Source organism: Pseudomonas fluorescens, from assembly GCF_041354075.1.
Classification (GTDB): domain Bacteria; phylum Pseudomonadota; class Gammaproteobacteria; order Pseudomonadales; family Pseudomonadaceae; genus Aquipseudomonas; species Aquipseudomonas fluorescens_CE.
Map to the genome: position 1 here is coordinate 1 of NZ_JARZGC010000028.1, position 57,243 is coordinate 57,243.

Here is a 57,243-nt window from a genome sequence, read left to right on the forward strand (position 1 = left end):
CAGTTGTGTCTCAGAGACTGAGCCAATGCGGTGGTTCAGCGAAATCTGTTTAGCTGAACCACCGCATTCGCGAGCAAGCCCGCTCCCACAGGGTCAGGGGTCGGCCGAAAGCATTGGTCAGCGTTCGAGGATGGCTGTCACTCCCTGCCCACCCGCCGCACAGATCGAAATCAATCCTCGCCCCTTCCCGGCGGCATCGAGCAACTTGGCCAGGTTCGCGACAATGCGCCCACCGGTGGCCGCGAACGGATGCCCCGCCGCCAGCGAGCTGCCCTTGACGTTGAGCCGGCTGCGGTCGAGGGTGCCCAGCGGTGCGTCGAGGCCCAGGCGGGTTTGGCAGTACTGCGGGTCTTCCCAGGCCTTCAGGGTGCAGAGCACTTGCGCGGCGAAGGCTTCGTGAATTTCGTAATAGTCGAAGTCCTGCAGGGTCAGGCCGTTGCGCGCCAACAAACGGGGCACCGCGTACACCGGCGCCATCAGCAGGCCCTCGGCCCCGTTGACGAAGTCCACGGCGGCGGCCTCGCCATCGCGCAAATAGGCCAGGACCGGCAGACCACGCTCCCTGGCCCACGCCTCACTGCCCAGCAGCACCAGCGATGCGCCGTCGGTCAGGGGTGTCGAGTTGCCGGCTGTCAGCGTGCCCTTGGCGCTTTTCTCGAAGGCGGGTTTGAGCGACGCCAGTTTTTCCAGGGTCAGGTCCGGGCGCAGGTTGTTGTCGCGGGTCAGGCCGAGGAAGGGTGTCATCAGGTCGTTGTGCCAGCCCTCGGCATACGCCGCCGCCATCTTCTGATGACTCTCCAGCGCCAGTTGATCCTGCTCTGCGCGCGCGATATTCCAGGTCTGCGCCATCAACTCGCAGTGCTCGCCCATGGACAGCCCGGTGCGCGGCTCGCCGTTACGCGGAAACGCCGGGATCAGATGAGCCGGGCGCAATTGCAGGAAGGACTTCAGTTTGTCAGCGGTAGTCTTGGCGCGATTGGCTTGCAGCAGGAGCCTGCGCAGCCCTTCGTTGATGCCGATGGGCGCGTCGGACGTGGTGTCGACCCCGCCCGCAATGCCGCACTCGATCTGGCCCAGGGCAATCTTGTTGGCGACCAGTAACGCGGCTTCGAGGCCCGTACCGCACGCCTGCTGAATGTCATAGGCCGGGGTGGTCGGCGAGAGTCGCGAACCGAGCACGCATTCGCGGGTCAGGTTGAAGTCCCGGGAATGCTTGAGCACCGCACCGGCTGCCACTTCCCCCATGCGCAGGCCATGCAGGTTGAAACGCTCGATCAGGCCTTCGAGCGCTGCGGTGAGCATGGCCTGGTTACTCGCGGTGGCGTAAGGCCCATTGGAGCGGGCGAATGGAATGCGGTTGCCGCCAATGATCGCGACGCGGCGCAACTGAGTCATGAAAAGCTCCTTCTCAATCGAAAAATGTGCGTTTCCCCTGTGGGAGCGAGCCTGAAAGCTCAAGCGTAGGCTTTATCCCGGAAATCGAACGACCGATTGCCATTCGTGGTCCACACTTTGAACCCCAGCTACCGGAGCGCGTTCCATGTCTGACCGCTATATCGACTTCGCCAATTCGTCCATCGGCCATCGATTGGTCGGGGCCCTGGGCCTGCCTTCACCGGTGCGGCTGGAGCGCTGGCAAGCTGGCCGGTTGCGACCGGTCGAAGGGGCGCTGCTGATCGGCGGCGGGCCGCTGGCGGAAAAAGTCAGCGCTTTCGCCAACCGCCTGACCGATGCGATCTACAGCTATGGCACCGAGCCGTCGATGGCCACCGCGTGGATTCCCGGTCACGGTCCCAAACTCAAGGCGGTGGTGTTCGACGCCAGTGACCTGGTGCACACCGACGCGCTGAAGCAGTTGCGCGAGTTCTTTCAACCGCTGATGAAAAACCTCGATCACAGCGCGCACCTGGTGATTCTCGGGCGCGCACCACAAGACTTGAGCGACCCCTTCGCCGCCAGCGCCCAGCGTGCCATCGAAGGCTTCAGCCGTTCGCTGGCCAAGGAACTGCGCAGCGGCGGCACCCTGCAGCTGATTCATGTCGGCGAAGGCGCCGAGGACCAACTGGAAGGGCCTTTGCGGTTTTTCCTCTCGCCCAAAAGCGCTTTCGTGTCCGGGCAGGTGATTCGTCTGAACCCCTGCGACACGCCCGTGACGGATTGGACGCGGCCATTGGCGGGGCGCAAGGCACTGATCACAGGCGCTGCGCGGGGGATTGGTGCCGCCATCGCCGAAACCCTGGCCCGTGACGGCGCCGAGGTCATTGTGCTCGATGTGCCAGCGGCCAAAACCGATCTCGACGCGCTGGCCGCGCGCCTCGACGGGCGCAGCATCACCCTGGACATCTGCGCCGAGGACGCCTCCGCGCAGTTGATCGAACACCTGCCTGACGGGATCGACATCGTGGTCCACAACGCCGGCATCACCCGCGATAAAACCCTGGCCAACATGACCCCGGAATTCTGGGACGCGGTGCTCGCGGTCAATCTCAACGCGCCACAGGTGCTGACCCGGGCCCTGCTCGACAGCGGCACCTTGCACGACAATGGCCGGGTCGTCCTGCTGGCATCGATCAGCGGCATCGCCGGTAATCGCGGCCAGACCAACTACGCGGCGAGCAAGGCCGGATTGATCGGCCTGGCCGAAGCCTGGGCACCGCAGCTCAATGAGCGTGGGATCAGCATCAATGCGGTGGCCCCCGGCTTCATCGAGACGCAGATGACCGCGCACATTCCGTTCGGCTTGCGTGAGGCGGGTCGGCGCATGAGTTCGTTGGGCCAGGGTGGCTTGCCGCAGGACGTGGCCGAAGCGGTGGCCTGGCTGGCGCAACCGGGTACCGGCGCATTCACCGGTCAGGCGCTGCGGGTCTGCGGCCAAAGCGTTCTGGGGGCCTGAGGACATGAGCACCGACTGGCACACCCTCGACCGCGAACCTGGCTTGCCAGGGTTGTATGCGCGGGCCGCAACACGACGCAAGATCACGGGCAGCACATTACCCGACACCGGTTTACGCTGCTGGGTCGACGTCGATGCCAAACGCCTGGCCGCCTACCGTGGCGTCTGCGGCTTCGCCGACAACGGCCTGCTGCCGCCCACCTATCCCCACATCCTGGCGTTTGCCTTGCAGATGCAATTGCTCACGGCCAAGGCCTTTCCGTTTCCGCTGCTGGGGCTGATCCACTTGAGCAACCGGATCAGCGTCTTGCGCCCCTTGGGAGGGGTGAACCGCGTGAGGGTCGGCGTTCGTGTGGAGAACCTGCAGCCCCACGCCAAGGGCGCGACGTTCGACCTGGTGACGACATTGGACGATCAGTTGGGCCCCCTGTGGGAAGCGCACAGCCGGATGCTCTGTCGCGGGGTGAAACTCGAGGGTGAGCCGGTCGAGGAGGATTGGACGACCTCACAGGTGCAAAGCGAAGTGACACGCTGGAAAGCCCCCACGGACATCGGTCGGCAGTACGCCAAAGTGTCCGGTGACTACAACCCGATTCACCTCAGTGCCGCGAGCGCCAAGCTGTTCGGCTTCCCCACGGCCATCGCCCACGGGTTGTGGATCAAGGCTCGCACACTCGCGGCGCTGGCCGAGCATTTACCGTCGGCGAATATCGAGATTGCGGTGCAGTTTCGTAAACCGGTGAGGTTGCCCGGCGAGGTCTTCCTGTTCGCCAGTGCGGCCGGTTCCAGTGGAGACTTTCAACTGCTGGGTGCTGGCGACCTTGAACACATGGTGGGTCATTGGCGTCCGATCGCCTGACGCTTCAGCCCCCGCTCCCTGATCGTTTCCACGTTTCGAGTGGGAACGATCCCCCCTTTCACAGCCGCTGCACGTCGTTATCCAAGGTGTTAATACCAATTGGAGAATGGCGCTCCAGAGCGCTTGCGCCTTTTATGTCAACAACGGAAGAAGACAGCATCGTCGGCAGTCACGGCGAGCTGGCGAAACAACGGCGTTGTTACAGGTGCAAGGAATCTACCCATGAAAAATCCAGTGTGGTGTAAATCGGCAACGGCCCTGGCACTCATCCTGTCCCTGGGCCTGGGCGGTTGCAGCAGTGGCGGTGGCGGGCATCACAGCAGTTCCGGCAGCAGTTCACCTGACAGCACAGCAGGGGCTGGCGGTGGTGGTAGCGGCGATGGTTCTGGTGGCGGATCGGGCGGCGGCGGGGGCGGCGGCACGACCCCACCGGGTACCACGCCTCTGGTCACCACCACGCTGGTGCAGGATGTCGGCACCACCGTCAGCGGTGTGGGCGATGGCGTGGGCCAGATCGGCGATTCACTGAGCAGCGTGCCCGTCGCCGGCGGTGTGGTGCAGAGCGTCGCCAATACCGCAGGCAATGTGGTCACCACACTGGGTGACGGCCTGGCCAACGGCGTCGGCAAGCTGGGCACCGATCCGAACGGTCTCGGCGTCACCGCCTCGGCGGTGGGCGGCGTGGTCCAGGATGCCGGCAATGGCGTTTCCGACCTGAGCGGCAAACTGGCCACGGCCACCAGCAGCATTCCCGTCGCGGGCGGCGTGGTCACCCGCGTTGCGCCGGTACTCGATGGCGTCGGCCAGAAAGTCACGATGCTCGGCGACACCCTGAGCACCGCCACCACCACGGGCCCGCTGGGCTCGGTCACTCAGGAAACCGGCAACGCACTGGTGCCGGTGATCGCCCTGGTGGAAAACACCACCGACCAGGTCGGCGACGCCACCGGCCTGGGTGATCCGCTTAAAGGCGCCATCAAGCAAGTGGGAGATACCGTGAAAGGCGTGGGCGACAACGTCACCCAGGCGGGCAACGGCAATCCTGTGACCAACACCTTGGGCACCGCTGTGAGCAATACCGGCACCGCCGTCGGCAAGGCCGGAGGGCTGGTGGCCAACGGCAGCGGTTCAGGCACGGGTGGCAACGGCTTGCTGGAGACCGTGGGCGGCGCGGTGGCCAACCTCGGCCAAGGCCTGACCGGCGGCAATGCCGTGGTCGGTGCCGTCGGCAATAACGCGGTGGCCGGCGGCAATCTGGTCGCCAGTGTCGGCGGCGCCCTGGGCGGCTCCGGCGTTGCCAACCTCGGCGCGACCGCGCCACTGGCCAGCGTCGGCGGTAACCTCGGCACAGCGCTCAGCCCGGTGGTCGGCGCCGTCAGCGGCGTCACGCAGAATGTCGGTGCAGCGACCGGCCTCGGTGCTCCGGTTGCGGGTCTGACGGGCCAGGCCGGAGGTGCCGTGGCCAACCTCGGCACCGCGATTGCGGCCAGCAATGCCAATCCGGTCACCACGACGCTGGGCAATACGGTGAACTCTCTGGGCAATACCGTCACCGCTGCGGGCGGACTGGTCAACGGCGGGGCGGGCGGTGGCCTGCTGGGTGGCAATCGCCGTTGATCAGCGCCCCTTGGTTGCCTGCGCATGACGGTCCAGCCGTCTTGCGCAGGCTGTCCTGGACATGAACGCCAGGTTGCACACTGAACAGGGAATGTCTTATGCGCGTCATGGCGTCATTGCTACTGCTCACCCTCTGTTCCTGCGCCTTCGCAGACACACTCCCCAGTTTTCTGAACAGCAACGACACTGTGCGCAACCTCCCCGTCCCCAATCTGCCCGCCGACGCCTATCGCCCCACTGCCGCACCCTTGCAGGTCCCGGAGCCCGGAGCGGCGCAGGCACAACCCTTGCTGATGGGCACGCGGGTCAACCTCAAGACCGTGCAGATCGAAGGCGGCACGCTCTACCCACTCAGCGAACTGGCAGCGCTCTATCAACCGCTGGTAGGCCATGAAAGCAGCCTGGCCGACCTGATCGAAGCCACCCGCAGCATCACTCGCCGCTATCAACAGGACGGCTACCTGTTGTCCTACGCCTTTCTGCCTCAGCAGTCATTCGATGGCGGGGTGGCGCGCGTGGTGCTGGTGGAAGGCTACATCAAGGACTACCGGCTGCAGGGCGACATCGGACGGGTCAAGGGACTGCTCGATGAACTGGTGGCCAAACTTCAGGCCGAACGGCCACTGACCCGCAAGACCTTCGAGCGCTACACCACGCTGATGAGCCGGATTCCCGGCGTGACTCTGCAAGCCCAGGTGCCGCCACCGGGCACCACCGACGGTGCGGGCTACCTGGCCGTCCAGGCCACCCGGAAACCTTTCACCAGCAGCCTGAACGCCACCGAGGACAACCGCAACGGCACCCAGGCGCTGCTCGGCGTAAGCAGCAACTCACAGACCGCGATGGGCGAGCAACTGAGCCTCAGCGGGCTGTTTCCACCCGGTGACGACCATGAGCATTACTACCGTCTGGACTACAACCAGTTCCTCAATGCCGAAGGCACGCAACTGGCGTTGTCGGCCTCGCGCTATCGGGCCGAGCCCGGCACCCGGGTGCAGTTGGACAATGGCATCGAGCTGCAGCCCCATCGAGAAAACGACCGGTACTCCGTCGGCGTCAGCCATCCGCTGATCGCCGGCCCCAACGAGCTGTTCAGCGCCGGCGCGCGGTTGTATGCGGTCAACGACAAGACACGTTATCAGGTCATCGGCCTGCCACTGGACATTGAGCAGCGCAGCGACATCCGTGCCCTGGCCTTCGAAGGCGACTGGCGCAAGGCCGACCAGACGCAGTTGCGGATCATCAGCGGCGGTTTGTATCAAGGCATCGATGGCCTGGGCGCGAAGACCAATGATCCCGAACTCGACCTGGACTTCTTCCGCGTGCGCGTCTCGGGGGTGCAGAGCGACCGGTTTTTCGACCACTGGCAGGGGGTGATCTCCGCTGCTCTGTACTGGAGCGCCGATACCCTGCCCGAGAGTGAACGTGCAGTGTTCGGTGGGCAGAATTTCGGTCGTGGCTACCCCGACGACCAGGCGTCCGGCGACAAGGGTTGGGGTGTGGCCTATGAGCTGAACTACAGTTTCAACCGCGACGCAAACTGGTTGAGGATCGTGCAGCCTTACGTGGTACTGGACCGTGCCAAAACCTGGTTCAACGAGCTGCCGGCCAAGGGCAACGACCTGTCCTCAGCGGCGCTGGGGGTGCGATTTGGCGATGCGAAGTACTACAACATTGCGCTCGAGGCAGCCAAGCCGATGTCGGAAAAAGCGCTGGATACGTTCAATCGCAAACCGAGGTACAGCCTCAGCTTCAGCTATCAGTTGTAGGCGCGGATTGGGTCATCAATGGGTCGTATCCTTCCGCTGCGCTCCCGAACTACCGGGCGCGAGCGCCAGCGCCAGTTGCGTGCGATTGTGCATGTGGGTCAGGCGCAAGACTTGCGACACATACAGCTTGACGGTGTTCTCGGTAATGCCCAGTTCACAGGCGATCTGATAGTTGGTCTGGCCTTTTCCAACCAGCCGTGCGACATCCAGCTGTCTTGGAGACAGCTGACGGAAAATCTCTGGAACCGCCGCCTCCTCTGCGTTGGCATCCACTTCGGTCGTGTGCGGCAACTCTACTCCATGGCGGATGTTGTCGAGGTCCTGGTACAGGTCATCGATCGACGCGGACAGGTACTGCAGCTTCTGGCTCAACAGCCCCAGTTGCACGGTTTTTTGCCGCTCCCGCAAGGCCCTTTCCCGACGCTGAACACCTTCGAGCATCTCCGCTAGATTGAGCGGCTTCTGGTAGTAGTCGGCAATGCCCACCCGCAAGGCCTTGATCACATCCTGCTTCTCGGCGTGACCGGTCAGCATGATCGCCTCGAAGGCGCGGGATTTGCCGGAGACCCGTTGCAGTTCCTGCACCAGTTCTATGCCATCCAGACCGGGCATGTGCAGATCGCACAGCACCAGGCCAACCTCTGCGTCCTCAGTGAATCGCTCCACGGCCGTGTGGCTCGACTCGCAGGGTACGCAGCTGTACCCGCTGCCCTCCAGAAACTCGCATACCATCTCGACAATCAAGGGTTGATCGTCGACTACAAGCACCTTTACCGGCGACACCGTCTTGTTCAAGTGCAACTCCTTGTCGGGTCAAGTGCTGACCATTCCTGTACAGGCAGTCATTAGCTGTACGACTTCTCGTGTTCAAAGTAGACGCACCTGTAGGCACTGTCATACAGAGTTCGACAATTGGATCCAGGTCGACGTGCAAAAAAATTAGAGAATGACGTACGGCGACGTAGACGCTTGATTGACGCGCAAAGCCTCACAATCGAAGAAGATGCGCTAAGTCGTTGACCGCGCTAGCGCCAAATGTTTGGCAGGTGCAAAAGGCTGTCCATTTCGCGCCTTACCGGTTGTCGCTCAGCCGTAAAAAACACCGGAACACCGTCCGTCGCCAGCAAAATGCCGTCATTCATTTTTACGAAAATACGATGGGGATTCGTCACTACGGAGTGAGCCGGCGTCCGATGGCGGACCGTCAGTCGAATCAATGCTGACTGATAAACCGCTATCGTCGGAACGCCGCCCGGAGCAGGCTCGCTCCTACCGTTTGAAGTGCTTTGAAGGACTCAGCGCGGCGGGTAGTTGGCGAGGATCTTTCTGACGGTATCCTGGATCGCCGTGCTGCGATCCGACGGGTTCGGTGTGCGGCTGAGAATTTGCTCGTCACTGCCGCGCCACACCAGCTTGCCGTCCTTGCCATCGTGCAGATCGACCTGGATGGTCGCCACCTTGTAGGTGATGTTGCGGGTTTCGTTGTACATCGGACCGCCCCAGTAGCCATTCCAGGGGTTGCCCCAGGCGCCGCCATAGTTGGTGGTCACCTGCTGCTGGCGGTCTTCGACTATCAGATAGGTCTGCACCCACAGATCACCCTTGCTGCCTGCCGCCGCCGGACGTAAACCGCGCTGGTCCAGTTGTTCGGTAACCGCCTGGCGGATGCGCTGTTCGGTCAGGTCGCTCTTGATCCGAGGGTCATCGGGACGATATTGCAGGGCGGGTTCTTTCCAGCTCCAGCTGCGATAGGCCGCAAAATCGCGGCTGGCATCGAAGTCATGATTGACCTGGTTGGCGGCACAGGCACTCAGGAGGACGGCCACGGCCAGTAGAACGAGACGGCGGAACATGATGATTCTCCAGTTGAAGACATGAACCTGCGCATTGCCTTGTATTGTAGAAGCTAACTGGGAGGATACGCAGACATGGCTTTTTCCACAGCCTCCCGAATGGCATCGGCTTGCGCGCTCTGGCTTTTCTTGCTGCTGGTTTCGGCACTGGCGCTCCACACCGGCTGACCGCTTTGCGCATCGAACAGGTTCACCTGCACCACCACGACCTGCTCCGAGTAGGTCCGCACGATCGGCACGGTGCTGTACATGCCATACCCGCTGCCGTAGCGGTTGTACCCGCCATATCCGCCGCCGTAGCCCCCACCGTAGTAACCGTAATCGTCCTGATACTGGCGCAGGCGGGTTTCCATGTGCAGGTTGGCGCTGACGAACAGGTCCGCCGGGCGATTGTCATGCAGCGGCCGCAGGCCACGCTGGTCCAGGGCGTTGCTCACGGCCTCGGCGACCTGTGCCGAGTCTGCCCAGGCCGTGCCCGGTGGCAACGTCCCATTGAGCCAGGCCCAACTGCGGTAGCGACCGTAATCGCGAGGCGCGGCCGGGTAGGCACTGCGGTCGAAAGTCGTGGCCGCTTGCGGCGGTGCCGGTGGCAGGGGCCTGGAACTCGCCACGTACGGATTGCTGCCCTGGCAGGCGGCCAGCCCCAGGCAGATCACCAGTAACCCTGAACGACTTTTCATTTCGCGCTCCGATCAGACCGGCCGGCAAATCCAGTGCAGGTAACGCCCAAGCCCGGCAAAACTCGGGTGACGCCGATGGGCCAGCTCCATTTCCAGCAAGTCCACCAGTTCGGCGCGGGCCTGGAACTCAACGGGCATGTAGTCATGGAATACCCTTACCCCGCTCTGTGTTTCGACCTGCCACAAGCCTTCAAGTTGCGCCGCCAATTCGCGCGGATCAAGCGGTTGTTGCGGGGTCAGGCTCTGTTTTTCGCCGGCCATGTCATTCTTGCGCATTTTGCGGAAGTGGCCCTTGAGCAGGTTGCGATAGATCAGCGCATCGCGATTGTAAAAAGCCAGGGAGAGCCAGCCGCCCTGACGCGTCAGCTGATGCAGCACGGGCAAGATCCCATGGGGTTCGGCCAGCCATTCCAGTACGGCGTGGCACAGCACCAGGTCGTAGGGTTCGGTGAGCTGGCCGAGCAGGTCCTGCCAGGGCGCCTGAATGAAGGTCGCGTTCTGCCCGGCCTCGGCGAAACGCTGGCGAGCGCCTTCGAGCATCGGCTCGGCCGGTTCAGCCAGCGTCACCTCATGACCGCGCTGGGCCAGCCACAATGACATGTGGCCCAGCCCCGCGCCGATGTCGAGCACCCGCAGCGGTCGATCCGGCAGGGCGTCGGCCAGGTCGGCCTGCAATACCGCCAGACGGATCGCGCCTTTGGCCCCACCGTAGATTTTCTCGGCGAACCGGGTCGCCAGTTGATCGAAATGCCGGTCGCTCATCAGCTGAACCTCCGCTCACTGTCGGCCAGCTTGCTGCGAACCACTTCGTTCATGTCCAGCCCCAGCTCGCTGCACAGCAGCAGGAGGTACAGCACGATGTCACCGACCTCCTGACCGGCATGGGCCAGTTTATCCGCCGGCAACTGGCGAGACTGGTCTTCGCTCAGCCACTGGAAGATCTCCACCAGCTCGGACATTTCCACGCTCGCGGCCATGGTCAGGTTTTTCGGGCTGTGAAATGGCCGCCAGTCATTGCGATCACGGATGGCGTGCAGGCGTTCGGTCAGTTCAACAAGGTTCATCGGGTTCTCCTGAAGGCGTATAGCTTCGGGGGGATAAACCATGAAGGCAAGTTTCTTGCGCCATACTCAGACGATCCGGCTATGGAACTCGCCGCGCTCATCCGTGGCCCAAGGCTCAACCACAGACATCAGGACGTTAACGACATGCAGGTAGAAAGCTTTTTCGAATGGCTCGGCCAGGCCCTCGGTTCGGTCATCCGCTTTATCGTTGACGCCCTCGGCGGGCTGTTCAATCTGCTGAGCAACGCCGGGAGCAATTTTGTCGAAGGCTTGTCCCGCACGCTGGGCATGGACACGTCGATCGTCAGCATCATCGCGTTGATCGTTGGCCTCATGCTGCTGTGGTCGGCGATCCGGGCGTTCATGAATGCATCGATCATCATGGGGATCATCTGGTTGCTGCTGGGGTTGTGGCTGTTGAGCTGGATCATTCACTGATCCCGGCAACGCTTGTGGGAGCGCGCCGGCTCCCACAATGTTCAGCGCGCCTCCCGCCGCAATCGCTACAATGCCGGTTCTCCAAGGAGCCTGCATGTCCAACCTGATCGCCGACTGGCGCGACCGCCCCACCCATCGCCGGGTCTGGGCGCTCGCCGCCCCCATGATTCTCTCGAACATTTCCGTGCCACTGGTGGCGCTGGTCGACAGCACCGTCATCGGTCACTTGCCCCACGCCCACCAACTGGGCGCCGTCGCGGTCGGGGCCAGCCTGTACAGTTTTCTGGCCTGGGCCATGAGTTTCCTGCGCATGGGCGCCACCGGCTTTGCCGCCCAGGCCGCCGGCCGTGCCGATGGTACGGCGCTGCGGCAGATCCTGTTGCAGGGACTGTTGCTGGCGATGGCGCTGGCCGTCGTGTTGGGTGCGCTGGGAATTCCGTTGAGCGGCCTCGCCCTGCACTTCATGCAGCCCTCGGCGGAACTGGAGCAGATGACCCGGGAGTTTTTCCACACGCGCCTGTTCGGCCTGCCGGCGGCGCTGGCCAGCTATGCGCTGGTCGGCTGGTTTCTCGGCACCCAGAACGCCCGGGCACCGCTGGCGATCCTGCTGGGTACCAACCTGGTGAACATTGCCCTGAACCTGTGGTTCGTACTCGGTCTGGAATGGGGGGTGGCCGGTTCCGCCCGGGCCTCGGTGATTGCCGAATGGACCGGCGCGCTGATCGGCCTGCTGCTGACCCGCAAGGCCTTGCGCGCCTACCCCGGCCAGATCGCCTGGGCCGCCCTGGCGCTGTGGCAGAGCTGGCGCCCGCTGCTGGCCGTCAACCGCGACATCTTTATCCGCAGCCTGTTGCTGCAACTGGTGTTCATGCTGATCACCGTGCAAGGCACGCGGCTGGGGGATGCCACCGTTGCCGCCAACGCCCTGCTGCTCAACGGCTTGCTGCTGACCGCCCATGCACTGGATGGACTGGCCCACGCCGTCGAAGCACTGTGCGGGCACGCGATTGGCGCGCGCGATCGGGACGCCCTGCGCCGCTCGCTGGTCGTGGCCTGCGGCTGGTCGTTGCTGGCGAGCCTGGGGTTTGCCACGCTGTTCCTGTTCGCCGGGCACCTGTTCATCGAGATGCAGACCGACATCCAGAGCGTGCGCGACACAGCCTTCATCTACCTGCCCTACCTGGCTGCTCTGCCGTTGATTGCGGTCTGGAGCTACGTGCTCGACGGCCTGTTCATCGGCGCCACCCGAGCACGGGAAATGCGCAACGGCATGCTGTTGGCGGTGTTGCTGATCCTGCCGTTCGCCTGGGCCCTGCGCGACCTGGGCAACCATGGCCTTTGGGTGGCGTTTCTATTGTTCATGGTGCTGCGCAGCCTGACCCTCGGCGCCATCGCCTGGTCGTTGCGCAAGCATGATCGCTGGTTTGCCGGGCGCACTCATTGAGCCTGATCGTCCTGCCAGCGCTTGCTCAGGCTGTCCAGGCGTTCCTGCTGCGTCAGCCCCTGCAACGGCAACACCAGCGTGGCGGTCGGGTGTTGCAGGCGCAGCCATAACCAGCCATCGAGCACTGGCCGATCGCTGAACCCCAGCGCCAGCCCTTCCTGCAGGTACGCCCACAGGCGCCGGTAGTCGGTCCCGGTGGATTGGCTCCAGTGCCAGGCGTGCTGTTCCAACAGACATACTTGCAGCTTTTCCCGCTGGCGCAGGCTGAGGCTTTCTTCGACCGCCAAAGGACGCACGGCCAGCGCCGGGTTGAGCAACTGCTGCCACCCCTGGCTGCCGAACGCCCGGTCGGCCCAGGTCCCGCCGAACCAGTGTAACTGGCTGATCGGGCCCAGCCAGCGACTGAGTTCCTGGGCATCGCAGGCATCGAAAAAATAGCTGGCCGTGTTCGGATTGTAGTAATTCAGGAGGGCCCGGTGGTGCAGCCCCAGCGTGACGGTGAGCATGCGCCGCAAATGTTCGAGCAATCGCGTGGGCGGCGCTTCGCTGACAATGAGCAAACCACGGCAGACCTGCGCCTGGCTGTAGCACGCCCGCGCCAGCGCCGGGCACTGGCGCAGATCGATCAGCGCCGGCCCGTCCTCGCGCAACGCGTGCCATTGCGTGCCCTCGAACAACCATAGCCAGCGGTCCAGGGGTAACGCCTTTCGCAACAATGCCCGCGCCTGGGGGACACTCGGTACATCCAGCAACAGCCATTGCGCACTCGCACCGATCATGCAACACCGCTCGGGCCAGAGAGGGTCAACGCCCGACAGGTGCACAACGTCTCGGGACAATGGCTGAAACTGCCGCCACCGGGCATCAGGCACAACATCACCAGAGGCTCACCCGAGCGCAGCAGTTCCAGCATCCCTTCCCCGGCCGGCGCCACCCATGACGCAGCCGTCGCCTGGACCTCTTCGACCGCCGCGGGCGTGGGCAGAAAACCGCAGATCATCGGCTGGTCGGGGTCGCCCTCGATAAAGCTGACCACCACCTCGGTGCCCTCACAGAAGGCATCCGAACCTTGAAGTTCGCCGGCCAGCGGCAACCAGCAATGGCTGGGGCTCGCACCTTCGCCCTGATAGAGCCAGTCGAACTGGACGGCAACAGGCCGGGAAGGGTCCGGCCGCAGCTCATCGACCTCCACCACCCAGGCCCGTTGCAGGCTGTGCATTCGCGGTTTTGCGGGACGTCGAGGCAGGGTGACCGGTGCCGGCCAAGGCACGGCGCAGATCTGGTTGCTGTAGGGTTCGAAGGGGTCCTGACTACCCCGGTGTTCGACCTGAGTCAGCAGCCACTGCTGGTTCCACTCGGCGACCGGATGGCCGGTCAAGGGCATAGAATACCCGCTGCGCAAATCCGGCAGATCGCTGCGGCCCTCGGCGCCGGGTGCCTGGCACTGCCCGGCCTGAACTTGAAACTGGCGCACGCCGGGACGCTCGCCATCGCCCCGAAACGAGGCGCATGCGCCAGTACGGAAATGCCCGTGACCATCACCAAACACCACGCAGTGTCCGCGCTCCTGATGCTCGAAGTGGTAATGCAGTGATTGCTGCGCGCACAGGCGCTGAAGAAACTGCAGATCCGACTCTCGATACTGGGTGCAGAAATCCAGTGGCGGGTAATCGGCCGTCAACTCGAAGCGTCGCTCCTGGCCGACGATGCCATGCTCCCTGAGCACCTGATCGAGAATCTCGGGCGCCGACAGCGCATTGAAAATTCGCTGACTCACACGCTGGCCAAGACACGCCAGCCTTGGCCCCAGCCGTACCTGGCAGAGCCTGGCCCGGGTGCCATGATCACGCTGCACGAGTTCGTGCAGTTGACCCTGAATCGCGCCCTGCGCCCCGAAATGCAACGCAGCCGGTCGGTACAGCAAACTGGCGAGGTCAAGGGTCGGGTCTTCGATCAGCAGATCCACGTCGAACGCAAAGGGTTCGCTGATCGCTTCCCTGCCATTGAAGGCCAGGACTTCCAGGGGATCAGGCAAACCGGCTACATCCAGACGAAATGCGGGCTCGTTGACTGGATCGAACATCGGCGATTCTCTACAGGAGGGGCGGCCGGGGATTCTCGCCGAGAGACATGGCCGAGTAGAGAGCTGAAGTACAACTTAGGAAATGGCCTACGCGAAAAGAAGACCATATGACTTTGATGGCCGGAAGCTGGAGCAACTCCCCGGAAAAATGAAGAAACGCCGCACCCAGGCTATCTGAAATTCCCGCAGCGAGCGGTACATTTTCAGACAACCTGGAACGGACTGACGTCAGGACGACAGGTAAGACGAACGGGTCAGGCCCAGACGCAGGGCGTCGAGGAACTGGGTACGCTCGGCGGCCGTGATACGGGCGCTGGCGCACTTGTCGCGGTAGTGGGTCATCAGTTCCTCCGGCGACAAGTGCACGTAACGCAGCATGTCTTCGATGGTGTCGTGGGTTTCGATACCCGCGTGATACACGCTGCCGTCGGCATTCTGGTAGATGTTCACCGAGTCGGTGTCACCGAACAGGTTGTGCATGTCGCCGAGGATCTCCTGATACGCGCCCACCAGGAAGATGCCCAGCAGGTAGTCTTCACCGTCCTTCAGCGCGTGCACCGGCAGGCTGGTTTCGATGCTCTGCTCGTCGACGTACTGCTTGATCTTGCCGTCCGAGTCGCAGGTCAGGTCCTGCAGCACGGCGCGACGCAGCGGCTCCTCGTCGAGGCGGTGCAGCGGCAGGATCGGCAATACCTGGCCGATGGCCCAGGTGTCCGGCAGGCTCTGGAACACCGAGAAGTTGCAGATGTACTTGTCGGCCAGCTTGTCATTGAGCTCGTCCAGCACCTGGCGGTGGGAACGCTGGCGCGCCTTCAGCGAGTTGTGCAGGCGACGGCACACCGCGAAGTAGCATTGCTCGGCCAGGGCTTTTTCCGCCAGGGTCAGTTTGCCGTCGGCGTACTGGGCGGCCACATCGCTCATGTAGTGCGTAGCGCGCCAGTAGGTTTCGGTGACCATTTCGATATCGGTCGGGCCGAGCAGGTCGACCAGCCACTGTACGGTTTCCGGCAGTGCTTCCTTGTTCTCGATCTGCGGCACGTCGTCGTTGTGTTTCTCGACGTCGGTGACCTGCACCACCAGCATGGCGTGGTGCGCGGTCAGGGAACGGCCGCTCTCGGAGAAAATGTGCGGATGCGGCAGGCTCTGCGCGTCGCAGAACTCCTTGAGCATGCCGACCACGACACCGGCGTAATCGTCCATGTCGTAGTTGATCGAGCTGGCGTTGCGCGAGTGGGTGCCATCGTAGTCCACGCCCAAACCGCCGCCGACGTCGATGTGATCCACCGGCAGGCCGAGGTTGCGCAGTTCGCCGTAGTAACGGATCGCTTCCTTGAAACCGTGCTGGTAGTCCGCCAGGTTGGCGATCTGCGACCCCATGTGGAAGTGCAGCAGGCGAATGCCCTGGTCCAGACCTGCGGCGCGGAAACGCTCGACCACCGACAGCAACTGCGCTGCCGACAGACCGAACTTGGATTTCTCACCACCGGTGTCTGCCCACTTCGACGAGGCCAGGGACGACAGGCGCACGCGCAGGCCGACCTGCGGCTTGACCTTCAGCGAAGCGGCTTCTTCGATCACCAGCCCCACTTCGGATTCTTTTTCGATCACGATGAACACGTTGTGCCCAAGCTTCTGGCCCATCAGCGCCAGACGGATGAACTCGCGGTCCTTGTAACCGTTGCAGACGATGGTGCCGCCCTTCGGTGCCAGGGCCAGCACGGCCAGCAGTTCCGGCTTGGAGCCGGCTTCGAGGCCGATCGACACGTTCTGCGTGGCGATGATGTTCTCGATCACCGCTTCCTGTTGGTTGACCTTGATCGGATACAGCGCGGTGTACTGGCTCTGGTATTCCAGGCGCGCGATGTTGGCGTCGAACGCGCCGGTCAACTGACGCACGCGGTCTTGCAGGATGTCCGGGAAACGCACCAGCAACGGCAAGGACAGGCCACTCTGACGCAGCTGGTCGACTTGCTCGAACAGGTCGATAGGCGAACTGTCGGGTCCGTTCGGACGAACCTCGACGCGACCGGCGTCATTGATCGCGAAATACCCGGCCCCCCAATGGCGAATCCCGTAAACACTGCGGCTGTCCGCAACTGTCCATTGGCTGCCATCGTCTTTGCGTGTGCGTCGTACGGACATTGAAGTCCCCTATAAAGAAGTCATAGAGCGTCGCCTGGATTCAGGCCGGCGCAGTCTAAAGGATGAAAATGACGGTTCGTCAACGAAGGGGTAGACCCCGTCCACCGCAACGAGTTTAGAAGCCAGTCGGGAACAGGCTCTGTGAAAACCATGGTGACGACGCCAGACCCGAGGATTTCAGGACTGGATCAAGCCACAGGTGGTCTTCACAGAGGCTGCTAGCCGCCAGACTTTTTCGCCTTGAAACCGAGCTTGATCAGTTCGGCCAACAACGGCTCGACGTGATCGCCCTGGATCTCAATGACACCGTCCTTCAACGCCCCGCCGGTGCCACACCGTTTCTTCAACGTGGTGGCCAGTTCCTTGAGCGCGTCTTCAGCCAGCGGCACGCCGGTGATGGTGGTCACCGTCTTGCCGCCACGGCCCTTGCTTTCGCGACGCACGCGAGCGATGCCGTCGCCGGCCGGGATGACGGTCTGTTTGCAGATGCAGGCGTCCACCGGTTTACTGCATTCCGGGCAATGACGACCTGCGTCGGTGGAAAATACCAAGCCACCCAAGGCGGCGAAGGATGCGGCTTTTTTGGCCACCGGCAATCCTCTATGGAGGACAAAGACTGGTCGCAGCCTCGGGCAAGGCTATCGACCGCGAAGCCCCACTCAGGCAGGGGCAGCGCTACTGTAATGGCAGAACCCTGCCGACTGTAGGAGCGAGCATGCTCGCGATGCGCGTTAACGATAACGCGGGGAACAGCTAGCCCCGTGTCGAACATTCGCCCATCGCGAGCATGCTCGCTCCTACAGAAGGGGTGGAGCAATGCCGCTACAGCTTGAAAAGGTCGCGCAGTGTAACGGCAAAACCACCGATTGCTAAGAGCCAATGGGCGCCAATTTATGCCTCTTTTGCGACGTCGTCCCGGTGAGCCCGCAGATAGCGCTTCAAGGCGGCCAACGAGTCCGGGCAGTAAGGCTTTTGCTGGATTTCCAGCATGACCTGATCAATCGGTATGAAGCGCGCTTCCAGCACTTCCTCGGGCTGCAGGAGCAAGGGACCGTCCCACACTGCCGAAAAGGCCGAACACCAGAGACGGTTACCCGTGTCCTCGAAGAAAAAGTGATCGTGGGCGGTCAGTTCCACACCACTCACCCCCAACTCCTCCTCCAGTTCCCGAGCAGCCGACTCGGCGTAGGTTTCGCTGGCGAGCACCATGCCCCCCGCCGCCACATCCCAGTAACCGGGATAGATCGCTTTGCTCAGGGTGCGCCGGTGCACACAAAGGTCCCCGGCGGAGTTGAACAGCATGATGTAGGTGCCGCGCCCGATCAGACCGCGTTCGCGCAGGTCGGAGCGGACCAGGGCGCCGAGCAGGTTGTCCTGCTCGTCGACCCAGGCGATCTGTTCGGCATCGGAAGCCGCACGATGGGCAGCCTCCCTCGCGTTATCGACCATGACTCAGCCCTGATTGAGCAGTTGACGCAAATCGATCACCGCCGCGTTGGCCCGGGAGATGTAGTTGGCCATGACCAGCGAGTGGTTGGCCAACACGCCAAAGCCACTGCCGTTGAGAATCATCGGGCTCCACACCGGTTCCTGCGAAGCTTCCAGCTCACGAATGATCTGGCGCACGCTGACCGTCGCGTTCTTCTTCGCCAGCACATCGGCGAAATCGACCTCGATGGCCCGCAGCAGATGGGACAGCGCCCACGCCTGACCGCGCGCCTCGTAGAACACGTTGTCGATCTGCATCCAAGGGGTTTCGACGATTTCTTCGTCGACCTGCGGCACCTCGCCCGGCGCGACGACTTCAGTCTTCAGCGCAGTATTCAACTTGACCCGGCCGACGCTGGCCGACAGACGTTGCGACAGCGACCCCAGGCGCGTGCCAACATCGCCCAGCCAGTTGTTCAGGTTGTCGGCGCGGGCGTAGAACAGCGCGTTTTTCTGCTGCGGATCGGACAGGCGCGCCTGATAGCGGCTCAGGGAAGCGATGCCTTCCTGGTACTCGGATTCACTGGAAGGCAACACCCAGCTCTTGTTATCGAAGTTGAAACGCGGCTCGGCCTTGGCCAGATCGGCGTCTTCGGCGGACTGCGATTGCGAGCGGGCGAAATCCTTGCGCAGGGCACGCGTCAGGTCGCGGACCTGGACCAGCACGCCATACTCCCAGCTCGGCGTGTTATCCATCCACAGGCCTGGCGGGAAGCGGTCGTTGGAAATATAGCCGCCCGGTTTGGTCAGCAGGGTATCGGCGACCGTCTTGAGGGTTTCCACCGTGGTGTAGCCGATGACCATCTGCTTGCCTTCTTTCTCGGCGGCCAGCTGGGCGTTCTGTTGAACCGGGAACAGCGCCGGCTCCTGACTCCAGTACCAGCCCAGCGCAATGGTCACAATCAGGTAGAGACCGATCAACGTGGCCAGCGCCCGGCTGAACAACAGGCCACCGACGTAACTGCGGGTGGCCGACTTCGGTTCAGCAGGTCGTTCAGGCGCGCTGCCCGCGCGGTTCTTCCAGTCCAGCATGGCGATATCCTTTCAATCACTTGAGTTCATCGTTTCGACCACAACCATACAACAACGTGCCTTGGCCCGGCACCCGTCGTCGGGTGATCCGGAAAAAAGCAGTGCTGCGGCATACCCGTGAACTCTAGCTGGCCTGGCTGGATCAGGCGTTTTTGATCTGCATTGAAATCTCCAGTACACCCGCCGCAACCCATAGATGGGTGATGCCCTCGCCATCGGTGCGACGCCGGGCCGTCTCGCCGTCCACCGTGGCCAGGTGCTGGCAGTTGACCAGCGGTTGGCTCGTAACGCTCTCTACCAGGCGATACAGGCTGGGCCGCCTCGCGGGCTGGGCGGGCGGATTGTGCATCAGCGCCAGCACCTTCGGGTCAAACGCCTGCAGCGGCATGCCCCAGTCCAGGTAGTCGGCCTCGGGCCTGATCAACCACCATTCGCCCTGCTCGATCTGGTCCAGCACTTCACTGTCGAGGTCGATCAGCAGGCCCGCACGCAACTGATCGAGACCTTCAACCGCTTGCCGCCCCCACAGCGCCTCGCCCATCAGCTCCAGCGCCTGTTCGCGGGGCCAGGCATGCCGGCGCTCCCAATCGGACAGGCAGACATCGCTGACCAGCCTCATTGATGTGCCTCGCCATGCCACTCGTCGCAGCCCATGGTCCGGCTGATTTCATGCCGCCAGTAGATACGACGGTAGCTGAAATGAACCTTCTCCAACTGAGTGAGGTGCGCGCTACTGGCGTCCTGGCAGTGGGGCATGAGGAGATCGGCACCGACGATCAACGCATCCTCCAGTTCCAGGGTGTAGAAATGTTCCTGCACACCCTGGGCCGAAGGGCGATACCACTCGATCCGGCACTGAGTGAGCATCTCACCTGAACACAACGCGATGTTGATCAAGGGCGAAGCCTTGTCGATGACCTTGGTGATGATCAAGGGCTTGTGCATCCTGCGCCCCGCACTCGCCCCCTTCGGCACAAGGATCCCATGGCTCAGGGCCTGAACCATGATCTGGTCCTCGCGCCCCTGTTGATAACCGGTGCCCACCGACGCTTCGCTGTAGGCGCCCGCGCTGATCAGGCCTTGTTGTTCACCGTAGAGAGTCATGAAGACGGGGCTTGGCATGGAAGGCTCCTTTTTTCTGTGGGTAACAGCGGGGTGATCGAATCGGTCGGGGCCGGCTCGACGGCGTAATCGCCGTCCTCTTCGAAAGGTGTCCAGGGTTTGCCGATGGACAAGGTGATGAGGTAGCGTTCTTCGTCGGGTTGTTTGTCGTACTTGAAACGGTGCATGAACATCGTGACCTGATATTTTTTGTCAGCCTTCCAGTACACCTTTCCGCCTCGATTTTCGTCTCGCAGCTGCGCTCGCCATTCAGGCGTATCGGCAAAGGGTGGAAAACTTTGTCGGCCAGCGACTCGCCAGCCGCGTTGGCGCCATTGGTCCTGTAAATCCAGTGCGACCTTCAGGGCGTCGTCCAGGAGCAACGGCTCAACCTGTGGTGACATGCGGATACTCGAGACAATGTTGTCGTCAAAGATAACGGTGAAAAAGCGTGCTCTTGGAGTAACGAACTCATATTGCGGATCAATGAACCGAAGTCGGGCATCGGTGCGGGGGATGCCCATCCAGATATGGCCAGGTATCTTCTGGGTGAACGCAACCGAAGAATGCTTGCGCAGAGTTTCGTAAGTGCCGCCCATTTCCAATGCAACTACCGGCTCTTTCGAAAGGGCTTCGATCAAGCGATGCGTTGCCGCTATGAACAGAACGCCTAGAAACACCAAGGCGGCCAAACGGTACCAGCCGATTCTTCGCACAATCATGATTCGCCGCCCGCTATTTCTCGGATGGACTGTTCCAGCGCACTCCGGTTGCTGTCTTTGAGCATGCGGTCAAAACTGGCCGCGGCTCTAAGAACAAAGGGCATCCGCTGAGATAAGTCCGATAGATCCGCCCAACGGTTGTCGCTGAATTCGATTGTCCGGCCGTCTGTAACGCGCTCGCACTGACTTGTGAGAGTCAACTCGATCGCTTGAGCCACACCCGAAGGAATACCGGTGACGTAGGAAATATGGTTGCCGCGAAGCAGAGCGACTAATTGCAGGTCGCTGTAAATCGTGGGTTGGAGAATGTTCTGCTGCTCGTGCCAGGCTAGATGTTCGACGCTCTTGGGAATATCACCTGCTTCTATTGCTGAAAACCCCTGCAAGATATCGATATGATCCTGCCCAAACTTCAGCTGCTCCTGCCCCACCGGCCACAACACGGGAAATTTCGGATGGCCGTGAATACTCTCGCGAGCCCCTAAACACTCCTCAAACTCCCTCCACCCCCGCTTCGCATAAAACTCATGCAACGGAAACACATCCAAAAACAGCGTGGTGTTTCCCAACGCCATCATGTCGTACACATGCCGGAACTGCTGCTGCACAACGGATAAGTCCTGTCCCTGCGATCGATAGTCAAACGGGAGCGCCGGGTTGCGTTCGTCCGCCGCCTGGTAGTCGGCCTTCACACTCGGCCACCGCAAGGGTGTTGTGGTTCAGTCGCTGGGTATCGCAGGGTTGGTCCTTGAAACACTGGCTCATGATCGCGGCCACCTCTAGGGGTTTCCCTGAACCCTAACAGCGCGAAAAGCCGTTTGAATCCACCCGACAAAAAATCAGAATTGCCTGACAGGAAGTGTGCGACAACGTGACAGAGCCTTCGTAAATAGGCGGCGGAAAACGCCTGAACAGCCCGTTTTACAGGGCCTTCCGAAAAATGGGCGGACATTTTCCGACCATCGAGTCAGAAACTGAATGCATGCACGTTGCAGATTATTGACGTACGACACTCATCCTACCGAAAAGAGGTGCTAGCATAGAGCCACCAGTCGACCTCAGCATGCACCCTACCTAGTAGTCAGGATATGACCGAGCCAGAAGACCCAAGCCGCGATCGCCTCAAGCACCACTTTGCCCAACGGGTAATTCATCAGGCACGTCAAATTCTTGAGATCTGGCAGCGCCTGCAACGCACTGAGTGGTCCATCGCCGATCTGACGGAACTGAGCGAGGCCAATCTGCGCCTGCTGCGTTTCGCCGAGCGCTTCGAACAGCCGGAACACAGCCAACTGGCACGCCACATCGGCCAGTCACTCGAAGCAGTCGACGCCAATCGCGGACGCTTGAGCAGCGGCCTGATCACCGACCTCAACCGCCTGATGCAGCGCCTGTCGCGCACCGGCCTGCGTCATGGCGACCAACTGGAACAAACGTTCCTGCCGCCACTGCGCAAGCCGATCTACGTGATGCTGCAGGATCACGACCGTGCCGAGCGCCTGGCCAAGCAGCTCGAGTTCTTCGGGCTCAGCGCCCAGTCCCTCGACAGCGTGGCGGCGTTTCGCTCGTCGATGGTCGAACGCCTGCCCGCCGCGATCGTCATGGATGTGGACTTCAGCGGCCCCGGCATTGGCCTGAAACTGGCTGCCGAAGCCCAGGTCGGCCTGGACGAACCCTTGCCACTGCTGTTCTTCAGCCTGCACGAAACCGACACACCGACGCGCCTGGCCGCCGTGCGTGCCGGTGGCCAGGAGTTCCTGACCGGCACCCTCGAAGCCTCGAGCCTGCTGGAGAAAATCGAGGTCCTGACCTGCGTCGCGCAGTACGAGCCTTATAAAGTGCTGATCATCGACGATTCCCGCGCCCAGGCCTTGCACACCGAACGCCTGCTCAACAGCGCCGGGATCGTCACGCGCACCCTGATCGATCCGATCCAGGCCATGGCCGAACTGGCGGACTTCCAGCCCGACCTGATCATTCTCGACATGTACATGCCGACCTGCACCGGCACGGAACTGGCCAAGGTGATTCGGCACAACGACCGCTACGTCAGCGTGCCGATCATCTACCTGTCCGCCGAGGACGACCTGGACAAGCAACTCGACGCCATGAGCGAGGGCGGCGACGATTTCCTCACCAAGCCGATCAAGCCCCGGCACCTGATCACCACCGTGCGCAACCGTGCGGCGCGGGCGCGCAACCTCAAGGCACGGATGGTGCGCGACAGCCTCACCGGCCTGTACAACCACACGCACATCCTGCAATTGCTCGAAGACTGCAGCTTCCGCTCCCGCCGCGAGAGCAAGCCCTTGAGTTTTGCGATGCTCGACATCGACCATTTCAAACGGGTCAACGACAGCCACGGCCACCCCATGGGTGACCGGGTGATCAAGAGCCTGGCGCTGTTTCTCAAGCAGCGCCTGCGCAAGACTGACTTCATCGGCCGCTACGGCGGCGAAGAATTCGCCATCGTCATGCCCGACACCGACATCGAGGCGGCACACCAGGTCCTCGACGAAATCCGCCAGCGCTTTGCGGAAATTCACTACCCGGCGCAACCTCAGGACCTGTGGTGCACGTTCAGCGCCGGGGTGGTCGAGCTCTGCGAAGACTCTGACAGCCTGATGATGGCCAGTCTGGCGGACGAAGCGCTGTACCGCGCCAAGCATGCCGGACGCAATCGCGTGCACGTCACCCGCACGTCAAAGCAAAGTGCCATCTTTTCATCGGAATCGACCGACTCCGTCATAACCGTGTAACACAATCGCAATAACTTCATGGACTTACCATTCTGCCGTCGGTAGTCCGCGATGCGCCTCAAGTTGCTGACCAATTTCAATACCCTCCTTTTAGTCGCCGTGTGCGTGGCACTTGGCGCGACGTTATGGTGGTCGCAAAAAGCCCTGGAACGTCCGTATCTGCTGATGGAGCGCTACCTGGGGTTGTCCCAGCAGTTTCAGAATGAAGTGGCGCGCAACGTCGAGGACTACCTTGTCAGCGGTGATGCCTTGCGCCTGAGCGCTGCCAGCCAGGCCATCGAAACCCTGCAAAAGGAATTGGCGGCGTTACCGGCGACGCTGGCCGACACCCTGCGCCCCAGCCTGACGAGCCTGGATGAATTCAGCAAAACCGACCTGCTGGCCGCCGGCAAACTGGCGGGCGACCCCCAGGCCCTGCTGCTGCAAGCCGAGCGCGAGCTGGGTGCCAGCCTCGATCAGCTCAGCCAGTACGCCAGCGGCAACGCCACCTATCTGACACCGCTGCTGGCCGCCTCCCAGCACCTCGGCAAACTGTCACTGGCCCGGGACAAACTGGTCAGCAGCGGTCGCAGTGAACTGGCGGTAGACGTTGAGCGAGAAGTCAGCAACATGCGTGCTCAAGCCGAATCGCTCAACGCCCTGCCCCTGCTCGGCGTCGCCACCACCACCGAATCGGGCTCCGATGATTTCGCTGCGATGATGGGCCTGGAGAACAGCGAAAAAACCGAGGCCGAGGATGCCGGCGTCGGGCTCAAGCGCGAACTCAACAGCCTGCTGACCCGCTACCCCGCCGAGCTCGAGCGCACCCGCGAACAAATCCGCAAACGTGCTGACCTGAGCGCTGCGACGCACCTGAAAATCACCGAGGTGCAGCAGGCCATCGCCGGCCTGGAGCCGGTGGTTCGCGCCCAGCACGGGCAAATCCAGGGTGAAGTGCGCCTGATGCAAGGCGTGATGATCGGCCTGATCCTGTTGATTGCGCTGCTTATCGACACCTTGCAACGGCGCCTGGCCCGCACCCTCACCAACCTCGCCCCAGCGCTGTCGACCTGGGCCGAGGGCGACTTCAGCCAGGACATCGAACTGGGCAAGACCAATCGCGAGCTGCATGACATCCAGGCCTCGCTCAACCGCCTGCGCGCCTACCTGGCCGACCTGGTGGGCACCATCCGCCTCAACGCCGAACAGGTCGCGGGCAGCAGTCGCACGCTGGCCGGGCTGAGCAACGACTTGCACAACGGCGCCGAGCACCAGGCGGGGGACACCGCGCTGATTCGTGACTCACTGGGCGAACTGGAAGCGACCATCCAGCAGGTCGCCGGCGATGCCAGCCAGGCCGCCGACGCCAGCCGCCATGCCGGGCTGGCGGTGGAACACGGGCAGGAAGTCATCGGCCTGAGTCTGACCGGCCTGCATGCGCTGGTGAAGGAAGTACAAGGCAATGCACAGATGATCGAACACCTGGCCGAGGAGTCCGCGACCATTGGCGGGGTCCTGACGGTGATCCGCTCGATTGCCGATCAGACCAACCTGCTGGCCCTGAACGCCGCCATCGAGGCCGCGCGTGCTGGAGAAATGGGTCGGGGGTTTGCGGTCGTCGCCGAAGAAGTCCGCTCATTGGCGCAACGCACCGCCGGCGCCACGGCCGAAATCCAGACCTTGATCGCCGGGCTGCAAACGGCGGCGCGAGAGTCGGTGGAAGGCATGCGCGCCCAGGTCGAACACGCCGAAGCCACCGCCGATCAGGCCCAGGCCGCCGACGGCGCGCTGGACAAGATAGTCGGGGCCATCCAGACCATCGCCGACACGGCGATCCGGATTGCCGACGTCACGGCGCAACAGAGTGGCGCCGTCAGCGAAATCCGTGATCACAGCGAAAGGATTCACCAACTGGGCGGGGATAACCTGCTGCGCATTGGTCAGGGCCGTGAGCAAGGCGAACATTTGCTGGTGCTCGGCGAACGCCTGGATACCGCCGTCCAGGCCTTCCGCGTCTGACCTCGCTGCATGGCAGCGAGTGACCGCGCAGGGCGCCTCAGTCACAAATCTCGCGCAAACATCGGCCATCGTGTTGCCTATTGCATAGAACTGGACAGTCACAAAGGCTTTGCGGCATAGTCGCCGGGTTCTGACAACTGCATTTGGATAACAAGGATCAGCAGATGGCGACCCTATTGGTTCTGCACGGCCCCAACCTGAACCTGCTCGGCACCCGCGAACCGGGCACCTATGGTGCCACGACACTGGCGCAGATCAACCAGGACCTGGAGCAACGCGCCCGTGCCGCCGGCCATCACCTGCTGCACCTGCAAAGCAACGCCGAGTACGAATTGATCGACCGAATCCATGCTGCCCGCAGCGAAGGCGTGGACTTCATTCTGATCAACCCAGCAGCTTTTACACACACAAGTGTCGCATTACGTGACGCGCTGCTGGCGGTGAGCATCCCATTCATCGAAGTGCATTTGTCCAACGTGCACAAACGCGAACCTTTCCGCCATCACTCTTACTTCTCCGACGTAGCGGTGGGAGTGATCTGCGGCCTTGGCGCCAGCGGTTACCGACTGGCCCTGGAGGCCGCTCTAGAGCAGCTTGAACAACAAGCTATACGCCCCTGACCGACCCTTGGGAGTTGATGATTCATGGATATCCGTAAAGTTAAGAAACTGATCGAATTGCTGGAAGAGTCCGGCATCGACGAGCTCGAGATCAAGGAAGGCGAAGAGTCCGTACGCATCAGCCGTAACAGCAAGACTCCAGCCCAGCAGTACTACGCTCCGGCGCCAATGCCTGCTCCGGTTGCCGCGCCTGCCGCTGCTCCGGCTGCCGCTGCCGCCCCGGCTGCTGCCGCTGCACCGGTACTGAACGGCACCGTTGCCCGTTCGCCGATGGTCGGCACTTTCTATCGCAAGTCTTCGCCAACCTCGCCAGCTTTCGTTGAAGTGGGCCAGACCGTGAAGAAAGGCGACACCCTGTGCATCGTCGAAGCCATGAAGATGATGAACCACATCGAAGCTGAAACCAGCGGTGTGATCGAGTCCATCCTTGTCGAAGACGGCCAGCCGGTTGAGTACGACCAACCGCTGTTCACCATCGTTTGAACCGCGGAGAAACTTTGATGACTGCGAAGTTGGAAAAAGTTCTGATCGCCAACCGCGGTGAGATCGCACTGCGGATTCTGCGTGCCTGCAAAGAGATGGGCATCAAGACCGTCGCCGTTTACTCCAAGGCTGACAAAGAGCTGATGCACCTGGGTCTGGCAGACGAGTCCGTCTGCATCGGCCCGGCTTCGGCCGCCCACTCTTACCTGCACATTCCGGCAATCATCGCCGCCGCTGAAGTGACCGGCGCTACCGCCATTCACCCAGGCTACGGTTTCCTTGCGGAAAACGCTGATTTCGCTGAGCAGGTCGAGAACTCCGGCTTCGCCTTCATTGGTCCGAAAGCCGAAACCATTCGCCTGATGGGCGACAAGGTATCGGCCAAGCACGCCATGATCGCTGCCGGCGTTCCAACCGTTCCGGGTTCCGACGGTCCATTGCCTGAAGACGAAGAAACCGCCCTGCGCATTGGTCGCGAAGTCGGTTACCCGGTGATCATCAAGGCCGCTGGCGGTGGTGGTGGTCGCGGCATGCGCGTGGTGCACAAGGAAGAAGACCTGATCGCCTCGGCGAAACTGACCCGCTCCGAAGCGGGCGCAGCGTTCGGCAACCCGATGGTCTATCTGGAAAAATTCCTGACCAACCCGCGCCACGTGGAAGTTCAGGTCCTGTCCGATGGTCAGGGCAACGCCGTGCACCTGGGCGACCGTGACTGCTCGCTGCAGCGCCGCCACCAGAAAGTTCTCGAAGAAGCGCCGGCACCGGGCATCGACGAGAAGGCTCGCCAGGAAGTCTTCGCCCGCTGCGTCAAGGCGTGCATCGACATCGGTTACCGTGGCGCCGGCACGTTCGAGTTCCTGTACGAAAACGGCCGTTTCTACTTCATCGAGATGAACACTCGTGTCCAGGTAGAGCACCCGGTTTCGGAAATGGTCACCGGCATCGACATCGTCAAGGAGATGCTCAGCATCGCCGCCGGCAACAAGCTGTCGTTCACCCAGGATGACGTGGTCATCCGTGGTCACGCGCTGGAATGCCGGATCAACGCCGAAGACCCGAAAACCTTCATGCCGAGCCCGGGCACGGTCAAGCATTTCCATGCACCAGGCGGCAACGGCGTTCGCGTCGACTCGCACCTGTACAGCGGTTATGCCGTTCCGCCGAACTACGATTCGTTGATCGGCAAGCTGATCACCTACGGCGCAACCCGTGACGAAGCCATGGCGCGCATGCGCAATGCGCTGGACGAAATCGTGGTCGACGGGATCAAGACCAACATCCCGCTGCACCGTGATCTGGTCCGTGACGAAGGCTTCTGCAAGGGTGGGATCAACATCCACTACCTGGAACACAAGCTGGCTGGCGAGAAGCACTAAGCTTTTCACCCGCAATGACAAGGCCGCCTTCGGGCGGCTTTGTTGTTTCCAGCATCCACAAAGCTCGCTCCCACAGAGGGACGTGACTCCCACAAAGCCTCCACTCTCGCGTAAACTTGCGCGCTTCTCGCAGGCCGCTAGGCTGCAATCAATATTTTTCGAAGGTGCCCGCCATGCCTTGGCTGCAAGTCCGTCTCGCCATCAGCCCAGAACAAGCCGAAACCTACGAAGACGCTTTCCTCGAAGTCGGCGCCGTCTCGGTGACCTTCATGGACGCCGAGGATCAACCGATCTTCGAGCCGGAACTCAATACCACACCGCTGTGGTCGCACACGCACTTGCTGGCCCTGTTCGAAGGCGGCACCGAAGCGGCGGCCGTATTGGCCCACCTCGAGTTGCTGACCGGCAGCCCGCTGCCCGAACACCACAGCGAAGTCATCGAGGACCAGGACTGGGAACGCAGCTGGATGGATGGTTTCCAGCCCATGCGTTTCGGTCAGCGCCTGTGGATCGTGCCGAGCTGGCACGCCGCCCCCGAACCCGAGGCGGTGAACCTGTTGCTCGACCCAGGCCTCGCCTTCGGCACCGGCACCCACCCGACCACCGCGCTGTGTCTGGAATGGCTGGACGGCCAGGACCTGAAAGGATGCAACGTGCTGGACTTCGGTTGCGGCTCGGGCATCCTGGCCATCGCCGCCCTGCTGCTGGGTGCGAAGGAAGCCGTCGGCACCGACATCGACGTCCAGGCCCTGGAAGCTTCCCGCGACAACGCCGGTCGCAACAACATTGCCGATGCCCTGTTCCCGCTGTACCTGCCGCAAGACCTGCCGCCGGTTCAGGCCGACGTGCTGGTGGCCAACATTCTGGCCGGCCCGCTGGTAGCCCTGGCGCCGCAACTGTCCAGCCTGGTCAAGTCGGGCGGTCGCCTGGCGCTCTCAGGGATTCTTGCCGAGCAGGGCGAAGAAGTGGCGGCTGCCTATGCTCAGGACTTCGACCTCGACCCGATCGCCAATCGTGACGGCTGGGTGCGCATCACTGGCCGTCGGCGCTAGAATGGACGCCTGCATACTCCGGATCGCCGCATGACCGACAGCTTCGTCACTCAGTGCCCGCATTGCCAAACCAGCTTCCGCGTCAGCCATGCTCAATTGAGCGTGGCCCGGGGCGTGGTTCGTTGCGGCTCGTGCCTGCAGGTGTTCAACGCCGCCAAGCAGTTGCTGGAGCAGGCCGGCAAGGAGGCGGTGACGCCTGCGGTCTCGCCACTGACCGAGACGACGGCACCCGAACCGCGAGCCATCAGTCAAAAGCAGTGGACCGCCGCTGATCTCGACCTCGACACCCTGGACCTGGACGAAGAACTGGCCCGGCTCGAACAACGGGAAATCCAGCCGACGACCGAATTCGGTCGCCAGCGCGAAGACAGCCTGAGCGCCCGCCGCGACAGCGCCGAAGCGGACGAAGAGCCATGGTCCGACAGCCTGTTCAGCGAGTCACCGGCCGAACGCGCCGAAGCTGCGGAGATCATCGAACCAACGATCACCCCGGAACCGGACATCGAGCCCGGCAAACCCTCGCGCACCGAACCCTCACTCTCCCTGGAGCCCGAGGAGCTCGACGAGGAACCGCAACCTGCGCAATTGCGCCTGAACGATCCGCTCGACGCCCCGCTGCATCACGAACGTCTCTCGGCCACCGATGACGAACCGGATGACAACCTGCCGTCCATCGCACCCCTGCGCAAACGCCACGAAGCGCCGACGCGGGCCGAGATCCTGCGGGATCTGGACGACGATCCATTGCAGCTCGACTGGCAAAAACGTCGCTCGCCCTGGGGCCGACGGTTTCTCTGGATGCTGCTGATCCTGCTCGGCGCCGGCGCACTGGTCGGCCAGTACATCGCCTATCACTTCGATGAGCTTGCTCGCCAGGATCAATACCGGCCCTGGTTCCAGCAGTTGTGTCCGCAAATCGGCTGCACGGTGCCGTCCAAGGTCGATATCGCGAAAATCAAGAGCAGCAACCTGGTGGTGCGCAGCCATCCGGATTTCAATGGCGCCCTGGTGGTCGACGCGATCATCTACAACCGCGCCCCGTTCTCCCAGCCCTTCCCGTTGCTGGAACTGCGCTTTGCCGACCTCAACGGACACTTGATCGCCAGTCGTCGCTTCAAGCCCGGCGAGTACCTCAACGGCGACCTCGAAGGCATGGCAGAAATGCCTCCGCAAACGCCGATCCACATCGCCCTGGACATTCTCGACCCAGGCGCAAAAGCCGTGAACTACAGCCTGAGCTTCCATTCTCCCGAGTGAAACGCTTCAGCGATCAGGGTTTGACGGCACATTTCTGACAGGCACCGCTCACACCAAACTGCTGGCGATAACAGAATAACTGTTCAGATTTTGTTCAATTCAGCCTTTATCCGGTCATCGAGAGCGGGTATCATGCCAACCCTTTTTCGAACTCTCATGATCCGGCCCCACAACAGGGAAGTCCTATGTCGGCGGTACGCATCGGCCCATACACACTGCATAACGGTTTGATTCTCGCCCCGATGGCGGGCGTCACCGATCAGCCCTTTCGTCAGCTGTGCAAGCGACTGGGCGCAGGGCTAGTAGTCTCGGAAATGGTCACCAGCGACATGAGTTTGTGGAACACCCGCAAATCGCGCATGCGCATGATCCACGAAGGTGATCCCGAGCCCCGCTCGGTGCAGATCGCCGGTGGGGATGCACAGATGCTGGCGGAGGCGGCCCGGGCCAACGTCGAGCTGGGCGCGCAGATTATTGACATCAACATGGGGTGTCCGGCGAAGAAAGTCTGCAACAAGGCCGCCGGTTCTGCGCTGTTGAAGGATGAGGCATTGGTGACCGAGATCCTGCAGGCCGTGGTGGCCGCAGTCGATGTGCCGGTCACGCTGAAGATTCGGACCGGCTGGGACCGGGACAACAGGAACGGTGTAACGGTAGCGAAGATTGCCGAGCAGGCAGGCATCACGGCGTTGGCGGTCCATGGCCGCACCCGGGCCGACCTGTACACAGGTTTTGCCGAGTACGACACCATTGCCGCGATCAAGCAGGCGGTATCGATGCCGGTCTTCGCCAACGGCGACATCGACTCGCCGGAGAAGGCCCGGTACGTGCTCGATGCAACCGGTGCCGATGGCTTGCTGGTAGGACGGGCTGCCCAGGGGCGGCCATGGATTTTTCGTGAGATCGACCATTACCTGCGCACCGGCGAGAAGCTCCCGGCGCTGGAACTGGTCGAGGTGGAACGCATTCTGCTAGAGCATCTGGCTGCACTGCACGTCTTCTACGGAGACGTCATGGGCGTGCGGATCGCCCGAAAGCATGTGGGCTGGTATCTCGCAACCTTGCCGGGCGCCAGGGAGTTTCGCGCCCACTTCAATCGTTTGGAAGATACGGAAGCACAATGCGCCAACGTTCGGGGCTTCTTTGCCGATCGTTATAAGAGCCTGACAGGGGACGGAGAGTGGGTGGCCGCATGACGATGATGACAGAGACTTTAGTGAGTGGAACAACGCCCGTGAGCGACAACGTGAATTTGAAACAGCACCTCAACACGCCCAGCGAAGAAGGTCAGACCCTTCGCGGCAATGTCGAGAAGGCGCTGCACAATTATTTCGCCCACCTTGAGGGCGCTGCCGTCACGGATGTGTACAACCTGGTGCTTTCCGAAGTCGAGGCGCCCCTGCTCGAGTGCGTGATGAACTACGTCAAGGGCAACCAGACCAAGGCCAGCGAGCTGCTCGGACTCAACCGGGGCACCCTGCGCAAGAAACTCAAGCAGTACGATTTGCTGTAAGCATTCAATCAAACCAGAAAGGCGCCCGCGTAAAAACGGTCGCCTTTTTTGCTGACTCCTTTGCTTTTGATGGAAATTGAAATGACCGACCAGACTACCCGCCTGCCGATCCGCCGCGCCTTGATCAGCGTCTCCGACAAGACCGGGATCCTCGAATTCGCCAAGGAGCTTGAAGCCCTGGGCGTCGAGATCCTCTCCACCGGCGGAACGTTCAAGCTGCTGCGCGACAACGGCGTTGCCGCAGTGGAAGTCGCGGATTACACCGGTTTCGCCGAGATGATGGACGGTCGGGTGAAAACCCTGCACCCGAAAATCCACGGCGGGATCCTCGGTCGTCGCGGTATCGACGACGCCATCATGAACGAGCACGGCATCAAGCCGATCGATCTGGTCGCGGTCAACCTGTACCCGTTCGAAGCCACCATCAACAAGCCGGGCTGCGACCTGCCGACCGCCATCGAGAACATCGACATCGGCGGCCCGACCATGGTCCGCTCCGCCGCCAAGAACCACAAAGACGTCGCCATCGTGGTCAATGCCAGCGATTACGCCAACGTCCTGGAAAACCTCAAGGCCGGCGGCCTGACTTACGCCCAGCGTTTCGACCTGATGCTCAAGGCGTTCGAACACACCGCCGCCTACGACGGCATGATCGCCAACTACATGGGCACCGTGAACCAGGCGGCTGAAACCCTCTCCACCGAAGGTCGCAGCGAATTCCCGCGCACGTTCAACAGCCAGTTCATCAAGGCCCAGGAAATGCGCTACGGCGAGAACCCGCACCAGAGCGCGGCGTTCTACGTGGAAGCCAAACCGGCCGAAGTCGGCATCGCCACGGCGACCCAACTGCAAGGCAAGGAACTGTCGTACAACAACGTGGCTGACACCGACGCTGCGCTGGAATGCGTGAAGAGCTTCGTCAAGCCAGCCTGCGTGATCGTCAAGCACGCCAACCCGTGCGGTGTGGCCGTGAGCCCGGACGCCGAAGGCGGCATCCGCAAGGCCTACGACCTGGCTTACGCCACCGACACCGAATCGGCGTTCGGCGGCATCATCGCCTTCAACCGCGAACTGGACGCTGAAACCGCCAAGGCCATCGTCGAGCGTCAGTTCGTCGAAGTGATCATCGCCCCAAGCGTCAGCGAAGAAGCCCGCGCCATCGTCGCCGCCAAGGCCAACGTGCGCCTGCTGGCCTGCGGCGAATGGTCGGCAGATCGCGCCGCTGCCTGGGACTACAAGCGTGTCAACGGCGGCCTGCTGGTGCAGAGCCGCGACATCGGCATGATCAGCGCCGATGACCTGAAAGTGGTGACCAAGCGTGCACCGACCGAACAGGAAATCAACGACCTGATCTTCGCCTGGAAAGTGGCCAAGTACGTCAAGTCCAACGCCATCGTCTACGCCAAGAACCGTCAGACCATCGGTGTCGGCGCAGGCCAGATGAGCCGCGTGAACTCGGCACGCATCGCCGCGATCAAGGCCGAGCATGCCGGTTTGCAGGTGGCCGGCTCGGTCATGGCTTCCGATGCCTTCTTCCCGTTCCGCGACGGCCTGGACAATGCGGCCAAGGTCGGGATTACAGCGGTGATCCAGCCGGGTGGTTCGATGCGTGATGCGGAAGTGATTGCGGCCGCCGACGAGGCTGGCATCGCCATGGTGTTCACCGGCATGCGCCACTTCCGCCACTAATCGAACAACGGCCGCACTGAAACCGGCACCTGCTGCGTTGGAGCCGACCTCGAAGATGCTCATTGCCTAGAGGCAACTCCGCTCATCGAGGCCGACTCCGCCTTGCATCTACCGGCTTCATCGCGACCTCCTACAACGTGAAGCGTTGTGGGGTCCAAAACAGAATCAGCGTCATCCGAGGTTTTTGAAATGAATGTTTTGATCATTGGCAGCGGTGGCCGTGAACACGCCCTGGCCTGGAAAGTGGCTCAGGATCCGCGCGTGCAGAAGGTTTTCGTGGCCCCGGGCAATGCCGGTACCGCCATCGAAGCCAAGTGCGAAAACGTCGCCATCGACGTGCTGGCCCTGGAACAACTGGCCGATTTCGCCGAGAAGAATGTTTCCCTGACCATCGTCGGTCCGGAAGTGCCGCTGGTCGCCGGCGTCGTCGACCTGTTCCGTTCCCGTGGCCTGGATTGCTTCGGCCCGACGGCCGGTGCCGCGCAACTGGAAGGCTCGAAAGCGTTCACCAAGGATTTCCTGGCACGCCACAAGATCCCGACCGCTGACTACCAGAATTTCACCGAGATCGAGCCGGCCCTGGCTTACCTGCGTGAAAAAGGTGCGCCGATCGTGATCAAGGCCGATGGCCTGGCCGCCGGTAAAGGCGTGATCGTGGCCATGACCCTGGCCGAAGCCGAGGACGCCGTACGCGACATGCTCGCAGGCAATGCGTTCGGCGACGCCGGTTCGCGTGTGGTCATCGAAGAATTCCTGGACGGCGAAGAAGCCAGCTTCATCGTCATGGTCGACGGCAAGAACGTCCTGCCGATGGCCACCAGCCAGGACCACAAACGCGTCGGCGACGGCGACACCGGCCCGAACACGGGCGGCATGGGCGCTTACTCCCCTGCGCCAGTGGTCACCAGCGAAGTGCACCAGCGCGTCATGGACCTGGTGATCTGGCCGACCGTGCGTGGCATGGCCGAGGAAGGCAATGTCTACACCGGTTTCCTGTACGCCGGTCTGATGATCGACAAGGCTGGTAACCCAAAAGTTATCGAATTCAACTGCCGTTTCGGCGACCCTGAGACTCAACCGGTCATGCTGCGCTTGCAGTCGAGCCTGGTTTTGCTGGTGGAAGCTGCGTTGGCACAGGCCCTGGACAAAGTCGAAGCGCAATGGGATCCACGTCCGAGCGTCGGCGTCGTGCTGGCGGCAGGCGGCTATCCTGGCGACTACGCTAAAGGTGCAGCCATCAAGGGCCTGGACGCGGCTGCGGGCCTGGAAGGGAAAGTCTTCCACGCCGGTACCGCGCTGAAGGACGGTCAAGTGGTGACGGCCGGTGGCCGGGTGCTGTGCGCGACCGCCATGGGCGCCAGTGTCGATGCTGCTCAGCAACAGGCTTACAAGCTGGCAGCGCAGATCGACTGGGAAGGCAGTTTCTATCGCAAGGACATTGGCTACCGCGCCATTGCCCGCGAGCGTGGCGAAAATCAGGAATAAGCGTTTCATTCGGTCGGGCAAGGGTTTCAGGCCCTTGCCGGACTATTCCGGCGCCGCGCATAGTTATACTCTGGCATCAACCTACGAAGGGATTTCGCCGTGCGCTGGCTCAGGATTGCCATAGGTTTCACCGTCACGCTGATGACACTGCTCTTCATGCTGTCGGCCCAGGCTGCGCAGGGCAGTGGCTGGGCGGTATTGTTCGACGAGCAGGGCGACCTGCAATTGAGCGACATCCGTTCCGCTCGCTACACCAATCAATTCAGCCCCACCGAACTTGAACGCCTCACCGCAGCCGAACCCGGCGGCGCGCTCTGGCTGCGCTTCCGGCTGGCCCCCGGCAAACACGAACAGTTGCTGCGGGTGTTCGCTCCCGACCTGTCGCGCCTCAACCTTTACGTGCTCGACGGCGACAAGCTGATCGATCAATTGAGCACCGGCTCAGAACAGCCTCAGACCGAACGGCCCTTGCCCAACAGCGACTTCATGTTGCCGTTGCCGCAAAGTGACAAAGCCCTCGATGTCTACCTGCGACTGGTGTCCGATCACCAGATGCGCCCCTACATCACCCTGCAATCGGCCATCCTGACCGCCGCCAATCAAAACCAGACGCTGATTTACGGCCTGCTCTTCGGCTGCATCGGTATGCTGATCCTGCACAACCTGATCCGCTACGCCTATTCCCGCTCGCGCAGCAGCCTGTGGCTGGCCGGCTGTGAAGCGTTGCTGATGCTCAGCGTGGCATTGCTGCTCAATCTCGCCGGGCCCTGGCTGCCGGACTGGCACGGCCTGCAAACCCCGGGCGCCTACCTCGCCCTGCTGCTGACCGCGCCCTGCGGATTGATGTTTGCCTACCGCTTTTTCGCCCCGCTCGGCCCGCATCCGCTGAACAAGCTGTTGCTGGGCGACATTCTGTTCATCTGTTTCTGCGGCTTGCTGCTGTTGTTCGTCAACACGCTGCCGCTGAACATCATCACCTACGCCATGGTCGCCCTCGCCGGCCTGACCATGCTGTTCGTCAGCGCCTGGCACTGGCAAAAAGGCTATCGTCCGGCGCGCCTGTTCGTGGCCGCCATGGTCGTGTTCAACCTCGGCACACTGATCATTCTGCCGGCCCTGATGGGGCTGACACTCATCGAACCGCACGGCCTGATCACCGCGCTGCTGGCGTTCATCGGCCTCAGCGGCCTGCTGATGAGCATCGCCTTGAGCGAGCGTCAGCGCAGCATCACCGAAGACCGGTTCAGCATCAGCCGCGACCTCGCTGCCAGCAACGCCGAAATCAACGCCAAGGCTGAATTCCTGGCGAAAATCAGCCACGAAATCCGCACCCCGATGAATGGCGTGCTGGGCATGACCGAGCTGTTGCTGGGCACCCCGCTGTCGGTCAAGCAGCGCGACTATGTGCAAACCATCCACAGCGCCGGCAACGAACTGCTGACCTTGATCAACGAGATCCTCGACATCTCCAAGCTCGAGTCCGGGCAGATCGAGCTGGACGACGTGCAGTTCGACCTCAATGCGCTGATCGAGGATTGCCTGAGCATCTTCCGCGCCAAGGCCGAACAACAAAACGTCGAACTGATCAGCTTCATCCAGCCGCAAGTGCCGCGTGTCATCAGCGGCGACCCGACACGTTTGCGCCAGACCCTGTTGAGCCTGCTGGAAAACGCCCTGAAAAAAACCGACGAAGGCGAGATCCTGATCGTCGTCGCCCTCGACGATCGCAGTGCCCGTCCACGCCTGCGCATTGCCGTGCAGGACAGCGGCGAACCGATGGACGCCGAAGAACGCGACGCGCTGATGCACGCCGAGCTGCACAGCAAGAACTTCCTGTCCGCCACCCGCCTGGGCGGCAACCTCGGACTGGTGATTGCCCGCCAGCTGATTCGTTTGATGCACGGCGAATTCGGCATCAAGAGCGGCACCAGCCAGGGCAGCACCCTGTGGCTGACCCTGCCCCTGGACCCCGACCGACTGGAACACCCGACCTCCGACCTCGACGGCCCGTTGCAGGGCGCCCGGGTGCTGGTGGTGGATGACAACGACACCTGTCGCAAGGTGTTGGTGCAACAGTGCAGCGCCTGGGGCCTGAACGTCAGTGCAGTGCCATCCGGCAAGGAAGCCCTGGCGCTGCTGCGCACCAAGGCGCACCTGCGCGACTACTTCGATGTGGTCCTGCTGGACCAGAACATGCCCGGCATGACCGGTATGCAACTGGCGGCCAAGATCAAGGAAGACCCCAGCCTCAACCACGATATCCTGCTGGTCATGCTCACCGGTATCAGCAATGCGCCGAGCAAGATCATCGCGCGCAATTCCGGAATCAAGCGCATCCTCGCCAAACCCGTAGCCGGTTATACCCTCAAGACCACCCTGGCCGATGAATTGAACCAGCGCAACAAGGGCCTCAGCGTTTCGCCGCAAGTACCCAGCAGCCCGACCCTGCCGATCAAGGTACCCAGCGATTTCCGCATTCTGGTGGCCGAAGACAACAGCATTTCGACCAAGGTCATCCGTGGCATGCTGGGCAAGCTCAACCTGCAACCGGACACCGCGAGCAACGGCGAGGAAGCCTTGCAGGCGATGAAAGCCCAGCGCTATGACCTGGTGTTGATGGATTGTGAGATGCCGATCCTCGACGGTTTCTCCGCCACTCAGCAACTGCGCGCCTGGGAAGTCAGCAACCAGCGTATTCGCACCCCGGTCGTGGCGTTGACCGCGCACATCCTCGCCGAACACAAGGAGCGGGCGCGCCAGGCCGGCATGGACGGACACATGGCCAAGCCGGTGGAGCTGTCACAGTTGCGCGAGCTGATCGAGCATTGGGTCGCCCAGCGCGAACAGCAGAACCGTGCGGCTGCGCCAACGTCCTGAGCCGACAGACTCCGCGACGCCTGATAGACTCCCCCACGACTTCCCTCGCCAGTGAGCCTGCCCCATGCTGCACGTGTTGTTCAGCGTTTACCTGAAGATGCTGGTGCTTTATAGCCCGTTCTTTGTGTTGTCCTGCTTCATCAGCCTGACTCGCGGTTACTCGCGCAAGGAGCAACACCGGCTCGCCTGGAAAGTGGCAATCGCCACCTTGGTCTCCAGTGTCCTGCTGTATTTGTTCGGTCGTGTCATTTTCAGCGTGTTCGGCATCACAGTGGATGCCTTCCGCATTGGTGCGGGCAGTGTGCTGTTCATCTCCGCCCTGGGCATGGCGCAGGGCAAGTCGGCGGTGCAGACCGACAACGTGCAGCAGGACGTCACCATCGTTCCCCTGACTATTCCGTTGACCGTCGGCCCCGGTACCATCGGTGCGCTGCTGGTGATGGGCGTCAGCCAACCGCACTGGGACGACAAACTCACCGCCATCCTCAGCATCGCCCTGGCCAGCTTCACCGTCGGCGTGGTGCTGTATCTGTCGAACCGCATCGAGCGCCTTCTCGGTGATCAGGGCTTGCAGATTGTCAGCCGGCTGATGGGGCTGTTCGTCTGTGCCCTGGCGGCGCAGATCATTTTCACCGGGGTCCGGGGCTACCTGGTGCCCTGATCTGCTCAGGCGTCACAGCCGTAAAAAGGCCTTGTTCCCGGGAACAAGGCCTTTTTCGTTTTCAGTCACTGCACCATCAGAGCTTGAGTTCGTGCACCAGGCTTTTGGCGGAGTACGACTCTATTTTTTCATGCACTCGCTCACGGTAGCGCTGGAACACCTCCGGGTCGAAGGCAAAGACACCACCACCCGGGACAATCTGCAGATCCTCGTGAAACTCGCTCCATAGAAAAAACGCCTGCTCCGTCACCCGGGTGCTGTAATGCACGCTCAACAGGCACACCACCGTTTCACCCGACGCCAGGCGCTCGCACGGCGAACATTTGAGAATGCCCTGCCCCCCTCGCGCCACATTGCCCTGGAAAAATTCCCAGGCAAAACGGTCCAGCGTCAGGGTTTTGTAGGTATCACGAAGAAGTTGCCCCAGACTGGGGTAGCCCATGCGACCGATCACCGTATGACTCATCGCCAACAGTTCCTGAATATTCGCCACCCGGACCGGCTCGGAAGCAACGAAAGCCTTCAGCTTGAAACCGGCTTTTATCAGGCGTCCCTGATAATAATCGAACCAGACCTTTTTCGAGACTAGCCCCGGGTATTTGTCATTGGCGGCCAACTCGGCATATAGCAGGCAGTCCTGTATGTCCTGGCGATCTTGCGAACTTACTTGCGGGGTAAAGGACGACAAACAACCGCCCACTACCACTGCATCAGCAATCGTTGACATTTGAATACCTCAGCACCGATTGTATCCGTCAACCCACCAACTTCGCGAACAGGTCAGCACCGAACTGATCGACATAGGCTTCGATCTCATTGCGCTTACGTTCGTATGCACGCCGATTGAAGTGTCGAAGACCAGCGGCCTGAAAGATACGAACCCCTGCCGTATTGAAAGTGAAAAACAGGAAGTTGCCACGGTAGTTCTTGCTGTAGACGTCCAGCCCGCCCATGACCATCGCCATGCCGCCCCCTGGAGCGACGATGCAGGGCACCGCCTTGAAGCTGACAAGCTGGCTGTTCTTGCTGCCCGAATCGATGATCGTGAGGGCTTTCGCGTCGCCCTTGAGCTGTTCGAAACCACTGAGCACCAGATTCAATACATTGCCGGAGCCTGCACTGATCACGGTCTTCAATACCTGAAGCAGCGCTTCGTTCATGGTCAGCGTCAGCGCTTTGGATTCATACTGCTTGCGGGTGAAGCTCTCCATGGGCCAGCCCGCAGCGGCCAGGCATTCGTTGTATTTTTCGTAGCGCTTTTCCTGGGAAGTGTCGGCAGGCATGCGGCTGACCACGGCTTCGGCGAATGCCTGGCTGTCGAGGGCACACTGGCGGTCTTCGGCGCTGAGGCGTTGTTCGAAGACAACCAGGGATGGGCCGACAACCGAAGCATCGGGCGACGGATCGTCGCGCCCGGCAGCGTCCTTCATCGTCCCGGTGGAGCGCCTGACCCGACGCGGCGAAGCCACCTTGGCCAGTTCCGCTTCAATACTTTCAAAGAAGGCATCTTGCGCTGCCGTGCTGAAAGTAGGTTCTACGGCATTATTATCCAATGCGTTATTCATGTTTTAGTCCTTCGGCCAGTTGATAACCGCTCCATGCGGCAACTGCAAACTAAAACAGGCACAACAAACATTCAATTCAATAATAAAGTGCAACTTATACCATTAATTACCGACACACTAACGCCGCTCTAACTTTACTGAAACAAGGATACTTTCAAACATTAAAGCGGCTCCGAGGGAGCCGCTTTAATCAACTGCCGGGCTTGGCGCCGTACCAGCGCGGGGTATACACCCAGACACCGCCGTCCGGACGAGGAAAAGTGCAGGTCGTCGAAGAACCGACCAGCACCATGGTGCGCATGTCCACCTGATCAGGCGTCAATTGCCCGAGCGTCGTCACGCGCAAGGTCTGGCCGGGACGACCGATGTCGCGGCCCAGGACCACGGGCGTCTGGGGATCGCGGTGCTGCGCGACGATCTCCAGCGCACGCCCCAGTTGCCAGGGGCGCGAGCGGGAAATCGGGTTGTAGAACGCCAACGCCAGGTCGGCCTGTGCCGCCAGGTCCAGGCGTTTCTCGATGATGGCCCAGGGTTTGAGGTTGTCCGACAGCGACATGACGCAGAAGTCATGCCCCAGCGGTGCCCCGGCCTGCGCGGCCGTTGCCAGGGAGGCGGACACCCCTGGCAGCATTTCCAGTTCAACGCTGTGCCACGCAAGGTCGGTGGACTCATGCAACGCCTCGAGCACCGCCGCCGCCATGGCGAACACCCCCGGATCGCCCGAGGACACCACCACCACCGAGCGCCCCTGCGCTGCCAGCTCGAAGGCGTGACGGGCACGCTGCATTTCTTCGCGGTTGTCGGTGCAATGCAACACTTGGTCGGCGCGGAACGGGCCGGCCATGCGCACGTAGGTTTCATAGCCCAGCACATCATTCGCCCGTGCCAGCTCGGCCTTGACCGCCGGGACCATCAACTCGGCAGCCCCAGGGCCCAGACCGATCACCGCCAGACGTCCACGCGGCCGGCCAATCGACAGTGGCTGCAGCGGATGTTCGGCGACGGCAATGGCGATGGCATCATCACCAACGATCGACACGGGCTGATCGACCGCGTTGCGCGCCCGTTCAGCGAGCGCTGCGCTGTCGCTGACAAAGCGCAGCGGCACACCCAGTTCACGTGCGGCGTCGCGCAACGACGGGTCGGCCATGTCGCGATCGGCCGCCAGCAGCAGCGCCACCGACTGCACGGCGATTTTCGCCTGGTGCAGCGCCTCGCGGATCACCTGAGGCAGGTTGGCCACCCCGGCACTGACCGCCACCAGCACGTTGCGCGGATAGATCAGTAATTCGTTGGCTGCAGGCGTGCGCTCGGCATGGCCGACATGCACGGCCAGCCGCGCTGCGGGATCCTGCGGTAACTGCGCGTCGGCCAGCCACGGGGCCGAGCCTTCGATGCGCACGGTTTCACCGGCGAGTAAATCGGAAACGAAACGCTTGCCCAGCTCCAGATCACCGAGCGCGAAACCAGTGGGCGGGTTGAGCAGGCAGGTGCCGAAACGCAGCTCGCCACTGGTGGTGATCGCAGCCGGCACCTGCAACGCAGCGCCGATTTCCCGCGCCAGCACGTTCACCCCGCCCAGGCCACCGAGCAACGGCACCACCGCGCTGCCGTCTTCGGCAACGGCCAGCACCGGCGGCTCGACGCCCTTTTCCAGCAGCAAGGGTGCGAGGGTGCGGATCACGATGCCGGCCGCGCACAGGGCGATGATCGGTGTGTCCAGTTGATAGAGTTCGCGCAGGGTCGCGCCGAATTCGCGGTAGACACGATCCGCACCCTCCACGCGTTCGGCCAGCCCATGGATCAGGGCGCCGGGGTACAGCTGTTGGATTCTGCGCGCGGTGGCGAGGCTGCCATTGCCGAGAATGACAATCGCCGGAGCTGGACGGGTCATCAGCCTTGCCACCTTTCACCCGGGACGATGATCAGCGAGAAATAAGGCGAAGACATCGGCTCGACCTCCGCCAGCGGCACGATCTTCTGGTTGGCCATGGTTGCGCGCTCGACGTAGAGCGCACGTTCGGCCAGCCCGAGCTCCTCCAGTACCTGGCGAACCTTGGGCAGGTTGCGCCCCAGTTTCATGATCACCGCCGCGTCAGCGTCGGCCAAACGTCGCTTGAGGTCCTCGTGCGGCAACACACCGGACAGCACCGACAGGCTCTGGTTGCGGTACACCAGCGGCGCACCGAGTACCGACGCGCCGCCGAGCATCGAGCAGACGCCCGGCACCACTTCGGCTTCATAACGTTCGGCCAGACGATCGTGCAGGTACATGTAGGAGCCGTAGAAGAACGGATCACCCTCGCAGATCACCGCCACATCCCGGCCGGCATCCAGATGCGCGGCGAGTTCTTCGCTGGCCGCATCGTAGAAGTCGCTGATGACCTGTTCATACGACAGCGGTGCGGGCAGGGCCTCGGTCGTCACCGGATACACCAGCGGCAACAAGGTCTGCGCGGTTTGCAGGTGCGCCTCGATGATGCCGAACGCGTTGCCCTTCTTGCCCTTGGCGACGAAGTACGCCACCACCGGTGATTCGCGCAGCAGCCGCAGGGCCTTGACGGTAATCAGCTCCGGATCACCCGGCCCGACACCCAGGCCGATCAAACGTCCAGGTTGCTGCATCATTCGATCTCCGTGGCGAGGGCATTGACTGCAGCGGCGGCCATGGCGCTACCGCCCAGACGACCCTGCATGATCACGAACGGCACGCCACGGCTGTCTGCCGCCAGCGCTGCCTTGGACTCGGCAGCACCGACGAAGCCCACCGGGAAACCCAGGATCAGCGCCGGTTTCGGGGCGCCGGCGTCGAGCATTTCCAACAGGTAGAACAGGGCAGTCGGCGCGTTGCCGATCACCACGACACTGCCTTCCAGGTGCGGGCGCCACAATTCCAGGGCGGCGGCCGAGCGGGTGTTGCCCAGCTCACGGGCGAGTTCGGGAACGCTGTCGTCGCGCAGGGTGCAGATCACCTGATTATTGGCCGGCAGGCGTGCGCGGGTGATGCCCTCGGACACCATGCGCGCATCGCACAGGATCGGCGCACCGGCCGCCAGCGCATCGCGCCCGGCCTTGCCCGCGCCCGCAGAGAACTGCAAGCCGTCGATCGCATCGACCATGCCGCAGGCATGAATCACGCGGACCGCGAGCTTTTCCAGGTCGGCTGGAATGCGCGCGAGGTTGGCCTCGGCGCGAATGATCGCGAAGGAGTTGCGATAGATCTCCTGACCGTCGCGAATGTAATCAAGCATCAAGCGGGCTCCGTGAGCGGGCGACGAGCAAGGCGTCGACCGCTTCAATAGTAAGGTTGCGTGCGTGCAGGGCGCCGAAACCCGGCTGCCCCGCTTCGCGAAAATAGAGGTCGTAATGACCGGGGGTCACGGCCAGCAAGGTCACCGGGGCGACATGCGCGGCGGCGCAGGAACGCGGGCAACCGCTCAGGTGCACGTTCACTGCGTCACCGTGACGCTGCAACAGCGCCGCCAGTTGCCGGGCGTCGCCCTTGGTGTCGGCCAGGCCCCGGCCACAGCCCTCCGACCCGGTGCAGGCGATCAACTGCGACAAGGCCTGATCGGCGTCGCACAACAGTCCCAACTGCTGCAGACGGCGCAGGACTTGATCGGCGTGCTCGCGGGGCACATTGGGCAACAGCAGGCTTTGCCACGGCGTGAATCGCAGCGTGGCATCACCGTATTCGCGCGCCAGTTGCGCGGCACCGCGCAGCATTGCGCCATCGAGCCGGCCCAGGGGTGGCACGCCGCCGACATAGACGTGTTGCGCCTGCGTCTGCGCGTGCGCGCCCATGTGCAGACCCGTATTATGGACCGGGCGCTGCCAGCCCGTGACCGGCTGAAGGGGCAGGCGCTCGGCCAGTCGCGCCACAAACGTGGCGGCCGGCATTTCGGCCAGCAAATGGCGCATGCGAGTCTGCTCGGGGCGCGCCAGTTCGAGGAACAACTCCAGCACGGCGACCACCAGGTCGTGGCCCTCGTCCAGCGCCACCGACCCGGCCGGCATGTCCGTGGGACAACCCGCCAGGCCGAACGCCAGCCGGCACTCGCCCGCGTGCGTGTAGGCCGAGAGCCACAGGTCGTTGGGGTGCTCCAGCATCGCCAGCGCCTCACCGCCATCCAGCTGCAGGGCGAACTTGGGGCTCAGATCGTGAAAGGGCTCGTGGCGCTGGACGGTGTCCAGGATCCGCTCAGCCAGGGCGCGGGTATCGAACAGCATGTGCCGGTCGATGCCGGCACTCGGGCTGAGCATCAGGTTGCGCACGTCGTCGCCCGCCGCGTTATGCGGGCCGAGACCGGCCGCCAGCAGGCGCTCGATCAACGCCGCCTGTTCCGCGCCTATCCCGCGTATCTGCAGGTTGGCGCGGTTGGTCGCCTCGATCGCACCGCTGGCAAAGTCCTCGGCTGCACGGGCCACCGCATCGGCCTGGGCGCTGCTGATCGAGCCGCCGGTCAACTTGATGCGGCAGATACCGCCGTCCAGCGCCGGGACGATGCGTAACAGCCCCGGACAGGCCGAGGGGCGTACTGCGGTGGACATCGGACGTTCGTTCAAGGGCATGACCCGTACAGGTGGCGAGGCGCTTCGCGGGCAAAGCGGGCGGTATTATGCCTGCTTTGCCCACGGGTATGAAAAGCCTGTCGGACGACCAGAGCACTCGGGGCACAGAAACCGCTGCAGCGCGGTATCATTGCGCCCGGCACGAACCCGCTCGCCCTTCATGAACGGGTGGCTTTTTCAAGGAGCAGGCATGACGCCCTGGCTGACAGTAATCGGCATCGGTGAAGACGGTTTCAAAGGCCTGGGCAGGAATGCCCGGCACGCGTTGTTGCGCGCCTCGAGAATCTTCGGCGGTCAGCGACACCTGGACCTGCTGCCGCCGTGCATCCGCAGCCAGCGCGAGGCCTGGCCCAGCCCGTTTTCCATCGACCCGGTGCTGGCCCTGCGCGGCGAGCCGGTGTGCGTGCTGGCCAGCGGCGATCCCATGTTTTTCGGCGTCGGTGCCAGCCTCGTTCGCCGGTTGCCCGGCGCTGAAATGCTGATCCTCCCCGCGCCCTCCTCCTGCTCGCTGGCCGCCGCCCGCATGGGCTGGCCGTTGCAGGAGGTGGTTACGCTGTCGGTCGTTGCACGCCCGATCGCGGCGCTGAACGCCCATTTGTTCAGCGGCGTTCGCCTGCTGGTGCTCAGTAACGATGGCCACAGCCCGGCGGCGATTGCCGCGCTGTTGCGCGAGCGCGGGTTCGGGCCCAGCCGCCTGACGGTGCTGGAACACCTGGGCGGTGCCGCCGAGCGGCGCATTGATGGCCTCGCGCAGACCTGGAGCGATCCTTCGATTGCCGACCTGAACCTGGTCGCCATCGAATGCATCGCCGAAACCGCTGCGCCGCGCCTGTCGCGCCTGGCCGGCCTGCCGGACTCGGCGTTCGAACACGACGGCCAGTTGACCAAACGCGATGTCCGCGCCATCACCCTCGCCCGCCTGGCTCCGGTGCCCGGTGAGCTGCTGTGGGACGTCGGCGCGGGCAGCGGCTCGATCGGCATCGAGTGGATGCGCGCTCATCCCAGCTGCCGTGCGCTGGCCATCGAGGCCGATGAGGGACGCCAGGCGCTGATCGAACATAACCGCGACACGCTGGGTGTACCCGGCCTGCAGTTGGTTCGCGGCAAGGCACCGCACGCCCTTGCCGGCCTTGAACCCCCGGATGCGATTTTCATCGGTGGCGGCGTCACTCGCGAAGGTGTGCTCGACACCTGCTGGGCGCAGCTGAAACCCGGCGGCCGGCTGGTCGCCAACGCCGTGACACTGCAAAGTGAAATGACCCTGATGGCTTGGCGCGAGCAACACGGTGGCGAGCTGACGCGCATTCACATCGCCCAGGCGCAACCGCTCGGCGGCTTCGACACCTGGCGCCAGGCCTTGCCGATAACCCTGCTGGATGTGGTCAAACCTCTCGATGCGTGACGAAACCGCCGAACAGCCCAGGCCTCTGCGCAGCGGCCTGACCACTGGCAGCTGCGCCACCGCCACCAGCCTCGCCGCAGCGCGATTGCTGCTTGGCGGCGCCGGCGCAGACGCCGTGGACATCGTTCTGCCCAAGGGCAAGCGGGTGCAGATGCGCCTGGAGTTCTGCCGCCTGCTGGATGAGGGGGCGGAGGCCGGCACCCTCAAGGATGCCGGCGATGACCCGGACGTCACCCATGGCGCGCTGCTGTTCTCCCGGGTGCGATTGCGCGCCGAACCGGGCATCCATTTCTGCGCCGGGCGAGGCGTGGGCACGGTGACCCGGCCCGGCCTGGTGTTGGCGGTCGGCGAACCGGCAATCAATCCGGTGCCGCGCAAGATGATCACCGAACACCTGATGGGGCTGGCACAGGAGCTAGATTACCCGGGCGGTTTCGAGGTCACGGTCAACGTCGAAGGCGGCGAAGCGCTGGCGCTCAAAACCATGAATCCACGGCTGGGCATTCTCGGCGGCCTGTCGATCCTGGGCACCAGTGGCATCGTCCGGCCATTCTCCTGTTCGGCGTACATCGCCTCGATCCACCAGGGAATCGACGTGGCGAAAACCAACGGTTACCGACACATCGCCGCGTGCACGGGCAACGCCAGCGAAGACACCATGCGCCGGGTGTACGGCTTGCCGGAAATTGCCCTGATCGAAATGGGCGACTTCGTGGGCGCCGTGCTCAAGCACCTGCGCAAGGTGCCGGTGGATAAACTCAGCCTGTGCGGCGGCTTCGGCAAAATCAGCAAACTGGCCGCCGGGCACATGGACCTGCACAGTCGGCATTCGAGCATCGACCTGCCGCAACTGGCCGATTGGGCAGCCTGCGTGGGCGCCGATGCGGATTTGCAGCAAGCGATCCGCGAGGCCAACACCAGCCAGCAAGCGTTGGCGATGGCCAGCGCCGCAGGCGTCGCGCTGGGTGATGCGGTGTGCCAGCACGCACTGGCGTTCGCCCGCAGTGTGGTGCCGGCACAGGTTCAGGTGGAAGTGTTTGCCATCGACCGCCAGGGCGGGATCGTTGGCCAGGCGGGAGTGGCGCAATGAAACGTATCCTGCTGCTGGGCGGTGTCACCGAAGCGCTGGCGATTGCCCGTACGCTCGGGCCGACCCACATCTACAGCCTGGCCGGTATCGGTCGGGTGCCCAATGACCTGCGCTGCCAGGTCCGCGTCGGCGGCTACGGCGGTGCCGAGGGGCTGGCGCAATTCATTCGTGACGAAAACATCGACCTGCTGCTGGACGCAACGCACCCCTACGCCGCACAGATCAGCCAGAACGCCGCCAGTGCCGCCCGGTTGAGCGGCGTCCCCTGCTGGGCACTCAGGCGTCCGGCCTGGATACCACAGGCCGGGGATGACTGGCGCGAAGTCAGCGACTGGGCCGAGCTGATCCAGGCCCTTGAACCGTTCCGGCGACCGCTGTTCACCCTCGGCCGCGAGCCCCTGCAACACCTGGACGAAATTCCGCCAGAGCAATTCTGGACGGTGCGCGCCCTGGACGTTTACCCCGGCAATTCGCGCTGCGAAGTGATCGGGGCCCGGGGGCCGTTCCTGATCGACGACGAGCGTGCGCTGTTCGAGCGTCGCCAGATCGACGTGCTGATCAGCAAAAACAGCGGCAGCACAGCCACCGAACCAAAACTGGAAGTGGCACGCGAGCGCGGGGTGCCGGTGCTGGTGTTGAAGCGGCCGGTGTTGGCGGCGGTGGATCGGGAGTTTCAGTCAGTGACTGACGTGCTGAAGGCCCTGTCGACGTCGGACTTTTCCTGACCCTGATCGGGCCTGAGACTTTACCCGCAACATTCCAGGAAAGGGCCGACTGTGCGGCCCTTCGCTCGAATCCTATATTCCCAATCCTTCGGACCTGACTTGCACAGCGCGTCGACTCGTTGAAAGGCCGCTTGCCAACCTGTATCCCAAGGAATACGATTCGCCATGTATGACTTTGAACGATCAAGAGTGTTTGCCGATTGGCTCAATGCGCTGCGCGACAACATCGGGAAAGTGCGGATCCTTGCCAGAATAAGAGCCGCCGAGTTTGGGAATTTCGGCGATTGGCGACCTGTCGGTGAGTCCGTTTATGAAATGCGGATCCATCATGGGCCAGGTTACAGACTGTACTTTACCCGCAGAGGTGCGGTGGTTTACCTGCTTCTGGCAGGGGGTGACAAGTCGACTCAACAACGCGATATCAAACGCGCCATTCAGATGGCACAAAGCATCGCTGACAAGGAATGAAACATGACCGAACAATTCAGTCGGTTCGACGCGGCCGAGTTTCTCAAAACCCCTGCGGAAATGGCCGCGTACCTGGACGCCTGCTTTGCAGAGGACGCTGGCGATGGCGTGCTTATCCGTGCAGCGCTCAACGATATAGCCAGAGCTCAGGGCATGACACAGGTTGCCCGCGACGCAGGCTTGGGACGCGAAAGCTTGTACAAAGCACTGAGCAGCACTGGCAATCCGGAATTCGCGACTATCATCAAAGTCATGAAAGCCTTGGGTATGCGTCTGCATGCCACTGCGATCTGATAGCGCTGCGACACCAAACCGCACGCCGTCTTTTTACTTATCGGCACTGATCAGGCTAAATAGCCGCGCCTGATCGCCCACTCAACCGGATTCGTCCCATGTCCCGACAACGGCTCGCAATTGCCTGGATAGCCTGCTTCGCAGTGCTGTTCAACATGCTCGCCATGCCGATGTCCGGAGCGATGGCGCAGGCGGCGAAAGCCCCCGCCGAGCAAGTGATGTGGGGCAGTTTCTGTTCGTCCGGCGGCACCCGCATGGTGGCGATCTCACTGGGTGACCTGCAGCAGAAAGCGCCACAGAACGACGATCACTCCAACATGCAGCATTGCTGGTGCTGCTCCGGCTCCGCCCCGTTGGTGGCGTTACCCGGGCATGTACCCCAGCTGTATTTCGCCCGTTTCGAAAGCCATCGAAGCCAGCCTGCCACCTCCCTGGATACCCCGACGCCGCGCCAGCAATGGCCGAGCCTCAACCCACGCGCCTCCCCTCTGGTGTGATTCCTTCTCGCAAATTGACCTGCGTCCTGAATCCATCGGAGTACTGCCATGTTGAACAAACTCATCGTCCTGGCTGCATTGCTGCTGCCTGCCTGTTTCGCCAATGCCCATGAATACAAGGTGGGCGCGCTGGAAATCGCTCACCCCTGGTCCCAGGAACTGCCGCCCAACGCGCCGACCGTCGCGGCCTACTTCGTGATTCACAACACCGGCAAAGCGGCCGATACCCTGCTCGGCGTCGATTCACCGATTGCCGGCATCGCCGAGCTGCACGAACACGTGATGCAGAACGACCTGATGAAAATGCAGCAAGTGCCCCGGGTCGAGATTCCCGCCGGCGGCACCGTCACCTTCGCGCCGATGGCGTATCACGTCATGTTGCTGGAACTGAAGGACCGCAGCCTGCTGAGCGACGGCAAGCGTTTCCCGCTGACGATGCATTTCGAGAAATCCGGTGACGTAACCGTCGAAGTCGCGGTGCAGAAAACCGCCCCCGACGGCACCCAGACCCACGTCCACAAACCCTGATCGCCAGAGCTGAAATCGCCCATGCGCCCGCTTAGCGCCAGGTCATCCGCCTCCCGTCGTCAGTCCCGGGGACTGACTCGTGGCAGCTGGATCAGCCTGTTCGCCATGTTGATGATCTTCATCGGCCCGCTGATTTCCCAGTCGATGCCGATGGATCAACGCGCCGCTGCAATGACCATGAACATGAGCATGTCGATGAACATGAGCATGTCGATGGACATGAGCATGGACATGGCGGCGATGGACCACGGCGAGCATGACGCCGCACCCGCCGCCGAGCACTGCCCACCTCAAGCGAGCCATCATGCGATCTGGGAAAAGTGCGGCTATTGCAGCCTGCTCTTCAACTGCCCGGCGCTGACCGGTGGCCAGTCTTTCGTCGCGTTCGCTACCCCCTTCACCAGCACCTTCAGCATTCCCGCCGAACGACTGGGCCACGCCCGGTCCACCTTCTTCCCCGGTGCCCGTACCCGAGCACCACCCATCGTCGCGTAAATACCCCCCAGCTATCACACGGTCCGAAGACAGCCAAAGCCCCCTGTGGGAGCGAGCCGGCTTGCGACAAGGGCGGTTCAGTCGAGATCAAGGCTGACACCGCACTGCCGCGAGCACGCCCACAGGAAACGCGCAGGTTGCCGTCCGTATCGTTTACGACTGTTCGATGGAAATTGTCATGTCCAGGTTTTCTGCTGACCCACGCTTGAGCCCTGCCCAAGCGCCTTTCGCCCTGAACGCCCCGCGCGTACGTTTCAGGCACACCACCGCCCTGCTGTGCGGGGCACTGTTGACCCCTCTGGTGGTGGCGGACGAACACGCCGACCACAGTGAAGAACTGAGCCCGACGGTGATCACTGCCATCGCCCCGAGCTCGCCACTGACCATCGTCACCAATCCCAAGGACCCGCGCCAACCGGTGCCGGCCAGCGATGGGGGCGATTACCTGAAGACCATTCCCGGCTTCGCCCTGGTCCGCAATGGCGGCACCAATGGCGACCCGGTGCTGCGCGGGATGTTTGGCTCGCGGCTGAACATCCTCACCAATGGCGGTGTGATGCTCGGCGCCTGCCCCGGCCGCATGGACGCCCCGACCTCGTACATTTCCCCGGAAACCTACGACAAGCTGACCGTAATCAAAGGCCCACAGACCGTGCTCTGGGGGCCGGGCTCGTCGGCTGGCACCATCCTGTTCGACCGTGAACCGGAAAGCTTCGGCGAACTCGGCACGCGGGTGAACGCCAGCGTACTGGCCGGTTCCAACGGCCGCTTCGACAAAACCGTGGACGCCGCCGCAGGCGGTCCCCTGGGCTACGTGCGGGTGATCGGCAACACCGCCCAGGCCGATGACTATCGCGATGGCAACCATGACGCCGTGGCGTCACGCTACGACAAGTGGAACGGCGATGTCGCCGTCGGCTGGACACCGGATGCCGACACGCTGCTGGAACTCACCGCCGGCAAGGGCGATGGCGAAGCACGTTACGCCGGACGGGGCATGGACGGCGCGCAGTTCAAACGCGAAAGCCTGGGGCTGCGTTTTGAAAAATCCAACATCGGCGAAGTGCTGGACAAGATCGAGGCACAGGTCTACTACAACTACGCTGACCACGTGATGGACAACTACACCCTGCGCACCCCCTCCGGCACCGGGATGATGGCCGGGCCGATGGCCTCCAACGTCGATCGCCGCACCCTCGGCGCACGGATCAAGGCCACCTGGCGCTGGGCCGATGTGCAATTGATCAGCGGCCTCGACGCGCAGACCAACGAGCATCGCCAACGCAGCAGCATGGGCGTCGACACCTACAAGGACCTGCCGTACAGCAAGGACGCCGACTTCCACAACTACGGCGTGTTCAGCGAACTGACCTGGTACGCCGCCGACCGCGATCGCCTGATCGGCGGCGCCCGACTCGATCGCGCATCCGCCAAGGATTTCCGCCAGACCACTGGCTCCGGGATGATGACCCGGCCCAATCCGACGGCCGACGAGACCCGCGCCGATACCCTGCCCAGCGGTTTCGTACGCTACGAACACGACCTGGCCGACAGCCCGACCACCCTGTACGCAGGCCTGGGCCATACCCAGCGCTTCCCGGACTACTGGGAGCTGTTCTCGCCCAACTCGGGCCCCGCCGGTTCGGTGAATGCCTTCGATGCGATCAAGCCGGAGAAAACCACTCAGCTCGACTTCGGCCTGCAGTACAAGACCGATGACCTCGAAGCCTGGGCCTCGGGTTATGTCGGGCAGATCCGTGACTACATCCTGTTCGACTACACGCCCGGCATGATGGGCATGACCTCGCAAGCCGAGAACATCGACGCGCGGATCATGGGTGGCGAACTCGGCGCGGCCTACAAGCTCACCTCGAACTGGAAGGCCGACGCCACCCTGGCCTATGCCTGGGGCAAGAACAGCAGCGACGGCAAGGCACTGCCGCAAATGCCGCCGCTGGATGCCCGGTTCGGCCTGACCTACAGCGAAGACAACTGGAGCGCCGGCGCCCTGTGGCGAGTGGTCGCGGCGCAAAACCGCATCGACCAGAACAAGGGCAACGTGGTCGGCAAGGACTTCACCAAGACCCCGGGCTTCGGCGTGTTTTCGCTCAATGGTGCCTACCGGATCAACAAGCACTGGAAGGTCAGCAGCGGCGTCGACAACCTGTTCGGCAAGGCGTACGCCGAGCACCTGAACCTGGCCGGCAACGCCGGTTTTGGCTACCCGGCCAATGACCCGCAGGCCATCAAGGAACCGGGGCGCACATTCTGGACGAAGGTGGATATGAGTTTCTAAAACACAACAACGAACCCTGTAGGAGCGAGCATGCTCGCGAAGAACGCCCAGACACCGCTGACATCAAGACAGCCCACGTCATCGTTCACGACCATCGCGAGCATGCTCGCTCCTACAGGTAAAACGAATAAAACAGCCTCACGCCAAGCGGAGCACAACCGATGAAACAGCCCAAAGTGAATTTCTACAACCTGGCCTGGCGCTGGCATTTCTATGCCGGTCTGTTCGTCGCGCCATTCATGGTAATGCTGGCCCTGACCGGCACCGTCTACCTGTTCAAGCCGCAACTCGATCCGTTGATGTACGGCCAACTGATGAACGTCCCGGCGGGGCATCACAGCGTGCCGGCCGATGAGTTGCTCAAGCGGGTGAAGGACGCCTATCCACAGGCCACGGTCAAACAGTACCTGCCACCGGTCAACGCCGAGCGCAGTGCGCAGTTTGTGGTGCTCAATGGCAGCACCGAGCTGAATGTGTTCGTCGACCCGCACCGCGGCGACATCCTCGGCGAGCAGGATGCCAAGAAGAACCTGCAAGCCGTGGCGCGGGCGATTCATGGTGAACTGATGATCGGCACGGTCGGTGACCGACTGATCGAAATGGCCGCCGGTTGGGGCGTGGTGCTGGTGGTCTCCGGGGTTTTCCTGTGGTGGCCCCGAGGCCAGGCGGCCGGCATCCTGTGGCCGCGCCTGAGCAGTCGCGGCCGTGTGCTGTGGCGCGACCTGCATGCCGTCACCGGTTTCTGGGGCGCCACGCTGCTGCTGGTGATGCTGCTCAGCGGCATGACCTGGACCGGCTTCTGGGGCAAGCAATACGCCGCCGTGTGGAATGTGTTTCCCGATGCCATGTGGAACGACATGCCCAAGTCGGACGTGGAGGCACGCAGCCTCAACACCGCCACCCGCCAGACCGTGCCGTGGGCCATGGAAAACACGCCGATGCCGATGTCCGGCGACCATGCCGAACACATGGCCCACGGTGCGGCGCACGATGGCCCCGCCGCGCCAACCGTCAGCTTGCAGGCGGTGCAGGAGATTGCCGAACAACGCCAGGTCGAACCGGGCTACAGCATCACCTTCCCGACCACCGCGACCGGCGTCTTCACCATCGCCGTGTTCGCCGACGACCCGCGCAACGACGCCACCCTGCACGTCGATCAATACAGCGGCAAGGTCCTGGCCGATGTGCGCTGGGAGCAATACGGCACCGTCGCCCGCGCGACTGAACTGGGCGTGATGCTGCACGAAGGCAAGATGTTCGGCACGCTGAACCAGATCATCGTCTTGCTGATCTGCTTGATGATCCTGCTCAGCGCCGTCAGCGGCGTGGTGATCTGGTGGAAGCGCCGACCACAGGGCAAGTTCGGCGTTCCACCGCTGCGACACGACCTGCCGACCTGGAAAACCGGCGTGGCGATCATGCTGGTGCTGGCCGTGGCGTTCCCGCTGGTGGGCGCTTCGCTGGTGGTGGTCTGGGTGCTGGATCGACTGCTGCTGACGCGTTTCAATCGGCAGGCGGAACCGGACTCGGCGGCGTGAACGCTGCTGCGGGGTAGCCGGCACCCCGCGTGCGCGATGAGTCCGGAGGCACACAAGGGATCAACTCGGTCGGCGGCTCATCTCCAGTAACAAACGGGTCGTGAGCGGGCCGCGTGGGTGCCAGAACCGGTCAGGTTCCAGGATCTGCAGTCGGCCCGTGAGGATCAGGGTGCCGAGCACTTGCGAGAGCCTGGAGCGCGTGACGCCGTGTGCCTCATCGGACCAGGCGTCAAGCAGCACCTGGGACTCGCTGTCTTGGTAACCGGGGCGAAAGGCGAGCAGCGCGCCGTTTCGTGGCGTCAGGTAATAACGGCCGTCGGCGACGCCATGGCCCCTGAGCAACGCGATGCAAGTCCGGATCTCATCCTGAGCGACGAAATTGCGATAGAGCGTTTCCTCAAACCGACTGCTGAACCGCTGCTCCCGGTCATCGACCTTGTAGAGCTGCTGCACGCCCATCACCTCAAAACCGGCCGGATACCGCTTGGACGCCCCGCGAGCCATTGCCCCGACAAACAGGCGGCGAAAGGCCGGCGTAGCGTCACGCAGCCCGGGGGGCACGGTCGGCCCGGCATCCTCCAGCGGTTCGGTGGCGACGACGTTCGATTGAGCGTCCCGTAGAATCGCCGCCAATCGCGCTTCGCCACGGGTGTTGCGCAGCCGCCGCCACATCCATCGCGCCGCGTCGTCCGGATGGGCACACAACGGGCCGAGCGCCAGGCGTTCATCGTCGGCGGTAACCCGGGCCTCGACCTTGCCTGGCGACCACGTGGGCCCGACACGCCCGGTCATCGCCCAGGTGGCACTGCGCACCAGCACCTCGAGCCGACCGCCGCGCGCAACCTTGCGGATGTAGTCGGCAGGGTTGCCATCGCCCTGCAACGACTGCACATAAGCCGTCAGCTTCGCATGGCTTTGCAGATCGTTGTCCCACGCCACGGCGTCGTACCTGAGCAGCGCGCCATCGGCGCAAGACAGGTACAACGGGTGAAACCGGGTCAACGTCCCCGCCGTGAACACCTGCACGGCCGACAGCGCCGCCGCGAGCACCGAAGGCGCAATGAAACTGCGAAACACCTCGGAGCGCGGCAGCTCTTCCGGCTGCCGGGCCGGCGCGCACAGGTACAGGCCCTGCACCGAGTACCCGGTGGGCAGTTGCCCCCGCAGAAACACCCGTTCATGGGGAAATTTCAGGTCGTGCGCCGCGACCGGCAGGCTGGTGACCGAATGGGCCAGGCGCGATGAGGCGAGCACCAGGCCAAAGCTCCAGCCGTCGCGTGTGCCGGCCTGCTCATGGGCATGCCGCACGGCGTCGTCGCTGTGGCAGAACGCCGGGCTCAACGCCCGATCAAGCGCGGCGAAGCGCACCGATTCGGCAGCCACAAAGCCCTGTTTCTGCGGCAGCCAGCCCCCGACCAAGCGGCCTGCCGGGCCCCACAGATGGCTGCTCTGCACCACCTGCAACGCGCCGACCTTGAGCACTTGATTGACCAGTTGGGTGGGCGTGCCCGCCCCGCTGCGAATCCGTCGTTCGATCAGGTTGCTCCAGGGGTCGTGGGGGCTGTCGGTGGAGGGCGCGAGCTGGCTTTCCAGCAGCGCCAAGTCCGCCGTCAACTGGCTACGCGATGACGCACTCAACAGATCATGGGCATCATCGTGCAAGGTGAAGCCGAGTATCGAGCCCTGCGCGCCGAGCAGGTATTCGTGAGTCCAGAGGTGGTCCGAGGCCAGTGCAGTCGCCAGCACTGTGGTGGAAAAGAAATCGCGATAGACCTCCCGTTCCTGGCCCGACACCAGGAACGGCAACTCGCTGGCCACCCGCGTGCGATAACGGGCGACGATTGTGCAGCCGGGGGCCAGCAGATCCTGTGCGACGTCCTCGTCCGGCAGGATCTGCTTCGGGTCGAAGTCTTCCGTGTCCACGTGCAACGGCTCGGTGGCGACGAACAGACCATCGCCTCGCCTGAGTACCAGGCCGCCGTAAAGCTGATCCCGATCCGCGCCCAGCAAGCGCGCCACATGTCGCACCGCGTCGACCTGGTGGGTATACGCCGGGCTCAGGGCTCGGCGGACGAATGCGGCATACGGTGTCCAGTCGGCCGTCAGCCTGGTCGGGCTCGCCTCACCCCAGCATTCACTGCCCGCCACCACGTTGATCCAGCCATGAGTAATGGCCTGGGTGACAAAGTCCCTTGCCGGCAACTGCCCGCTGCTCAGTTGCACATGCACGTCCTCGGCCACGCCCGAGGGCTGGATCCGCGCGTCGAACAATGTCGTCGAGTTCGGCGAGGTGTATTTGAGCAGCGCCCGGTCCAGGGTCGACAGGTACACCGGCAAGCCCATGGCACTGCCTTGCGGGCGCAAGCGACGGGCCATGAAAAAACCTTCGTATAAATCCCTGGACGAGATGAAGTGTCGGCCCAGCCAGCGATCAGCCGACCCTAGGTTGTCCGGCATCCACTGCCGGGCATAAAACAGGCCGCACACCTGGAATGACGCGGGGTACACAAACCCGCCGGCGCCATCGGCCTTGAACAGGCTGGCCAGGGAAAACAGGGGCTGCTCATCGCTGGCGGGCACGGTTTCGCTGACGACGTATTCATCCTTGCTCGAGTGCTTGAGGACAACGCCAAAACAGGTCTGGTCCGGACCGCAGCGCCGGACACGCCGATGGGCGTCGCGAGCCGCCGCATCCGCATCGGCGAACACTGCGCCAAAGGCGGCTTGCTCGGGCGTTTGAAAACCCCGGGGGGCGGGAAAGGCGCTCCAGTGCCGTGCGACCATGCCCCTCGCGCCCCATAACTCGCTGGCCACCACC

Annotated in this window: 51 protein-coding genes and 1 pseudogene (1 of these 52 only partly in view); 29 read left to right on the forward strand and 23 right to left on the reverse strand. The window is 62.8% G+C overall.

Annotation, left to right across the window (positions count from 1 at the left end; genetic code table 11):
- Nucleotides 1-117 precede the first annotated feature (117 nt).
- Nucleotides 118-1,395, reverse strand: a complete 1,278-nt coding sequence (locus QIW53_RS24690; RefSeq protein ID WP_371052169.1) for an acetyl-CoA C-acetyltransferase — start codon at nt 1,393-1,395, stop codon at nt 118-120.
- A gap of 145 nt (nt 1,396-1,540) precedes the next feature.
- On the opposite strand from QIW53_RS24690, the gene QIW53_RS24695 reads away from it, so the two are divergent.
- The 4 genes from QIW53_RS24695 (at nt 1,541) to QIW53_RS24710 (ending at nt 7,138) form a co-directional block, all read left to right on the forward strand.
- Nucleotides 1,541-2,893 (forward strand): 3-oxoacyl-ACP reductase, encoded by a 1,353-nt coding sequence (locus QIW53_RS24695; protein ID WP_371052170.1) that lies wholly within the window; start codon nt 1,541-1,543, stop codon nt 2,891-2,893.
- Nucleotides 2,894-2,897: 4 nt separating this feature from the next.
- Nucleotides 2,898-3,752, forward strand: coding sequence for a MaoC family dehydratase (locus tag QIW53_RS24700; protein WP_371052171.1), 855 nt, complete (start codon nt 2,898-2,900; stop codon nt 3,750-3,752).
- Nucleotides 3,753-3,974: 222 nt separating this feature from the next.
- Nucleotides 3,975-5,369 carry a collagen-like triple helix repeat-containing protein gene (locus QIW53_RS24705; RefSeq protein ID WP_371052172.1) on the forward strand — a complete coding sequence of 465 codons (1,395 nt, stop codon included), beginning with the start codon at nt 3,975-3,977 and terminating at the stop codon, nt 5,367-5,369.
- Between the two features lie 98 nt (nt 5,370-5,467).
- Nucleotides 5,468-7,138: a ShlB/FhaC/HecB family hemolysin secretion/activation protein gene (locus QIW53_RS24710; protein ID WP_371052173.1), complete on the forward strand. Its 1,671-nt coding sequence runs from the start codon at nt 5,468-5,470 to the stop codon at nt 7,136-7,138.
- A gap of 15 nt (nt 7,139-7,153) precedes the next feature.
- Here the strand turns inward: QIW53_RS24710 and QIW53_RS24715 are convergent, their stop codons facing one another.
- The 5 genes from QIW53_RS24715 to QIW53_RS24735 all read right to left on the reverse strand — a co-directional run bounded on the left by QIW53_RS24715 (nt 7,154) and on the right by QIW53_RS24735 (nt 10,735).
- The gene (locus QIW53_RS24715; protein ID WP_371052174.1) at nt 7,154-7,933 is read right to left on the reverse strand and encodes a response regulator transcription factor; all 780 of its coding nucleotides are present in this window, start codon (nt 7,931-7,933) and stop codon (nt 7,154-7,156) included.
- 500 nt (nt 7,934-8,433) lie between these two features.
- The gene (locus QIW53_RS24720) at nt 8,434-8,991 is read right to left on the reverse strand and encodes a DUF4136 domain-containing protein (RefSeq protein WP_371052175.1); all 558 of its coding nucleotides are present in this window, start codon (nt 8,989-8,991) and stop codon (nt 8,434-8,436) included.
- 53 nt (nt 8,992-9,044) lie between these two features.
- A complete protein-coding gene (locus tag QIW53_RS24725) occupies nt 9,045-9,671 on the reverse strand; it encodes a DUF4136 domain-containing protein (RefSeq protein ID WP_371052176.1) in 627 nt (208 codons plus the stop codon).
- A 12-nt stretch (nt 9,672-9,683) separates the two neighbouring features.
- Nucleotides 9,684-10,433 carry a methyltransferase gene (locus QIW53_RS24730; RefSeq protein WP_371052177.1) on the reverse strand — a complete coding sequence of 250 codons (750 nt, stop codon included), beginning with the start codon at nt 10,431-10,433 and terminating at the stop codon, nt 9,684-9,686.
- Complete coding sequence (locus QIW53_RS24735; protein WP_371052178.1) at nt 10,433-10,735, reverse strand: MazG-like family protein; 303 nt, start codon at nt 10,733-10,735, stop codon at nt 10,433-10,435. Before QIW53_RS24735 ends, QIW53_RS24730 begins: the two co-directional genes overlap by 1 nt.
- 144 nt (nt 10,736-10,879) lie before the next feature.
- Here QIW53_RS24735 and QIW53_RS24740 point away from each other — a divergent pair, with 144 nt between their 5' ends.
- Complete coding sequence (locus tag QIW53_RS24740) at nt 10,880-11,173, forward strand: hypothetical protein (RefSeq protein WP_371052179.1); 294 nt, start codon at nt 10,880-10,882, stop codon at nt 11,171-11,173.
- 94 nt (nt 11,174-11,267) lie between these two features.
- Nucleotides 11,268-12,617 carry an MATE family efflux transporter gene (locus QIW53_RS24745; RefSeq protein ID WP_371052180.1) on the forward strand — a complete coding sequence of 450 codons (1,350 nt, stop codon included), beginning with the start codon at nt 11,268-11,270 and terminating at the stop codon, nt 12,615-12,617.
- Here QIW53_RS24745 and QIW53_RS24750 read toward each other — a convergent pair.
- From QIW53_RS24750 to QIW53_RS24795, 10 genes and pseudogenes are all read right to left on the reverse strand, one after another.
- The gene (locus QIW53_RS24750) at nt 12,611-13,396 is read right to left on the reverse strand and encodes a DUF4123 domain-containing protein (protein WP_371052181.1); all 786 of its coding nucleotides are present in this window, start codon (nt 13,394-13,396) and stop codon (nt 12,611-12,613) included. The genes QIW53_RS24745 and QIW53_RS24750 overlap by 7 nt on opposite strands.
- Nucleotides 13,393-14,700, reverse strand: coding sequence for a contractile injection system protein, VgrG/Pvc8 family (locus QIW53_RS24755; RefSeq protein ID WP_371052182.1), 1,308 nt, complete (start codon nt 14,698-14,700; stop codon nt 13,393-13,395). Before QIW53_RS24755 ends, QIW53_RS24750 begins: the two co-directional genes overlap by 4 nt.
- A gap of 228 nt (nt 14,701-14,928) precedes the next feature.
- Nucleotides 14,929-16,842: an arginine decarboxylase gene (speA, locus tag QIW53_RS24760; protein WP_371052183.1), complete on the reverse strand. Its 1,914-nt coding sequence runs from the start codon at nt 16,840-16,842 to the stop codon at nt 14,929-14,931.
- A gap of 218 nt (nt 16,843-17,060) precedes the next feature.
- The gene (locus QIW53_RS24765; RefSeq protein WP_368556850.1) at nt 17,061-17,432 is read right to left on the reverse strand and encodes a translation initiation factor Sui1; all 372 of its coding nucleotides are present in this window, start codon (nt 17,430-17,432) and stop codon (nt 17,061-17,063) included.
- 301 nt (nt 17,433-17,733) lie between these two features.
- Nucleotides 17,734-18,291, reverse strand: coding sequence for an NUDIX hydrolase (locus tag QIW53_RS24770; RefSeq protein WP_371052184.1), 558 nt, complete (start codon nt 18,289-18,291; stop codon nt 17,734-17,736).
- A 3-nt stretch (nt 18,292-18,294) separates the two neighbouring features.
- On the reverse strand, nt 18,295-19,362 hold the full coding sequence (locus QIW53_RS24775; protein ID WP_371052185.1) for a DUF2333 family protein: 1,068 nt from the start codon (nt 19,360-19,362) through the stop codon (nt 18,295-18,297).
- Nucleotides 19,363-19,504: 142 nt separating this feature from the next.
- Entirely contained in the window at nt 19,505-19,981 is a 477-nt protein-coding gene (locus tag QIW53_RS24780; protein WP_371052187.1) for a hypothetical protein, read from the reverse strand.
- The gene (locus QIW53_RS24785; protein ID WP_371052188.1) at nt 19,978-20,484 is read right to left on the reverse strand and encodes an Hcp family type VI secretion system effector; all 507 of its coding nucleotides are present in this window, start codon (nt 20,482-20,484) and stop codon (nt 19,978-19,980) included. Before QIW53_RS24785 ends, QIW53_RS24780 begins: the two co-directional genes overlap by 4 nt.
- Nucleotides 20,463-21,185 carry a hypothetical protein gene (locus QIW53_RS24790; RefSeq protein ID WP_371052190.1) on the reverse strand — a complete coding sequence of 241 codons (723 nt, stop codon included), beginning with the start codon at nt 21,183-21,185 and terminating at the stop codon, nt 20,463-20,465. Before QIW53_RS24790 ends, QIW53_RS24785 begins: the two co-directional genes overlap by 22 nt.
- A pseudogene (locus QIW53_RS24795) lies at nt 21,182-21,868 on the reverse strand (DUF2515 family protein); the annotation flags it as partial. The pseudogene QIW53_RS24795 and the gene QIW53_RS24790, both read right to left, overlap by 4 nt.
- Before the next feature lie 405 nt (nt 21,869-22,273).
- Here QIW53_RS24795 and gcbA point away from each other — a divergent pair.
- From gcbA to QIW53_RS24860, 13 genes are all read left to right on the forward strand, one after another.
- On the forward strand, nt 22,274-23,944 hold the full coding sequence (gene gcbA, locus QIW53_RS24800) for a diguanylate cyclase GcbA (RefSeq protein WP_371052191.1): 1,671 nt from the start codon (nt 22,274-22,276) through the stop codon (nt 23,942-23,944).
- A 954-nt stretch (nt 23,945-24,898) separates the two neighbouring features.
- Entirely contained in the window at nt 24,899-25,942 is a 1,044-nt protein-coding gene (locus QIW53_RS24805) for a methyl-accepting chemotaxis protein (RefSeq protein WP_371052222.1), read from the forward strand.
- A gap of 164 nt (nt 25,943-26,106) precedes the next feature.
- Nucleotides 26,107-26,562: a type II 3-dehydroquinate dehydratase gene (gene aroQ, locus QIW53_RS24810; RefSeq protein ID WP_371052193.1), complete on the forward strand. Its 456-nt coding sequence runs from the start codon at nt 26,107-26,109 to the stop codon at nt 26,560-26,562.
- Between the two features lie 24 nt (nt 26,563-26,586).
- Complete coding sequence (gene accB / locus QIW53_RS24815; RefSeq protein WP_371052194.1) at nt 26,587-27,045, forward strand: acetyl-CoA carboxylase biotin carboxyl carrier protein; 459 nt, start codon at nt 26,587-26,589, stop codon at nt 27,043-27,045.
- A 17-nt stretch (nt 27,046-27,062) separates the two neighbouring features.
- Nucleotides 27,063-28,421, forward strand: coding sequence for an acetyl-CoA carboxylase biotin carboxylase subunit (gene accC / locus QIW53_RS24820; protein WP_371052195.1), 1,359 nt, complete (start codon nt 27,063-27,065; stop codon nt 28,419-28,421).
- A gap of 173 nt (nt 28,422-28,594) precedes the next feature.
- The gene (prmA, locus tag QIW53_RS24825; protein ID WP_371052197.1) at nt 28,595-29,473 is read left to right on the forward strand and encodes a 50S ribosomal protein L11 methyltransferase; all 879 of its coding nucleotides are present in this window, start codon (nt 28,595-28,597) and stop codon (nt 29,471-29,473) included.
- Between the two features lie 30 nt (nt 29,474-29,503).
- Nucleotides 29,504-30,730: a DUF3426 domain-containing protein gene (locus QIW53_RS24830; RefSeq protein ID WP_371052198.1), complete on the forward strand. Its 1,227-nt coding sequence runs from the start codon at nt 29,504-29,506 to the stop codon at nt 30,728-30,730.
- Nucleotides 30,731-30,915: 185 nt separating this feature from the next.
- Entirely contained in the window at nt 30,916-31,926 is a 1,011-nt protein-coding gene (dusB, locus tag QIW53_RS24835) for a tRNA dihydrouridine synthase DusB (RefSeq protein WP_371052199.1), read from the forward strand.
- Nucleotides 31,923-32,243, forward strand: a complete 321-nt coding sequence (gene fis, locus QIW53_RS24840) for a DNA-binding transcriptional regulator Fis (protein WP_030128251.1) — start codon at nt 31,923-31,925, stop codon at nt 32,241-32,243. Before dusB ends, fis begins: the two co-directional genes overlap by 4 nt.
- Nucleotides 32,244-32,324: 81 nt before the next feature.
- Entirely contained in the window at nt 32,325-33,932 is a 1,608-nt protein-coding gene (gene purH / locus QIW53_RS24845; RefSeq protein ID WP_371052200.1) for a bifunctional phosphoribosylaminoimidazolecarboxamide formyltransferase/IMP cyclohydrolase, read from the forward strand.
- 189 nt (nt 33,933-34,121) lie between these two features.
- The gene (purD, locus tag QIW53_RS24850; protein WP_371052201.1) at nt 34,122-35,417 is read left to right on the forward strand and encodes a phosphoribosylamine--glycine ligase; all 1,296 of its coding nucleotides are present in this window, start codon (nt 34,122-34,124) and stop codon (nt 35,415-35,417) included.
- Between the two features lie 99 nt (nt 35,418-35,516).
- A complete protein-coding gene (locus QIW53_RS24855) occupies nt 35,517-38,294 on the forward strand; it encodes a hybrid sensor histidine kinase/response regulator (protein ID WP_371052202.1) in 2,778 nt (925 codons plus the stop codon).
- Between the two features lie 64 nt (nt 38,295-38,358).
- A complete protein-coding gene (locus QIW53_RS24860; RefSeq protein WP_192307788.1) occupies nt 38,359-38,955 on the forward strand; it encodes a MarC family protein in 597 nt (198 codons plus the stop codon).
- A 76-nt stretch (nt 38,956-39,031) separates the two neighbouring features.
- On the opposite strand, the gene QIW53_RS24865 is transcribed toward QIW53_RS24860, so the two are convergent.
- The 6 genes from QIW53_RS24865 to cobG all read right to left on the reverse strand — a co-directional run bounded on the left by QIW53_RS24865 (nt 39,032) and on the right by cobG (nt 45,071).
- Entirely contained in the window at nt 39,032-39,682 is a 651-nt protein-coding gene (locus QIW53_RS24865; protein WP_371052203.1) for a hypothetical protein, read from the reverse strand.
- 28 nt (nt 39,683-39,710) lie between these two features.
- Nucleotides 39,711-40,520 carry a hypothetical protein gene (locus QIW53_RS24870; RefSeq protein ID WP_371052204.1) on the reverse strand — a complete coding sequence of 270 codons (810 nt, stop codon included), beginning with the start codon at nt 40,518-40,520 and terminating at the stop codon, nt 39,711-39,713.
- 190 nt (nt 40,521-40,710) lie between these two features.
- Nucleotides 40,711-42,414, reverse strand: coding sequence for a precorrin-3B C(17)-methyltransferase (gene cobJ / locus QIW53_RS24875; RefSeq protein ID WP_371052205.1), 1,704 nt, complete (start codon nt 42,412-42,414; stop codon nt 40,711-40,713).
- Nucleotides 42,414-43,145 carry a precorrin-2 C(20)-methyltransferase gene (locus tag QIW53_RS24880; RefSeq protein ID WP_371052223.1) on the reverse strand — a complete coding sequence of 244 codons (732 nt, stop codon included), beginning with the start codon at nt 43,143-43,145 and terminating at the stop codon, nt 42,414-42,416. The genes cobJ and QIW53_RS24880 overlap by 1 nt, the downstream gene beginning before the upstream one ends.
- Complete coding sequence (locus QIW53_RS24885; protein WP_371052206.1) at nt 43,145-43,771, reverse strand: precorrin-8X methylmutase; 627 nt, start codon at nt 43,769-43,771, stop codon at nt 43,145-43,147. The genes QIW53_RS24880 and QIW53_RS24885 overlap by 1 nt, the downstream gene beginning before the upstream one ends.
- The gene (gene cobG / locus QIW53_RS24890; RefSeq protein ID WP_371052207.1) at nt 43,764-45,071 is read right to left on the reverse strand and encodes a precorrin-3B synthase; all 1,308 of its coding nucleotides are present in this window, start codon (nt 45,069-45,071) and stop codon (nt 43,764-43,766) included. The genes QIW53_RS24885 and cobG overlap by 8 nt, the downstream gene beginning before the upstream one ends.
- A gap of 211 nt (nt 45,072-45,282) precedes the next feature.
- On the opposite strand from cobG, the gene cbiE reads away from it, so the two are divergent.
- The 10 genes from cbiE (at nt 45,283) to QIW53_RS24940 (ending at nt 54,425) form a co-directional block, all read left to right on the forward strand.
- Complete coding sequence (gene cbiE / locus QIW53_RS24895; protein ID WP_371052208.1) at nt 45,283-46,494, forward strand: precorrin-6y C5,15-methyltransferase (decarboxylating) subunit CbiE; 1,212 nt, start codon at nt 45,283-45,285, stop codon at nt 46,492-46,494.
- The gene (locus QIW53_RS24900; protein WP_371052209.1) at nt 46,487-47,584 is read left to right on the forward strand and encodes a cobalt-precorrin-5B (C(1))-methyltransferase; all 1,098 of its coding nucleotides are present in this window, start codon (nt 46,487-46,489) and stop codon (nt 47,582-47,584) included. The genes cbiE and QIW53_RS24900 overlap by 8 nt, the downstream gene beginning before the upstream one ends.
- Nucleotides 47,581-48,309, forward strand: a complete 729-nt coding sequence (locus tag QIW53_RS24905; RefSeq protein WP_371052210.1) for a cobalt-precorrin-6A reductase — start codon at nt 47,581-47,583, stop codon at nt 48,307-48,309. The genes QIW53_RS24900 and QIW53_RS24905 overlap by 4 nt, the downstream gene beginning before the upstream one ends.
- Nucleotides 48,310-48,474: 165 nt before the next feature.
- Entirely contained in the window at nt 48,475-48,777 is a 303-nt protein-coding gene (locus QIW53_RS24910) for a type II toxin-antitoxin system RelE/ParE family toxin (protein WP_371052211.1), read from the forward strand.
- Between the two features lie 3 nt (nt 48,778-48,780).
- Nucleotides 48,781-49,071 carry an addiction module antidote protein gene (locus QIW53_RS24915; protein WP_192307778.1) on the forward strand — a complete coding sequence of 97 codons (291 nt, stop codon included), beginning with the start codon at nt 48,781-48,783 and terminating at the stop codon, nt 49,069-49,071.
- A 98-nt stretch (nt 49,072-49,169) separates the two neighbouring features.
- Nucleotides 49,170-49,568 (forward strand): DUF2946 domain-containing protein, encoded by a 399-nt coding sequence (locus QIW53_RS24920; protein WP_371052212.1) that lies wholly within the window; start codon nt 49,170-49,172, stop codon nt 49,566-49,568.
- A gap of 48 nt (nt 49,569-49,616) precedes the next feature.
- On the forward strand, nt 49,617-50,096 hold the full coding sequence (locus QIW53_RS24925) for a copper chaperone PCu(A)C (RefSeq protein ID WP_371052213.1): 480 nt from the start codon (nt 49,617-49,619) through the stop codon (nt 50,094-50,096).
- A gap of 21 nt (nt 50,097-50,117) precedes the next feature.
- On the forward strand, nt 50,118-50,591 hold the full coding sequence (locus tag QIW53_RS24930) for a DUF2946 domain-containing protein (protein ID WP_371052215.1): 474 nt from the start codon (nt 50,118-50,120) through the stop codon (nt 50,589-50,591).
- A gap of 178 nt (nt 50,592-50,769) precedes the next feature.
- The gene (locus QIW53_RS24935; protein ID WP_371052216.1) at nt 50,770-52,887 is read left to right on the forward strand and encodes a TonB-dependent copper receptor; all 2,118 of its coding nucleotides are present in this window, start codon (nt 50,770-50,772) and stop codon (nt 52,885-52,887) included.
- A gap of 161 nt (nt 52,888-53,048) precedes the next feature.
- Nucleotides 53,049-54,425 (forward strand): PepSY-associated TM helix domain-containing protein, encoded by a 1,377-nt coding sequence (locus QIW53_RS24940; protein WP_371052217.1) that lies wholly within the window; start codon nt 53,049-53,051, stop codon nt 54,423-54,425.
- A gap of 60 nt (nt 54,426-54,485) precedes the next feature.
- Here the strand turns inward: QIW53_RS24940 and QIW53_RS24945 are convergent, their stop codons facing one another.
- A protein-coding gene (locus QIW53_RS24945; RefSeq protein ID WP_371052218.1) for a hypothetical protein crosses the window boundary here: on the reverse strand, nt 54,486-57,243 show its 3' end. Its footprint extends 3,209 nt past the window's final position; only the last 2,758 of its 5,967 coding nucleotides appear in the window; the start codon falls outside the window, past its right edge — the gene reads right to left on this strand; it ends in the stop codon at nt 54,486-54,488.

Coding starts and splice junctions, on each gene's coding strand:
- purH (WP_371052200.1), top strand. CDS start 32,325: ATGACCGACCAGACTACCCGCCTGCCGATCCGCCGCGCCTTGATCAGC.
- QIW53_RS24940 (WP_371052217.1), top strand. CDS start 53,049: ATGAAACAGCCCAAAGTGAATTTCTACAACCTGGCCTGGCGCTGGCAT.
- cbiE (WP_371052208.1), top strand. CDS start 45,283: ATGACGCCCTGGCTGACAGTAATCGGCATCGGTGAAGACGGTTTCAAA.
- speA (WP_371052183.1), bottom strand. CDS start 16,842: ATGTCCGTACGACGCACACGCAAAGACGATGGCAGCCAATGGACAGTT.
- accB (WP_371052194.1), top strand. CDS start 26,587: ATGGATATCCGTAAAGTTAAGAAACTGATCGAATTGCTGGAAGAGTCC.
- QIW53_RS24705 (WP_371052172.1), top strand. CDS start 3,975: ATGAAAAATCCAGTGTGGTGTAAATCGGCAACGGCCCTGGCACTCATC.
- accC (WP_371052195.1), top strand. CDS start 27,063: ATGACTGCGAAGTTGGAAAAAGTTCTGATCGCCAACCGCGGTGAGATC.
- purD (WP_371052201.1), top strand. CDS start 34,122: ATGAATGTTTTGATCATTGGCAGCGGTGGCCGTGAACACGCCCTGGCC.
- QIW53_RS24785 (WP_371052188.1), bottom strand. CDS start 20,484: ATGCCAAGCCCCGTCTTCATGACTCTCTACGGTGAACAACAAGGCCTG.
- QIW53_RS24750 (WP_371052181.1), bottom strand. CDS start 13,396: ATGATCGGTGCGAGTGCGCAATGGCTGTTGCTGGATGTACCGAGTGTC.
- fis (WP_030128251.1), top strand. CDS start 31,923: ATGACGATGATGACAGAGACTTTAGTGAGTGGAACAACGCCCGTGAGC.
- QIW53_RS24710 (WP_371052173.1), top strand. CDS start 5,468: ATGCGCGTCATGGCGTCATTGCTACTGCTCACCCTCTGTTCCTGCGCC.
- cobG (WP_371052207.1), bottom strand. CDS start 45,071: ATGTCCACCGCAGTACGCCCCTCGGCCTGTCCGGGGCTGTTACGCATC.
- QIW53_RS24900 (WP_371052209.1), top strand. CDS start 46,487: ATGCGTGACGAAACCGCCGAACAGCCCAGGCCTCTGCGCAGCGGCCTG.
- QIW53_RS24735 (WP_371052178.1), bottom strand. CDS start 10,735: ATGAACCTTGTTGAACTGACCGAACGCCTGCACGCCATCCGTGATCGC.
- QIW53_RS24915 (WP_192307778.1), top strand. CDS start 48,781: ATGACCGAACAATTCAGTCGGTTCGACGCGGCCGAGTTTCTCAAAACC.
- cobJ (WP_371052205.1), bottom strand. CDS start 42,414: ATGACCCGTCCAGCTCCGGCGATTGTCATTCTCGGCAATGGCAGCCTC.
- QIW53_RS24790 (WP_371052190.1), bottom strand. CDS start 21,185: ATGATTGTGCGAAGAATCGGCTGGTACCGTTTGGCCGCCTTGGTGTTT.
- QIW53_RS24930 (WP_371052215.1), top strand. CDS start 50,118: ATGCGCCCGCTTAGCGCCAGGTCATCCGCCTCCCGTCGTCAGTCCCGG.
- QIW53_RS24805 (WP_371052222.1), top strand. CDS start 24,899: ATGATCGGCCTGATCCTGTTGATTGCGCTGCTTATCGACACCTTGCAA.
- QIW53_RS24925 (WP_371052213.1), top strand. CDS start 49,617: ATGTTGAACAAACTCATCGTCCTGGCTGCATTGCTGCTGCCTGCCTGT.
- QIW53_RS24885 (WP_371052206.1), bottom strand. CDS start 43,771: ATGCTTGATTACATTCGCGACGGTCAGGAGATCTATCGCAACTCCTTC.
- QIW53_RS24870 (WP_371052204.1), bottom strand. CDS start 40,520: ATGAATAACGCATTGGATAATAATGCCGTAGAACCTACTTTCAGCACG.
- QIW53_RS24725 (WP_371052176.1), bottom strand. CDS start 9,671: ATGAAAAGTCGTTCAGGGTTACTGGTGATCTGCCTGGGGCTGGCCGCC.
- QIW53_RS24740 (WP_371052179.1), top strand. CDS start 10,880: ATGCAGGTAGAAAGCTTTTTCGAATGGCTCGGCCAGGCCCTCGGTTCG.
- QIW53_RS24910 (WP_371052211.1), top strand. CDS start 48,475: ATGTATGACTTTGAACGATCAAGAGTGTTTGCCGATTGGCTCAATGCG.
- QIW53_RS24720 (WP_371052175.1), bottom strand. CDS start 8,991: ATGTTCCGCCGTCTCGTTCTACTGGCCGTGGCCGTCCTCCTGAGTGCC.
- aroQ (WP_371052193.1), top strand. CDS start 26,107: ATGGCGACCCTATTGGTTCTGCACGGCCCCAACCTGAACCTGCTCGGC.
- QIW53_RS24880 (WP_371052223.1), bottom strand. CDS start 43,145: ATGCAGCAACCTGGACGTTTGATCGGCCTGGGTGTCGGGCCGGGTGAT.
- QIW53_RS24830 (WP_371052198.1), top strand. CDS start 29,504: ATGACCGACAGCTTCGTCACTCAGTGCCCGCATTGCCAAACCAGCTTC.
- prmA (WP_371052197.1), top strand. CDS start 28,595: ATGCCTTGGCTGCAAGTCCGTCTCGCCATCAGCCCAGAACAAGCCGAA.
- QIW53_RS24745 (WP_371052180.1), top strand. CDS start 11,268: ATGTCCAACCTGATCGCCGACTGGCGCGACCGCCCCACCCATCGCCGG.
- QIW53_RS24755 (WP_371052182.1), bottom strand. CDS start 14,700: ATGTTCGATCCAGTCAACGAGCCCGCATTTCGTCTGGATGTAGCCGGT.
- QIW53_RS24700 (WP_371052171.1), top strand. CDS start 2,898: ATGAGCACCGACTGGCACACCCTCGACCGCGAACCTGGCTTGCCAGGG.
- QIW53_RS24865 (WP_371052203.1), bottom strand. CDS start 39,682: ATGTCAACGATTGCTGATGCAGTGGTAGTGGGCGGTTGTTTGTCGTCC.
- QIW53_RS24775 (WP_371052185.1), bottom strand. CDS start 19,362: ATGCTGGACTGGAAGAACCGCGCGGGCAGCGCGCCTGAACGACCTGCT.
- QIW53_RS24905 (WP_371052210.1), top strand. CDS start 47,581: ATGAAACGTATCCTGCTGCTGGGCGGTGTCACCGAAGCGCTGGCGATT.
- QIW53_RS24780 (WP_371052187.1), bottom strand. CDS start 19,981: ATGAGGCTGGTCAGCGATGTCTGCCTGTCCGATTGGGAGCGCCGGCAT.
- QIW53_RS24730 (WP_371052177.1), bottom strand. CDS start 10,433: ATGAGCGACCGGCATTTCGATCAACTGGCGACCCGGTTCGCCGAGAAA.
- QIW53_RS24690 (WP_371052169.1), bottom strand. CDS start 1,395: ATGACTCAGTTGCGCCGCGTCGCGATCATTGGCGGCAACCGCATTCCA.
- dusB (WP_371052199.1), top strand. CDS start 30,916: ATGTCGGCGGTACGCATCGGCCCATACACACTGCATAACGGTTTGATT.
- QIW53_RS24860 (WP_192307788.1), top strand. CDS start 38,359: ATGCTGCACGTGTTGTTCAGCGTTTACCTGAAGATGCTGGTGCTTTAT.
- QIW53_RS24695 (WP_371052170.1), top strand. CDS start 1,541: ATGTCTGACCGCTATATCGACTTCGCCAATTCGTCCATCGGCCATCGA.
- QIW53_RS24935 (WP_371052216.1), top strand. CDS start 50,770: ATGTCCAGGTTTTCTGCTGACCCACGCTTGAGCCCTGCCCAAGCGCCT.
- QIW53_RS24920 (WP_371052212.1), top strand. CDS start 49,170: ATGTCCCGACAACGGCTCGCAATTGCCTGGATAGCCTGCTTCGCAGTG.
- gcbA (WP_371052191.1), top strand. CDS start 22,274: ATGACCGAGCCAGAAGACCCAAGCCGCGATCGCCTCAAGCACCACTTT.
- QIW53_RS24770 (WP_371052184.1), bottom strand. CDS start 18,291: ATGGTCGATAACGCGAGGGAGGCTGCCCATCGTGCGGCTTCCGATGCC.